Here is a 57671-nt window from a genome sequence, read left to right on the forward strand (position 1 = left end):
TAGTCGTTGATATTGATCGGGGTGGTGCTTTTGCTCACGTAGTAGGAACCTTAGAATTACTGGAACCAGAAGAACGCGCTCTAATTCAAGGTGTGGTAATTAATAAGTTCCGAGGACAGCGATCGCTCCTAGAACCGGGGATAAAATGGTTAGAAGAACGCACAGGTGTCCCCGTTGTTGGTGTCATACCATACTTAGAACAAGTATTTCCAGCGGAGGACTCTCTGGACTTATTAGAACGTCAATCGAATAAAGTCCAAACTGACCTCAACATCGCCGTCATCCGCTTACCGAGAATTGCCAACTTTACCGACTTTGACCCACTGGAATCAGAGCCTACAGTTTCAGTGAAATACCTTAGTCCCAAGCAAGATTTGGGACACCCTGATGCTGTGATCATTCCAGGAACAAAGACCACAATTGCTGATTTGCTATTACTGCAAAGAAGCGGTATGGCAGAAGCGATCCAACACTATGCTGCTTCTGGTGGCACAGTTTTAGGTATTTGTGGAGGCTTCCAAATGCTGGGTCAAATCATCGCTGACCCAGAGGGGATAGAAGGACAAGCCGGGAGATTTCAAGCGTTAAATCTATTACCAATCAGAACCGTAATTACCGGACAAAAAATAGCCCGCCAGCGCCAGGTTAGCTCAAATTATCCGCAAACGGGCTTGCCAGTAACCGGATTTGAAATCCACCAAGGGCGATCGCGCATAGAACAACAAGCAGATAGCCAAGCCTTCCAACCTTTATTTGACGATGTTAATTTAGGGTTAGTGGATAGTTGTCAATCAGTTTGGGGTACTTATCTCCACGGGCTTTTTGACAATGGCCCTTGGCGACGTGCTTGGTTAAATCGTCTCCGTCAACAGCGGGGTTTGAAATCTTTGCCTACGGGTGTTTCTAACTACCGGGAACAGCGAGAGCATATTTTGGATTCTTTAGCTACTGAAGTTGAAAGTCATTTAGACTTAACTCCGTTTTTGTCTTAAGCTAGAGTCCGTCAAAATTGCACGTTTTTTCGTTAAGACCGTTATTAGTCATTAGTTATTAGTCCTCTCTTTAAAAGTTTCCTGCGGAGGGAAACCCTCCTGCAGAACTTTTCGCTTTGTGTTTTGTAAATCTAAATGACTAATGACAAGGGACAAGCCTTACGAGTCAATACACAAGTTAAATGCGTAACAGCTAAGCTAGGCTGGTGTTTGATGATTGTTCGCGTCCGCTTTTTACCAGATGATGTCACAGTTGATGCCGAAGTGGGAGAAGCCCTATTGGATGTAGCAGATCGAGCTGGGGTATCCATCCCTACTGGCTGTCTCATGGGGTCATGTCATGCTTGCACCGTGGAATTAGAGGATGGGGATATCATTCGTGCTTGTATCACAGCAGTTCCACCACGCGAGGAATTAACGATTAATTTGTTTAGCGATCCAACTTGGTAGTTTGTCAATACCGGGGAAACTACAAGATGAATAAACTCAAGTACCAAATGGTAATTCAGTGGTCTGAGGAAGATAATTGCTTCTTGGTGGGATTCCCTGATTTTCCAGGACAACGTTGGCGAACTCATGGAGATACTTACAAATTAGCAGTAGCCAACGGAATTGAAGCCTCAGAGTCACTAGTTATTGCTTACGAAACTACAGGTGAATTACTTCCAGAACCAACAGTTTATAATGTTGCATAGTTTCGGATTAAAGTAATAAGTATTTTTTTTGTGCTGTATATAATGAAACCTCACTACAGTTTTTGAGCGATTCTGTAAGGACTCAGACACCCCTACCGTAGTTAGTTTGATTTGGCTTTTAAGGCGTATTCTTTAAATCTTTCCAAATCAGCTTGAATCGTGGATTCAACCACCCGTCCCAAAAATAAGTTATCCATAATTTTGCCAATAATACCAGGGATGGCGTAGGAAACGGTCATTTTGACAATACTACTATTGTGGCGATCATAGAAGCGAATCGCTCCCTGATTCGGCAAACCATCAACAGATTCCCATTGAATAATTTGATTGGGGATAACTTTAAGAATACGAGATTTCCAGTTAAATTCTAGACTGCCGGTCTTCAGCTTCCAAAGAGATATATCTGGATTATCTGGCGGAATTTTCACCGAATCAATCCACTTCATCCAACGGGGCATTTGCTCCAAATCAGACCACAAGCTCCATACTAGGTCTATAGGAGCTTCTACTTCCACTTGCACGCTATGCTCTAACCAATCTGACATTCTCTGTTCTTCCTTCACGCCCTACTCTTCAAGAAGCGTCCTTTGCGGTAGCCTGTCTTGAAAAGTTTCCTACGGCGGGAAACCCGCCTACAGAACTTTTCGCTGCGGCAAGCCACTGCGTGTTTACCTCAACTCTTCACACTTTCTAAAATTGCTTTTGCCGCACGTCTTCCAGAAATTGTTGCTCCTTCCATACTGTCGATGTAGTCTTGTTGCGTATAACTCCCTGCTAAAAAGAAATTATTCACTGGTGTCTTTTGATTAGGACGGTATACATCCATACCTGGCGCTTCCCGATAGAGAGACTGAGCGAGTTTTACCACACTGTACCAAGTCATATTTAGCTCTCGTGATGAGGGGAAAAGTTCATGCACTTGCTTGAGAACATGCTGGGCGATCACTTCATTACTTTGTTTAATAAAAGGATCTCCCGGTGTCAGCACTAGTTGCAATAACGACCCCTGTCCTTGGCGATAATAATCAGCAGGACTAGTCAAAGCTAGGTCGGCAAAACAAGAAAAGTCAGCATCGGCTGTGTACAACAAATTATCTATCCCCGCTGCCTGATTTAGTTGTTTACGCTGTTCGCCATCGTACAGTTCTGTCACCCAACCATCGAATCTTAACTGAACGGTTGCTACAGGTACAGCGTCTAGTTTGTAAATATTGTCAAATTCTGACCACTGACGCCACTCTTGGGGTAAAACGCGCTGAATCCCTGGCAGATCACAAGCACAGACATAGGCATCAGCGGTTATAGTTTCTACTGTGTCACCTTCGGCGACTAATATGCCTGTGACATGGGTTTGTTCTCCTATCCCAGTAAACTGAATTTCTCGAACTTGTCGGCGTGTGTAAACTTTGGTTGCTCTAGCTTCCAGATATTCCAGGATGGGCTTATGCAAGTACTCATAGGGAGAACCTTCCAGCATTCGCAGTACTGAGGCTTCAGTTCTGGCTGCAAACAACTGGAATATTGTTAACATACAACGGGCAGAAATATTGTCGCAATCAATAAATCCCAAAGCATAGGCAATGGGGTTCCACATGCGTTTAATACTACCCTCACTACCGCCATGACTCCGAAACCAGTTGGCAAAGCTAATTTTGTCGAGGTTGCGGATGGTTTTCATCGCCCCTTCAAAGTCCACTAAGCCACGAACTACCGGACTAGTACCCAAAGCGATCGCATTTTGCAATTTATCTTGCAATGAAAGTTGAGAAGTAGTGAAAAATGCCTTTAATCCATTAAAAGGCGCACCAGTCAGGAAGCGAAAATCTAAAGCACCAGTGCGTCCCCCTTTGTTGATAAAAGTGTGGCGATGTTCTTTGAGGCGTAAGTTTTTGAGCGCCCCCACTTTATTCATCAAGTCAAACAGCTGGTAGTAGCAGCCAAAAAATACGTGCAACCCCATTTCAACATGGTTGCCATTCCCATCAACCCAACTGCCGGCTTTACCACCAACAAACGGACGAGACTCGAAAATCTGTACTTCACAGCCAGCATCAGCCAAATCTACTGCGGTCGCTAGTCCAGCCAGTCCCGCACCTATGATTGCAACGCGCATTCCGTCGTTCCTTTTCAGCTTCTTTACAGATTGTAACTGGGTTGGTGTCGGAATTTGCTATTCATATCAACTCTACTAACGGATCAAGGCATGGTAATTTCGATACTAAAACCCTTTAACTACTCCTTGTTGTTCTAACAATTGACCAGACGCGATTTTTCTCGCGTCTGTATCAGTCAGACAAACTCTTGTCTATAAAGACGGACTCAAAACAGATGTTATCGCTATTTTTTTGGTAGGAAAGCAGTGATTTGGTACACCCTGAAAACACCTTCCTACTTACTTCCATCTTTGCTGTCGTCGGAGACAGGCAAACTTCTAATCAATTCACGAATAACATCGGTTGCGGGTCTACCTGTTTGCTGGCAATATTTTTCCAGTTTTTCCGCTTCCTGTGTTGCCAGATTGACAGTTATACGTTTTACGGCCCATTTTTTATTTGTCATTATCATGCTATTTGATGTATGTTAAGGTCGTCAGAAGAGGTCTAACTAAAGAGGAAAACGATTAGATTATCAGAGTTTGTCTCAGGAAACAAGTAATAGTATTAATATTAAAGTTGTTCCGTTTATCAAAGTATTCATCATTTCGTAATCTAAAAACTACAGTTTATTTGTTATTTTTGTCACAAGAGAAAGAGCACATACTTGCTCTTGAAGATAATAACCCTAGTAATAAGATGAGTAAAGCCTAACAATTAAATTTTATAAGTTAATTTGAGATACATACTATTAACTCAATCAATATTTCCAAAATTATTCTTCATCAAAAGCATTTGACCTTCTCTTTCACTCAAGTTTGCCAAAAACCCCTAAAGAGAACATCTGCTAAAAAATCTGAAATATAGCTTTAGAATCATTCTCATGTTTAACTGTTGACTCCCAGGTTGCAATGATATACGTAGATAGTCATCAATCATTTGAAAGTAGGCAAAGCATAGCTCTAGAGCGAAAGTGATTGATGTAGGTGTCTAGCCAACCACATTAACTAGGGGTTAGGGTTGGTGTACTATTTTCTCATTACCCCTGCATTTGCACAAATAATATTTGATTCAATACTTGTGCTCTAATTCCCCGTAAAGATACTTTTAATTTTTAGACTATTCTTTCTCCTCCCTCTAACGATACAATTTCTTTTAATCCCAATGAATCGTTTGTTTCTTTTGCAAATTTCTGGTTGGAAACTTACTCTACTTAGACTTATTATCGTATTCGTGGATTTAGAACTTTGTAGATACTTTCTAGCCCATTACTGTGCTAAAGATTCGACATTGCTCTAATTTCTGATACCTAAAATTGGCTTGAAATTACTGCCGAGCAACTTTTGATATGCAATTTATATTTATTGGGAAAGCTACTTATAAGAAGTACTACATACCTCAATGTTGTCGGGAGTGTGTTCATTATAGCTATTATTTAAGTGCTTTAAATAATCTTCATTAAAAGGCTAGATTTTATTAATTTTCTTCCTTTATAAAGTCATTACAAAGAAAGAGATATTTACCTCAACTTCTGCTTAACAATATTGATATATAACAAGATACTGATATCAAAAATTTATTAAACAAAAGATTCAGATATATAAATGCATCAGCTAAATTTAAACAAACTGACCTTTGGAAAAATGTTTTAAATAATAAAGTGTTTATTTATACTGTAAAAGCAGTGTAGAAATTTGTGGAAAAAGATGGGAACACAGGTACTTCATGAAATTAAGATAAAGTCAACTAAGGTATGGAATAAGCAGTATAAAATCGGATATTGCTCAAAATACCCAGCTAGTTGCAATCTGATATGATGACTGCGACTCTGCAAAGTTGCGGTATAAATTTATTTTAATTTTGAGATAAATACTTACTAAAATGCCTGAAGATTATCTAGGAACATTTCTTCAGGCACTTATTAAAAACCACAAATTGCGATTTGTCCAAATTATAAATTCATTTCGTGGTTATGATGTGGACAATTATTCAAATTGAAGTTGGGGCATAAGTTGGAGAGTACCGACACCTAAATCTTTGGGTGAAAGCGATCGCGCTTCAAATAAGGCCATCATATCTTTCAACTGGGGATTGCCGCGAGAAGCTCCCGTCAGCCCCTTAGCAATAATTAAGCCACAGTATCCCTTAGTATTTTTACACCGCTGATTCCACTTTTTCCGAGCTTCTACATGAGTTGGCTCGTCATCTAAAAATTCACCGAACAAAAACAATTCATCATTTTGAGTTTGTAATAAACCTAGATCGTAACGATTGTTATCAAAGGGATCAGCACCGGGATTAAAGCAAATTGCTTTTAGCCCCCCAGCTGCTTCAAGATTTTCAATTACAGTCTTAGCCTTAGGCCGGGAAGTTTGAATTAAAATTACGGGTAAGCCGTCACCGACTTGTTTGATTTCACCAACTTTATGGCAATTAACTCCCTTATATAAATACTCCAACATCTCCCATGACACCACACCCAAACTAAGGAATGAATCTTCTGGTATCAAGTCATCTCGTAGTGAGCGGAACGTTGGCGAGTCAGAATCCTCAATTTCCTGAGCTTCGACACCAAAGCCAGCCATTTCCTCTAGTTCTGCTGCCATTTGCGGCATGGTAGAGACAGTAATAGATACTGATTTAGTTGATTCTTCTGACTGCGGGATAGAAATGCGATAGCGACGGCTAAGGGTGGGAAAGCTAGCTCCATGAAGCTGACGACGATGATCGCGAATAAAGCGGCTTAAGCTTTCTAAAGCAACTAAAACTACAAGTGCTTCTTCGTCATACAAAACAGACCGTAGTCCTTCTAAGGGATGAATATTGCCGAATGTAGGGTCAATTTCTGATAATGGCAAATCTGCTAAATCACCAATTTCATCTTCATCTTCCTCAGTATCGTCAGCCTGCTCAAAAGTCAGAAACAAGCAATCTTGCTTGAGAAAAGCTTCTTCCAAACGCTGGGTTGATTCGTCATCCTTTAAAACTGCTGCGCGAAAACGCTTTAGCGAATCTTCGGAGCGATAAAACAAAATGCCATATTCCATCCCCAGCATTCCCATCACTGAGGCGTAAAGTGTACCAACATCCCACTTATTGATCTCAATTGACAAGATTTGCTGTTCTTCTAAAAATTCCCAAGGAGCTGCTTGCCAAATTGCAAAAGCTTTGTCTTGCAAAATCTGTGCATACTGTGGAGGCAAATCGGGTATTTGGCTATCGAGGATATCCGAAAACCCACGAAACAGTTCATCAATCAAAGGTAATTCGGGTGCGTAGTCAATGGCGATATCCAAATCTTGTAGTACCCCGCGCAGGTAAAATTGGATCTCGCGGTCTCGCACGACGATTCTTTGGGGTCTAGCGGGTTTGGCTGGACTGTGGGGATGCTCCATTGCTCGCATTAAAGTGCGAACAATTGCTTCTGGGCCAATGTCTGGCGCTATCACGTCCATTCCTCGGACAATACCTTGTGAGCCATCCACCCAAAGAATGCATTCGCCATTTGCCTCCGAGTCTCTCGGTTGGGTTGGTGATGATGATAACGGACGGCGATCGCCCTCCCACACAGAAGGAATTTGAGTTAGTTTCTTCAACCGACGACTGGTAGAGCGATTAAAACTTGTCATAGAGTAAGTTAATCAAAAGAAGCAATATGTTCGTAAACTTTGGGGGAATGGCTAGCCTCGGATGAAATTTTCCTGGCTGCTCCTGAAGGGTGGTTGCTGCTCAGGTTGCTGCGAGGCTGTGAACTCCGAAAATACCGAATCTCTCAATTCTAGAATAAAAATCTTTGGCTGCTTTTGACGGAGTGTTTACAATTTGGTATCTAGCGCTGTCAATACCGCTAGAATGAATACAAAAACATCAAAAGCAACCCAGAGGCAATCAAAAGCCTACAAAGGTTACTCATTAGACCACTTAAGGAGTTGAAAAAGCAGATGATACAAGCAACTCAGCCTCAACAACGCGGAATTCAGTTGAGCGAAGCAGCATTGCGCCAGGTAAAGTCACTCCAAGACAGGCAAGGCAAAGACCTCTGCTTACGGGTAGGAGTGCGTCAAGGTGGCTGCTCTGGGATGTCTTACATGATGGACTTTGAAGACGCCAGCAGGATCACCCCTCAGGATGAAGTTTTTGACTATGAGGGTTTCAAAATTATTTGCGATCGCAAAAGTTTATTATATCTTTATGGCTTAATGCTTGATTATAGCGATGCCATGATTGGAGGCGGCTTTCAATTTACTAACCCCAATGCCAACCAAACTTGCGGTTGCGGTAAGTCGTTTGGTGTGTAATATTGTCATTTGTCCTTTGTCCTTTGTCATCTCTTACAAAGTTGAGCCAGTCGCTTGGGCGGGTTAAGAGACTTGTGCATTAGCGTAGCGATAGCGACGCAGGAGCGTCACTGGCGTCTGAGCGTCGGCTTCCGGCGAGCAGACTTTGCGCTTTTTTGTTTGTGTTTGGCTCATGACCAAGGACTAATAACTAATGACTAATTTAGTATGACTCAAACAGTTGAATCCTTGTTTGATACAGGTTTGGAACGTTATAAAGCTGGAGAAGCAGCAGATTCTTTAATTCCTGTATTTAAAGAAGTGTGCGATCGCGCTCCTAAAACTAGTTCGGCTTGGATTTGTTTGGCGTGGTTATATCTACTCGATAACAAACCCAGCTTGGCTCACAAAGCAGCACAGAAAGCAGTAAAGTTAAATCCACAAGACCCACAAGCCAGAATTAATCTGGCTCTAGCAATGCTGGAAACAGGACAAAAAGGGTTGCGGGAACATATTGATTTTGCACAACAGTTAATTTTTGTCAACCCAGAATGGCAGGATGAAATCAAAAACAGTATTGAAGATGGTTTAAGTAGAAAACCAGATTGGCAGAGTTTGGCAAAAGTCAAAAAGTGGCTATTTGAAGAATAATTAAGAATTAGGAATAGGGAACTAGAATTATGCTCTATTTCCCTATTTTTTATTGCCCACTGTAATTTTTTATGCAAGTTAAAAATGAAAGATAAATTGTTAAACTGGCTAAACTTGGTCTTAGTTGCAGATGTTTTTCTAGTTTTGTTTGGTTTTGGCTGGTTGGCGATCGCAGCAATTGGTAATGCAGCCGGAATCAATCTAGGTCTAGATTTATGGCACAAACTCTGGCAACCTGTATTTAACCCAGCTATTGGTATCCTGATGGGTGGTGCTATTCTCAGCGGTATTATCAGTTGGGTTTCCAGAAAATTTCTCTCTAATCAATAGTCAACAGTGAAAAACTCTTAGACTGTTGACTGTGAACTATTAACTCTATTTAACAATTTCTGCCAGTGCAGGTTGCAAATTTGGATACTGGTATTTAAATCCACTGTTTAAAGTGCGTTTTGGCAGAACTTTTTGACCTTCTAAAACTACTATTGCTCCATCTCCCAAAAGTGCCTCAATAGCAAAGCTTGGGACGGGCAACCAAGAAGGACGATTAATCACTTGCCCCAACGTTTGGCTTAAATCTTTCATCCGAACAGGGTTAGGAGCAGTAGCATTATATACGCCTTCCATTTCGGATTTAGTTAAAGCTTGCAGAATTAAGCTAACTATATCGTCTATGTGAATCCATGAGAACCATTGCTGACCACTGCCAATAGGGCCACCGGCAAATAGTTTGAAAGGCGTAATCATTTTGCCCAAAGCACCACCATTGCCTAGGACAATACCAAAACGTAGAATTACTAGTCTTACACCAGATTCTTTAACTTTTTGCGCTTCTGCTTCCCAAGCTTGGCAGACTTGAGCAAGAAAATCGTTACCAGAAATACTAGTTTCCTCAAAGGTTGCGCTTTCACTAGTGCCATAGTAGCCAATGGCCGAAGCGTTGACTAACACTCTAGGCTTGGGATTGGCATTAGCTATTGCTTCTACTATTTTTTGTGTACCTAGTTTGCGGCTATTGAGGATTGCCTGTTTACGTTCTGGTGTCCAGCGTCCTTCTCCGATGGGTTCTCCTGCTAGATTCACTACACCATCACAACCAGCGATTGCACTTTGCCAAGTACCAGATGCAGTTGATGTGTAAGCAACAATTTCTAAATTAGGAAATGCATCAGATGGAAAAACTTTGTGGGCAAAGGCAGTGTTCCGAGTTAACACGAGTATTTGATGACCTTCCCCGTGGAGTCGTTGTACTAAATGACTACCAACAAATCCTGTCGCTCCAGTAATTGCTACTTTCATAATGCACCTTTGCCCAAACCATTATTGTACTAGCTATTTCGCGTTATTTGTTAGTGATTAAATCTACGATGCTAAATTTTGTAATCGGCGGAATTCTAGACTGCGCTGTAGTTTACTACAATAACGGAAAAAGTCTCAGCGGATAGACAGACTTTGGTAAAAGCGTAACTTTAAAGTTAATTATTACTTCGATGCAACTAGCCAAGCGATTATTACCGAGCTAGTTAACAATAAGATTGGCAGACTGATAATTAGCTGCAATTTTCAGTTTCAGACAGTATTAATCTAGATGCTGTTAAAACCAGAAATTCGCTACCATCTACTATCATAAACTGGAAGACTTAACTGAGTTACAAGGCTCAACTATCTGACATTAAAGTAGTTTAGCTAGTCAGAGTAAAAGCTGACAAAATGAAGTAGTTAATTATATCTATCTTCTTTTTCACGAACTATTATACGATGGACGGAGTGTTGCATGGTGTGGGGCTTTTATGGCTCGCTATACTTGTTCATTTATTGTTTCTGTTCCGGTTAACCATCTCCAGCCGTTACTTGTAGAACTTTTACAGGACTGTGAGTTTGATATTCAATACTACACGGGCGATTATATTATGGCTCGTGAGATTCCTGGTAGCGTTTCCTTTTCCAAGTTAGTCAAAGTGGAAGTACTAGTTGATAAATCAACCGCTACTGAAACCGAAACTCGGATGAGTATTGTGATTAAAAACGAGGAACTGCCACTCCAACTAGATAATCACTGCCGACAAATGTTTGAATTTGTCAAACAGGCGATTGAAAATAGCCGTCATTGGCATTTGATTGAAAGTCTGGCAGGATAATTACAATAACTATTAATGCTTACGGTAAAGGCGATCGCGGCAGCTAATGTCTAAAACTAGCCGCTGCGATCGCCTCAACTCAGCATCAAAAAATTTAGGTATGTTGTCGTCAGTCCTCTATATCCTCAGTCATACCAGGGTTTATTAATGTAATGTCATATTCACTAGAATCAGTTTGCCCCGAACGCTGAGTATTTTTTAGCAAGTAATAAATAGCACGTACTTGGGGGCCAAAAACGATTTCGTCTTCATTTTTGAGATCGTGATTAGGCATCTTGCGCCCGTTAATCATCAAACCGTTAGAACTAGGTTTTCCTTTAGCATCGCCATCTACAATCCTGTAATAATAGTTAGGACTATTATGCTCTCTTGGCAATCTTACCAATGTAGCATGACGGCGGGAGACAAACTGCGACATCAAACGGATGTTGCACTCACGATCTCTACCGATAGAATAGACGGACTGCTCTAGAGAAAATTCCTTGCGACCTTGATCATCTTCAATAATCAGTAGATGGCTTTCATTGGTTTCTGCTGCCATTGACAAATCGTTGCTAAAATCGGTTGAACTGTGAGTAATCAAGATTTGTTTAGTATAGTTTCCTACCATTCTCGCGCACTATAGTCTGTGGTACTAATCTAAATAAGCCTTGAAATTGCATATTACCTTGAAAGAGTAGAGCAACTATGTTCTACTCCAGTGGCTACGATATCTCTAGGAGGAGTCTCAACAGGTTTTGTGAGATGCTTAACACCTAACGAGGGACTCAGCTTAACCTGTAAATGGAAATAACTAAAAAATTTTGGGAATCTTACCTCCAAGAGCATATTTTACGAATGACGCGCTAACAGCCGTAATAACACTGAGTTAGTGACGACGCTAACAGAGCTAAAAGCCATTAATGCAGCGGCGCTAGATGGGCTAAGGACAAAACCCAGACTAGGCAATAAAACACCCGCTGCTAGAGGAATACCAATTGTATTATATGCAAAAGCCCAGAATAAATTTTGGCGAATTTTGTTGAAAGTGGCACGACTTAACTGAATTGATTCGACCACATCAGTTAAACAGTCCCGCATCAGGACAATTTCAGCAGTTTCTATTGCCACATCCGTTCCTGAGTGCAAAGCAATTCCTACATCTGCTTGAGACAAAGCTGGAGCATCATTGCTACCATCACCTACCATTGCAACTACTGAGTGAGGCGTTTCCCATTTTCCTCCTCTTTGTAGAGATTCAATTGCAGCTGCTTTTTTAGCTGGAGGAACACCCGCGATTATATCAGCGCTATTTATCCCTAGTTGTTTAGCAATAGCACTAGCTGCTTCTAATCTATCCCCACTAAGCAGCATTACCCGTAAACCCATCTGGCGTAACTTGTCTACGGTGGCTTGGGCATCTGGTCTGAGAGTATCACGAACAGCAATCAGTCCCGCTAAAGTTCCTCCAACTGCCACACAGACGACTGTTTTACCATCTGCTGCTAGCTCCTGTGCCACTTGTTGTGCAGTTTCGCTAATAGCAATTCCGTGCCAACTTAACCAGTCCCAGTTTCCTAAAAGCACGCATGTATCCTTGACCACAGCAGAAACCCCCAGCCCTGGTTCTGTGTGAAAGTTCGTAGCATCCAGGATAGGTAACTGTTGCTGCTGCGCTTCTTGCTGAATAGCTTTTGCCAGGGGATGGTAAGTGCCACTTTCTACTGATGCTGCTAGTTGAAGAAGGGCAGAAGAAGTTAGGGGGTGAGGGGGAGAAATACTTAAAATATCATCTTGTGTTATCTCCCACTGCCCTACTTCTCCAATTAGTAGACAATCGGTAACTGTAGGATTACCTGTGGTTAGAGTACCAGTTTTATCAAATACTACGGTGTCTAGCTGATGTACTTTTTCCAAAACGTCGCCGCCTTTAATCAACAGACCCCGTTCTGCACCCATACCAGTACCTACGAGAATGGCTGTTGGTGTAGCAAGTCCCAAAGCACATGGGCAAGCGACCACCATAACTGCGATCGCTAGCTTTAAACTGACTAGGAGTGGGGAGTAGTGAGTGAGGAGTGGTGAGTGGGGAGTAAGCGAGGAGTGATGAGCCATTTCCATGCCACTAGACATAGTGACATCAGGCCAGAGGTGGGTGCCGAAAAAGTACCAAAAGGTAAATGTCAGCATTGCAGCTGCCAACACTCCATAGGTAAAGTATCCAGCTACGGTATCTGCTAACTTCTGTACTGGAGCTTTCCGAGTTTGGGCAGCTTCTACCAGGGCAACAATTTGAGCTAAAGTTGTATCACTTCCGATACGCGTTGTCTGGATAGCGATCGCTCCTGACTGGTTTAGTGTCCCAGCTGTCACCATATCTCCTGGTTGCTTAATCGCTGGCATTGCTTCCCCAGTCAGCATTGACTCATCGACCGTTGTTTGACCAGCTACCACCTCTCCATCAACGGGGATTTTATCTCCTGGTAGTACCTGCAACCATTCGCCAACACGCACTTGTTCAGCTGGAATCTCCACACTAGAAGACCCCGCTTCTACTTTTTCTGGGTTGGCAATCAATCGGGCTAGCTGTGGCTGGAGTGCCAGCAATTGTCTAAATGCGGTGGCGGCGCGACCTCTGGCTTGTCGCTCTAATGTCCTTCCTAAAAGAATAAAACCCAGCATCATTACTGGTTCATCAAAGAAACACTCCCAACCCATCTGGGGAAAGAGCAGTGCCACCACACTAGCAGTGTAAGCTGTTAGCGTTCCCAACCCTATTAGAGTGTTCATGTTGGGTGCATTTCGCCGCCAACCTAGCCAGCCATCTACTAAAATGGGGCGACCAGGAATTAGCAGCGCTACCGTTGCCAGTCCAAAGTGAAACCAGATATTATTCAGAACTGGCAGCACTGAGCTACCAAAATGTCCGATTCCAGAGAATAACAGCAGTATCCCAGCAATTACTAACTGCCTCAGTAAAGAACGCATTTCTTGGCGTTGTCGTTCTGCTGGGTCTTGTAAAGCAGATGTCTCACCTGCTAGATTGTCGCTAGGTATTCGGGGTTGAGTCGGAAACCCAACGGCTGTCAATCGCTTGGCTAGTGCATTGGGGTCTACTGTACCAACTTCCGACTCTACAACTGCTACCTCTGTCGCCAGGTTTACACAGACGCTTTTAACTCCTGGATATTGGTTTAGCTGTCGCTCTACTGCGTTCACGCACCCAGCACACTTCATGCCCCCAACATCGAGAATGATTTTCTCTGGAATTGGGGCATTTTCTGGGGCAAGCTTAGTTTTTGGGACAAGTTGCATGGCAAGTGTTTAGGTTCGCTACGAAAATTCAACGCCTGCGAAAAGCGTCTCTAATTCGAGCGTAGGCGAAATCTCGAACTACGACTGAATGTAAACTATATTAACTTTATTAAGTTATGGAATTTTAGCTGAGTGTCAACGCTCGCCCCAGCGGAGATAAGTCACATAAACAATAGCTCCAACCTGTATTGGCATAAAGACAATCAAGCTTTTTAAGAAATAGTTAATTTCTAAATGAGACATTGCACTGAAATATCCTAAGCCCAATAAGAGTAACATGGCCCAGGCAAGCTGTTTAGGTTTAAATATAAGCATAATTTTATACCTAAAAATATAACCGTACTTCAGGCATCGGTTATTGTTGCAAGAAGTCTCTTAAAATGTGTCGCATATCAAATAAATTACATAGCTTGCAAACATTAAAGATTATAAATATTAATAATACTTACTACTATTTGTTTTAACGATTTTAACTTTTGAATTTGTTAAAACCAGCCCTGTTTATTTACAAAGTAAGTATCAACGAATTCTTCATGAGACTTGTTTAAGTAGATCATGCCTTCAATCAAACCAACGAGTTGCATAATTATTAGAGCAAAACCATAGGTAAAAGAACCCCCGATTAAAGAAATAGCCAACATGATGAAGCCTTCTGGGGTGTATCCTAAAATAAATTTATGAACACCAAAACCACCAAAAATAATCCCACAGTATCCAGCTAGAAGTTGTTTGGTAGGGTGACTAGGGTTAAGATTTGCCATCTGATTGCTGCTCCTTGATAAGTGAGGTATAAAATTAAGTTTTTAATTTTGATGCAAGCAAGTAAATATATTTGCTAATTGAATATAACTTCACTTTTTTGCAGTAGTAAGGATATCCTAAAGATACACCAAACCCAGCGTGCCACTATTTTAAAGTTAACGTTGGCAAGATGGGACGGAAGAAAACTCCTGATATTGTCTAAAACTCTTGCGCTTCTATCTAACTGTTGGTATGTTTAATCGCAACCCTTGGGATGGCAGTTTTACCGATTTTCAGACAAGAGTATCTTGAGAAGAATTAACTTCGATAATCGGCAAAAAATTCTATGCCACTGTCTACAAGTCCATCAGTATTATTTCCGGACTCTTTTTTGAGATGGTAGCAATTATCAAAATAGCCTTAGCAGGAAGTACAAGGATAGATACGCAAGATCTATCTTCTATTTGTCACTTCCTTTGAGGTTGCCTATTACCATTTATGTGAGTGCAAACATAATTTGCAATCCACATAAATTACAGTCAAAATCGCTTGGCAAGGCAATAACATTCTATACAGTGGCTAAACCTACTTAGATGAGACTAAGTGCTTGGTTAGATATTGGCTGTCTATATTAACAGCATTGTTTGAGTTGCTTTTGCCGTTAGCGTATTTGGTGCTAAGTTAGCATTCATTATGCTTATTACTAATTATAACCAGTAAATTGTTACTACATATGCAGATAAAATCAGATATTTTTGTTTTTGTCAACTGTAAATGTATGTATTAGTTAGTACTACTTCCTAAGAGAAATAGACTCAGTAGTGTACCACTATTCCAGAGGCTATGGAGGAGCATGGGAGCGAGGAGGTTGCGCGATCGCGTGTAAACTATTCCCAACACGATCCCCAATGCGGTCAGTGGCAAAATTTCCGACAAGCTCAAATGAGCAATGGCAAACAGCAAACTACTTACAAGAATTGATCCCCACACAGGTAAGTAACGAGTTAGGGAAGGTAACAAAAAGCCACGAAATAGAAGTTCTTCAAAAAATGGAGCTGCGATTGCAGCTGTAAAGAAAAATATACTAAGTGCTACACTATCTCGGCTTTCTAAAGCCAGCTGCAATAAAGGATTACTACCACCCTGTCCTTGCCATAATTGTTGATTAATCAATGAGACTACGACAACTATGGGTAAAGCCGCGCAATAGCCCCCCAGTCCCCACAAAAACCACTTGCCTTGGAATCGAAAACGAAACCAGAATTCTGGTAGTGGAAAAAACCGCTTGATAGAGAAATACAGCACTAACAGTGCCCCTGACGCCACTAGCAAATAACTAACTAAGACATAAACAGCCTGAACTCGCACATTACTAACGGGACGCGGGATGGGGAGCAAAGATAAAACTAAGGGTACAAAAAGTTGTCCCATCAAGAAAAATCCTAGGACGAAAACCTGTAAAATCGTTTCTGCATCCCAAGGCGTAGACCAAGACACATCAGCATTTTGAGCTAATAAAGCAGCTTTCCCCTTCACCAAGCGTTGACCAACTAAAAAAATCAGCAGCATCATCCCAATCAAAGCTGCCAATGTGGGGATAGTGCCAATAATTGCTAATTTAAACAAAGCTTGGGTTGCTGCTGCTTGTTCCGTGGCTTTCACTGCTGATAGTGCTTCTTGACGTTGCTGGAGTTGGTATAGTTGAACCAAAGCAGTAGCGCGAAACCAACCTTCTAAATTCTTTTGAATCAGTTGTTGGGCATTGGGTAAAAGACGGGGGGGATTACTCCACAATCCGAGCAACACGGCTGCTGTTTCACTAAATTCTGGATTGATATCTGAGCGTTGCTGCAAATCCGTCCAAGTCTTAAGAGCTGTATTTGTTTGTCCTTGCTGTGCTTGTAAAATTCCCAGACGCAAGTCCAATTCGCCCAGCAATTTTTGTAGTTGCTGGAGTGACTGCTTTATCTGTTGCTGTTGGATTGGGCGAGAGCTATTAGTTGCAGGAGGAACTTCCGGTAGAGGTTTAGGAGGTGTGGGAGTAGCCTGCGATTGAGAACTCAATTTTGCCAGTTGGTTTTTGGCTTTGTCTAAATTAGTTTGAACCGATTTACGTGCCTCCTGATACTGCTTCGTAGCATTTTCTAAAGGTTTATCGCCCAGTATTGCTTCTTGAATTCCTTGTAAATTATCGTTGTTGCTATCCTCTGCTCGCCATGCTTGTGCTTGCAGTCCGATATTTGTTTGGTAAAGTTCCAGGCGGCTTTGGAACTGAGGTTCTTGCCAACTGCTAAATAAAGAAACACCAGAAGAACCGATCGCTATCAGCGTCATTACAATTAAAAGCAACCGCTTGATTGTCATCTATCCCCCTTTGACTAACCAGTGGAGAGCGCGTCCCCCTTGGGAATTATCGCAAGAAAAAGTCAGAGGTGGATAAATGTTATCAATATTATGAATCTGCGTTAACTTTTAGCGATCGCTCCTACCATGCTAAATTACAACCCATTGCACTGCCTGCCCTCAGCCGAGGATTTGCCCGACTCTGACGATGAACCTGTGGATAATCAACTACAACATTTGATTCCTGGCTTGTTAGAAGCCATCTTAGCTTTGATATGGGCAAGTCGGATGGATTGGTTTTTTGGCGTTGATATGGGTATTTACTACGATCCTGAACAACCACCAATTGTGCCAGATGGATTTTTGAGTTTGGGAGTCGAGCGAGTTTTTGATGAGAACTTACGCTTAAGTTATGTGCTTTGGGAAGAAAAGGTGATGCCAACTATGGCGCTAGAAGTTGTTTCCCACAGGCGACGTAGTGAATACACCAGCAAAAAGAAACTATATGCTGAGATGGAGATTTTATATTACGTTATCTATAATCCCCAACGTCGCAAAAAATCGCCCTTAGAAGTTTATCGCTTAGAGAATGATGAATATGTATTGCAGCCAGGAAATTCTGTTTGGTTAAACGAGGTAGGTTTAGCTATTGGTTATGAACGTGGAACCTATCAAGGAATCACGCGGGACTGGTTGTATTGGTATGACGCACAAGGAGTCAGATATCTGACGCCAGAAGAAAGGGCTAGTGCTGCTGAAAAGCGTGCTCAAAGGTTAGCGGAAGAATTACGAAGGTTGGGGATAGATCCAGATTCTTTGAGTTGAGTGTTGTTGGGCGATCGCTTTGATCATACTATTACTAATGACTTATTTGAGAACAGGAATCATAGATGGTTCAGGTGATTGTAGGCGAGATTATAAAAGCGTTCAAATATTCCTGTTCTGCCATTGTTTAGGATTACGTTTGACGTGGTAACAAGCAATTACAGTGATCACATTTTCTTCTACAATATAAATAACACCATAGGGAAACCTACGTATTAATAATCGTCGTGCTTGTCGATACACCACGGGATAAGCTGAAGGGTTACGTCCGATTAATGCTAAACAGCTATCAAGTGCACGTACAAATTCCGAACCTACTCCAGAATCACGTTGCTCATACCATTCAAAAGCATCTTGAATATCCAGTTCTGCTTCTGGACTAATTATTAACTGATAGCTCATTCAGTTAAACCTAGTCTTTGCTTGACAGATTGCCAGGTTGAACCTTGGTTTGGGTTTTGGCGATGTATCTCCAAGCGTCTATCTAATTCTTGTTTTTGCTCATCGTTGAGAGGAACTTCATCGGGTGTGGTAAGAATGCTGTCCCATAAGTCCTCGGCAAGCTGTATACGTTCAGATACACTTAGTTCGGAAATATCGACTTTTAATATGGGGTGCATGGTTGTTGTTAATGTAGTTGCTCAATATAATCTTATTTTAGATTATAAATGACTTATCTTATTCACAAGAAAGTAAAGCATCAAGTTTACCTGATTCAGTAATTAAATATTAAATTTGTCTTTTCTTTTTGTGGCAAATCGGGCCAACGATCAAAACCAAGTAACTTACCAATCTCAGAATTTTTCCAAAAGGCTTGACGTTCAGCATAGGCCATTATCACATTTGTTCGTGAAAAGTCCAATTGCTTGGCATATCATCCACTGTTGCAGGGAAGATGACAGCCTCTTGTTCGCCCCTCTCTTGAGTTAGGACTCGCACCCGATGATATTTACCAGTTTATCAATCCTCACACGTCTAAGAGAGATAATACTGGGTTAGGGGTTCAAGAGGCGAGTGATAGCGTTTCGTAATAATTATTATTGGGTAGTCAAGTATAAACGCGCAAACTGTTTGTTAAACACATTGGTACTACATTTACAGGTTTAATCAAACTATATTTATTTACCGTATTTTTTGCATTGGCACAGTATATTTAATTGCTTAAACTTAGATATAAACAATTTAATTAACCATGAAAACTACTCTACGGCGGCAACTGACAATATTTGCTTTAACTGCCTGTGCTTTTTTATCATTTAATACTCAAGAAGCTCAAGCTCTTAGAAATCGTTCTTCTTTAAAAAGTGCTGCTAACATGGCTCAATCTCGCTTTACTTTTAAAGCAAGTTTTCGTGCAATGCAAATACCTGAAAAGGTTTATGCAGAAGATATTCTTATTATTTGCGAAGGATTAGATAGAGGAAATAGTTTGCAAGAAGTTGCCAATATTTTGATTCCTATTTACGCAAATGATTTTAAAGACTATGCTTTGGCTGTTCATTACTTTGAATCTGTTGCTAAACATGGAGCAATGACATATTGTAGCGAGCATATGGTTCAAGTAATGGATATTGGCTTTTAATTACTGCATATTTATAAGTGTAGTGGTTACATAACTAATCACTACTCTAATTATGCTATCTTCTCCCTCACCCAAGCTCGAAAAGTTTTCAGCAAAGCAATTTCCCCCATACTTTTACTCTGCTCAATAAATCTGCTTATCTCACTCACGGATACGAGAGGAAAGGCAATACTAAATTTACACTCGACATATTGCCCCTCTATCAACTGATAAAATTTTAAATCTTGCCCATCATATCTCCAAAGTTCAGTTACACCCAACGCTGCGTAAATACCAAATTTGTTAACTGAACTGCTGGTAATATCAATTTCAATTGCTAAATCAGGTGGCGGATCATTTTCTAAATCTAAAGTTTCCCTACCTCTAATAGCTAGTTCATTATGGATATAGTAGCAAGTATCTGGCTCTATTCCTCGCTTGGATATTTTCCGTTTCAATGTTGTAGAACCAGCACTTCTAACTTCAATTCCTAATTCTTCAGCTAGAGCTATAATAAAATTCCCAAAATTGCTTTTGGGATTTTCATGTTCAAAAAGTGGGGTCATAATTTCTAAAGTGCCACAGTCATAAGCAAACCGAGAGCCTCTATCCTCACCTGTATCTCTCAGCAAGGCTTCAAAGGTTTCCCAGCTAATGTTATGTAGCACTGTTCTTTGTTCTGCGGGAGTTGACTTGATAAGCATATTACAATACTTTTTCCGCCAGAATGTTAGATAAAATTCCGATAATTTTACCTGTATAATTAATATAGTAGTAGCTCAAGTCAATTTCAACTACTTGCCCAATAAGCTATAAAAACATCCATTCATAACATTTTAGGAGATCTTGTAAATAATTTAGATAATTAAATTGTGCCAACTGTTAGCAAGATATGCTGCTGATATTTGACACAATCAATGTCTAAATTTTTTGTAATTTTAAGCAAGGAAACCAGCAAAAAATTCCAGGGTTTCTTTCAGCGCTTTGATGAAAACGTCTATTTCTTCACGGGTATTATAAAAAGATAAACTTGCCCGTGCGGTTGCTGGAAGACCTAAGTAACGGTGTAATGGTTGAGTGCAATGGTGTCCAGAACGAATGGCAACGCCTTCTTGATCCAATAATGTAGATAAGTCGTTGGCGTGGACTTCTCCGGCTGTGAATGCAGCTAAAGCAGCTCTACCTTCTCCTTGATCATTTGGTTTGGGGCCGTAAATCCGAATTTGAGGAATTTGCTCTAATTGTTGAAATAAATAAGCTGTTAATTCGGCTTCGTAGGCGTGGATTTTATCCATACCTATGTTAGTAAGATAATCGATTGCTGCACCAAGAGCGATCGCTTCCCCAATTGCAGGTGTCCCAGCCTCAAATTTATGCGGTAATTCTGCATAGGTAGAATGGTCTAAAAACACCTCTGCAATCATCTCACCACCACCAAAAAACGGTGGCATAGATTCTAACAATTCCAACTTGCCATACAAAAATCCTATCCCAGTTGGAGCACACATTTTGTGACCGGAAGCAACCAACCAATCACAGTCTATCTGTTGTACATCTACAGGCGTATGAGGGACACTTTGGCAAGCATCAATTAATACTTTCGCACCGTATTTGTGAGCGATCGCAACAATTTCTTGCACTGGATTAATACAACCCAAAGTGTTAGAAACATGCACAGTTGAAACCAATTTGGTTTTGTCAGAAATCAGCTTCTTAAACTGTTCTACATCAAAAGTCTCTTCTGGTGTCAGTTCCACAAATTTCAATACTGCACCGGTCTTTTGTGCCACAAACTGCCACGGTACAATATTACTGTGGTGTTCCATCACCGACAGAATAATCTCATCGCCCTGCTGCAAATTGTTCATTCCCCAGCTATAGGCTACTAAATTAATCGCTTCACTCGCGTTGCGGGTGTAAATAATTTCTTGACGCGATGCAGCATTAATAAATTTGGCAACTTTGTCTCGCGCACCTTCATAAACATCAGTAGCTTTGGCGCTGAGAGTATGAGCACCCCGATGCACGTTAGCATTATATTGCTCGTAATAATCCCGCAGGGTATTTAATACGAGTAAAGGTTTTTGCGAAGTTGCAGCATTATCGAGATAAACCAAAGGTTTCTCGTTAACTTCCTGAAGCAATATCGGGAAGTCAGCGCGAACTTTATCGGCAAGGGTTTTTGTAGGGGTGAAAGTCATTGGTAATGAAATAGTAATTAATAATTAGTCATTAGTCATTAGATAAAGACTTCAGACTATTGACAGTGTTTAACAGGATTTCTTGCAAAGATGGAACTGGTATTTGGTTGATGATTTCGGCGGCGAAGGCATTAATTAACAAACTCCTAGCATCATCTTCATCAATTCCTCGGCTTTGCAGATAGAATATTTCATCATCCTCCAACTGGCTGACGGTAGCACCGTGAGCGCATTTAACGTTATCTGCTGTAATTTCCAATTGGGGTTTAGTATCAACTCTGGCTTTAGATGATAGCAGCAAATTCCGATTCAATTGGGCTGCATCAGTCAACTGTGCTGGCTTAGGAACAAAAACTTTGCCATTGAACACTGCATGAGCGCGATCGCCTACAATACACTTATGCAATTGCTTGCTTGTGCCGTGAGGATAGTTGAGTGCGATCGCACTGTGAGTATCCGCCAACTGCTTACCAGAAATCATTGTCAAACCATTGAGGTGAGTTTCTGTTTGCTCACCAGTTTGCAAAATCTCTAAATTGTGCCGCGATAACTTTGCACCTAAAGTTATTGCGTGACAAGTATATCGACTATCACGAGCTTGAGCGATCGCAGTCTTCCCTATATGAAAAGCCTCTGCACCTTCTTGCTCAACCCTAGTGTGACTCACCTGAGCATTGTCAGCAATCCAAATTTCCGTAACCGCATTTGTCAGGTAAACCCTCCCTTCCTTTGTGCTCTCTGCACCTCTGTCTTGGAAAGTTCTGTTCACCGGAAGCCGGCGCTCAGACTTTCCGCTGCGGTTCGTATACTCTTCAATCAAACTTACTTGCGAACCACTTTCCGCCACCACCAAACAACGTGGCTGCGAAATCGTCGGCGTCTCACCAACATCCGAAATAAACAGCAGATGAATTGGCGTCTCAACTACTACATTCTTCCCCACCCAAACCACAGCCACATCAGTTATCCCAGCGGTGTTAAGCGCAGTAAACACTTCCTGCGCTCCCTCAGCTTGAGCTAAATACTGCTTAACACCCTCTTGCTCAGATTCAGGCAACCCAGCCAAATTACTTACTACAACACCATCTGGCAAATCTGCAACTGCTGATAACTCAGGCGCATAAACGCCATTAACAAACACCAAACGACTGTTAGCAGCTTCGGGTATCAACGCTGGAATATCGGTTGGTATTGATTGCGTCTTTACTTGAAATTGAACTTGTCGCAGAGATGATAAATCAGTAAATCGCCATTCTTCTTCGCGATTGGTGGGAATATTCGAGTGACGTACCCAATTAGCAGCGCCATCGCGTAATTCCTGCAACCAACCCTCTGTTTTTGTTGCTATTACCTGCTCTAGCAATCCAGTTAGATAGCCATCTTTATCCAGCATAGATGTCATGCCAGCATCAGAGTTAGGAATGGGACTAGGAGATACTTGAATAGTCATCACACACCCACCTCAGTCGCAGCATCTTTCAAAATCCAGTCATAACCACGAGCTTCTAACTCCAGTGCCAAATCTTTACCACCGCACAAAAGAATCTGCCCGTTTGCCATCACATGCACGTAATCAGGAACAATATAGTTAAGCAACCGTTGGTAGTGAGTAATCAAAATTGTGGCATTTTCTGGACTCGCCAGCTGATTTACCCCACTTGCGACAATTTTGAGAGCGTCAATATCCAAACCCGAATCAGTTTCATCCAAAATTGCTAATTTCGGTTCCAGCAGCGCCATTTGCAGAATTTCGTTTCGCTTCTTCTCGCCACCAGAAAACCCTTCATTTAAACTGCGACTAAGAAAAGCGGGATTCATCTTTACCACATCCAGCTTTTCCTCAATTAAATCGTCAAAATCAAAGGCATCCAATTCCTCTAAACCCTGTGCCTTGCGACGGGAATTGTAAGCCACTCGCAAAAAATCCAAATTACTGACACCCGGAATTTCTAGCGGGTATTGAAACGCCAGAAACACACCAGCTCTTGCCCGTTCCTCCGGTTCTAATTCCAGCAGATTTTGCCCTTGGAAAATTATCTCACCGCCAGTTACCTCATACGCCGGATGCCCAGCCAACACTTTAGAGAAGGTACTCTTACCAGAACCATTCGGCCCCATAATTGCATGGATTTCACCAGAACGTACCTCAAGATTCAAACCCTTGAGAATCGGTGTCCCATCAACTGTAGCCGTCAGATCTCTTACCGACAGCACAACTTCGCTATTTTCAATAATCATGTTCTCTCCCTTCTCTTCTTTCTTAGTGCCTTCGTGTCTTAGTGAACCAGCGCTGTAGGCGGGTTTCCCGCCGTAGGCGACTGGTGAACCCAGAGGGTGGTGAAGTGAACCACTAAGACACAGAGACACAGAGGTAAACTTCAACATTACCCGACACTGCCTTCTAACTTCAGACTCAATAGCTTATCAGCTTCTACAGCAAACTCCATCGGAAGTTGACTGAAAACATCTTTGCAGAAGCCGCTAATCATCATCGAAATTGCGTCTTCTGAGGAAATGCCCCGTTGAGCGAAGTAAAACAGCTGATCTTCCCCAATTTTGGAAGTAGAAGCTTCATGCTCCACTTTTCCAGTGTTATTTTGTACTTGGATATAAGGGAAAGTGTTCGCGTGAGCATTATCCCCTATTAACATAGAGTCGCACTGAGAATAGTTTCTTGCTCCTTGCGCTTTCGGGTTTACTTTCACCAAACCCCGATAGCTGTTGCTAGATTTACCTGCGGAGATTCCTTTAGAGATAATTGTACTGCGAGTGTTTTTACCAACGTGAATCATTTTAGTGCCAGTATCGGCTTGCTGCATATGATTTGTCAGCGCTACTGAGTAGAATTCACCCACAGAGTTATCACCTACCAAAACACAGCTGGGATATTTCCAAGTGATTGCCGAACCTGTTTCTACTTGAGTCCAGGAAATCTTGGAATTTACACCCTGGCACAAACCGCGTTTGGTGACAAAGTTATAAATACCGCCTTTACCGTTAGCATCTCCAGCGTACCAGTTTTGCACGGTGGAGTATTTAATCTCGGCGTTGTCGAGAGCGACGAGTTCTACGACGGCGGCATGCAGTTGGTTGCTGTCGTACATTGGCGCGGTGCAACCTTCCAAGTAGGAAACATAGCTACCTTCTTCGGCGACAATCAAAGTCCGCTCGAATTGTCCTGTATCACCTGAGTTGATGCGGAAGTAAGTAGACAGTTCCATCGGGCATTTGACGCCTTTAGGAATGTAGACGAAGGAACCATCGCTGAATACGGCGGCGTTCAAGGCAGCGAAGTAGTTATCTGCAACGGGAACAACACTACCCAAGTATTTTTTTACTAATTCTGGGTGTTCTTGTAGTGCTTCGGAAATTGAACAGAAAATAACTCCATCTTCTGCCAGCTTTTCCTTAAAAGTTGTGGCAACAGAAACACTATCGAAAATCGCATCAACAGCGACGTTTGCTAATCGCTTCTGTTCAGACAGGGAAATGCCCAATTTCTCGAAGGTTTCCAAGAGGGTTGGATCAACTTCATCTAAGCTGTTCAGCTTTGGTTTTTTTTGTTTCGGAGCTGAATAGTAGATGATATCTTGATAATTTATTGGTGGATACTTGACACTCGGCCAAGTTGGTTCTGTCATTTTTTGCCACTGGCGATATGCTTTGAGGCGAAACTCCAGCATGAACTCTGGCTCGTTCTTCTTAGCGGAGATCAAGCGGATAACGTCTTCGTTTAGTCCACGCTCAATTGTGTCGGCCTCAATGTCGGTGACAAAGCCGTACTTGTAGGGTTGGTTGACTAAGGTTTTGACAGTGGCACTCATCGGTAATAGTCTCTTACGTTCTGTGTTCAGTTGAATCTCTATGGCAGTCGCTACAACTTTGGGAACTAAAGAAACGCGCTGCCTCTTTAAGGATGGAAGACGGGTTTGGGTTTAGCCGATTCCCATCTCGCGTTACGGAATGGTTACACGGCTGTTAGAATGGAGGTGGAGAATAAAACAACAACTATGTTGTTTAATGTATCTTCATTCATTTTACGCTAAATTAACAACAACAATGTTGTTAAAGTCAAATTTTCCCAGAAATTTTTGGGACGTTCGCGGAGCGTCTGCACCAGAAGATGGCGACTACCCACCAGTCCTCAACGAAGCAAGATATCCTGGAATATCTTCTGAAACACTCACAAGCAACGGCTTTTGAGCTTGCCGAAGTTTTAGATGTCAGCCCCCAAGCAATTCGTCGCCATCTCAAGGATTTGGAGGCGGAGGAACTAGTTTTGTACTCGTCGGTGCAGGCACAAAAAACTCAAAGCGACGATTTACAAAGATCTGAAGTTCGAGGGATGGGGCGTCCTCAGCACGTTTATCACCTGAGTCGTCAGGGACGCGATCGCCTGCAACGGACAATGAACGGTAACTATGGCGATCGCTACGGCGAATTTGCCGTTTCTCTGCTGGATACATTAGCAGAAACCGTTGGACGCGACCAAGTTAGCTCGATTTTACGAAAACAGTGGGAACGCAAAGCCCAAGAATATCGCGATCATTTGGGTAACGGTTCACTGCAAGAACGTGTTGCCAAGTTAGTCGAACTAAGAAAAGCCGAAGGTTTTATGGCAGAGTGTCACTCTGTAGATATTGATTCTTCACATGAAACTTCTGGGGACAAGCTAGGCGATCGCTTTATTTTAACTGAGCATCACTGCGCGATTTCCAATGTTGCCGAATCTTTTCCCAGCATTTGTGGTCATGAACTAGAAATGTTTGCTGCCGTCCTACCAGATTGTATAATCGAGCGTACCCACTGGATTATCAACGGCGAACATCGTTGTGGCTATTTGGTACAAGCTCGAAAGCAAAAGTGTAATAAGTAAATTCGTGTTCATATCTAGTTTAGTATACAGGTAATAACTAAGTGGTAAAACCTATTACTAATTAGCTATTACCTATTACTTATGAACCTTTAAGTTCTAAATAGAATTTATTTTATGGATTTACCATCACAGCAACCGTCAACACAGTTTTTAACCCTGGACGAATCAGCAACAGTAGACGCCGCTTTGTTGTCTTCTCCAGAAAAGTTTTTAGCAAGATTGACGATTTCATCACTGAAGCTTTTGAAGCATATTGCTCAAGAATACAATATTGCCATTGAGGATTTAACAGCGCAGCAAATAATTGCCTGGTTTGAAAAAGATGGCAAGATTAGGAGAGAGCAGGGAATTGAAGCTTCATATCTCAAGTGGTAATATTAATTTTAAATAAAAAAGCACCTTATCAAAGGTGCTTTTAAAATTCATCACAATTGCGTTTCTAGACAATTGTTTTAAGTATTATAAGTGGTAGCACGTGGACTGCGAGCTCCAGCTACAGCTCCAATCATTGAGGCTATTAAACCCAGTAAGGAACCGAACACAAACCACCACAATCCTGAACGTAAATTAGCTGCCGCTTCACGAGCTTGTTGGGCAGTTACATTTGCTTGTGGTACATTGACACCACCTTGCTGTTGTACCTGGTTTATTACTTCCCCAGCGTTGGAAGCAGCAACACCGAAAGCACCCGATACTCCGCTTGCGAGTAGCCATGAACTAACAGCCAAAGTTGTGGCCCAAAGAATTGCGCCGTTGAGAAGTGCTGTGTTGCGGTTCATTGGCCCACAAGCACGAGCAGTAACCCAACCGCCAGTAAACAGCGAAATCAATAAAGCAATGGTTGACCAAAGCCCCGCATTACCGGCAGCGTCAGGTGCAATTGTTCTGGGTGCACCTGAACCTTCAACAGTGCCGGCTGCTACCGCACCAATAATAGCGCTCAAAATTAATTGAGTAGCTAATGCAACCAGTAAGCCAGAAATAATCGGCCCCCAGCGAACAAGATCATGATATTCAGCTACTCGACCCACTACCACAGGGTCAGGAGGAACAACATCGGAATTTCCTACCCGATTTACATATGACATAGTCTATTTTCTCCGTTGCTGCTTCAGCAAACTTTTTTCATCCGGTACATTGATGCTTATTGTTTAAAAATAAATTGTTCTCAGGAGTTTTAACATCTATCAATAGAAATAATTAATAACTATATCTCTAGGAATAATGATTATATATGGATTCAAAAATTTTTAGTTCAACCTTAAAGTTCATCTTAGCTTTTTATATTTTCTTCATATAAATTTGCAAACTTAAATACACTTATTAACTGCTGTAGCAAATCATTTTTAATTCTGAATAGATACAAGATGTAGACATTTTTCATAAAAACTAGAAGTAAACTAATTAGAAAGCAAAGCTCAGGTTAACGCATTTTCACAGCAGTGCCCGTAGCAGTAATTAACAACAGAACTCCTGACTGATCAATATTGATTGTGCCAGTATCAATTTCAATACCGATTACAGCATTTGCTCCTAAACGTTGTGCCCGTTGTTCTAACTCTTCTAAAGCCTTTCTTTGACCTTGTTCAAATAGACGCTCATAGCTAGCAGTTCTACCGCCGATAATGTCTCGAATACCAGCCAAAAAATCTCGTAGAAAATTACTACCATAAACTACTTCCGCCGTCACAATGCCTAAATATGAGTCAATAACGGCTCCTTGAATCACATCAGTAGTAGTGATAATCACAACTTAGCCTCACAAACAGTATATAGTTGATATTTTTGTCAAGTGTTTATAAAAATTCTTAAGCAACTGTAACTCATGGTTGCACATACAAAATTTAGCTATGCAAGTTTCAAAACCTCAATTAAGTCTGGCTTAGGAGACTTAACTTATGGAGATCATGCCTTCTATGAGTATAGAAGCAGACAGATTTTATCAACACTATTCCATATAATTTTAGATTAGTCTTGCCACTATAATCTCATTTTTACAGTCATCTTAAGTAAAGATTTAGAATTTGAAGGAACATTTTGCTTTTTGGATTTATCTTACTTGCTTGATGACTAAAAAAAGGATAAAGCATAAATGATTAAAAATATGGAAAAATTGGATACATGAGTAAGTTATCAAGTTAAATAATAAACATGAATTATCACCAAGAATGAATGCTGAATACTTCTATAGATAAGCGTCTTGTCTATCTAAAAGTAAGTGAGATACCTATCGAGTTACTCCAAATGGCAAGTATAACTACTGAGTAAATAAAGTATATTTTTGGCATATACCTGAACAATCTTGGAGAATGTACTTGATTATTTATACCTTATATCGAATTGTTCAGTAAAAACTCTGAAGATAATGCTGTATGTAAACAAGGGTAAAGATAGGATGAATTATTAACATTTCATAAATGCGAATAAATACAGTTTTCAAAGCTCAATAATTTTGTTTTAATGTACAAGAAAAAAATTCACTACAATACCGGGAAATTTACTGTGTACAAGCCGAAATCATTAGTATTTAGTGTTCTATTATCAGGATGTTTTGCTGTCACTATACCAGCGATCGCACAGGCTCAAGTATTGGTGGTACAAGCCAGAAACGTAGAATTAAAGCAACTACTAGAGGACGGACGGAGGTTGGTAGATACTGGCGATTACAGTGGTGCGATCGCTGTTTATCAACAAGCAGCTACCCTAGCTCCTAAGAATGCCAAAATTCATTCTGGTATTGGTTACTTACACGCTCAACAAGGAAATTACCGAGCGGCTTTAACTGCTTATCGTCGTGCTATTGCCATTAATCCCACCAATAGTGATTTTTATTACGCGGTGGGTTACATCAAAGCCAATTTGGGAGATACCGCTGGAGCGAAAGAAGGCTATCGTCGTGCCATACAACTAAATCGCAATAATGTTAATGCTTATTTAGGATTGGGTGTGACGCAATCACGTTTAGGAGACTACGGTGCAGCCGCTTGGGCATACGAGCAAGCAGTCAATCTAGATAGAAGCAATGCCCAGACTTATGAGTTGATGGGGACGATGTATAAACAGCGACGACAAACCAAACAAGCGAGTAGCGTGCTCCAAAAAGCCCGTGACTTGTACAAGCGACGCAATGATCGAGATGGCGTAGACAGGGTAGAAGCAATGCTTAGACAGTTAGGAAGATGAGGTTTAATCTAACTGGCGTCCCGTTAATTCTACAAAAATATCTTCCAGGTTAGAGGGACGCACCATCATACCGGTTTTATCGGGCTGTTCATTCAAATAGTTGTTCGCTTCTTCCAGAGAAGGGAAAAACAGGTATTCCCAGTTACGTGCGCTATCACTTCCTGCTTCGCTAATACCCAACTGCTTCATTACCAAACCTTCACCGTGAGCAGAGTGCAACTGTTTTAGCGTTCCCAAGGAAATCAGTTTACCGCTATCCATAATACCGATGCGTCCTGGCTGAGTAGAACCAAAAGCATCACACAAAAATTCCACCTCATCCATGTAATGGGTTGTGAGTAGCATCGTCATTCCCTGCTTATTCAAATCTCGAATAATTTCCCAAAGGCGTCGTCTGGTTTGAGGGTCTAATCCTACCGTTGGTTCATCCAAAAATAAAATTTGCGGTTGATGCAATAAAGCTCTCGCTATCTGTAAGCGTCGTTTCATACCTCCAGACAGGGTTTTTACCAAATCATCGCGTCTGTCTGCTAACTCAACATACTCTAGCCATTGACGAATTAGTTGCTGTCGCTGCGGGTTGGCTATGTGATGTAGTCTTCCATGCAACTCCATATTTTCCCATACGGTTAAATCAGTATCTACACTAGTTTGTTGCAAAACTACGCCAATACTCTGTTTTGCCAGTATGGCTTGACTCACTACATCATAACCACCGACTTCTATCCGTCCTTGGGACGGTTTTGTCAGTGTAGTTAGCATCCGAATTGTAGTTGATTTACCCGCACCGTTAGGGCCAAGTAGAGCAAATATCTCCCCGGCTTCAATTGTGAATGAGAGGTCATTCACTACAGGGACGTTGTTGTAGAACTTGTAGATATTTTCTAGCAAGACAGCAGTAGTCATTTATCCTTTGACTCAAAGAGTTGATCAATCACAGTAAGATTATTGTGTCAGATGCGATCGCTCCTTGCTAGCCTGTTGTGTACATGAATACTTAAGAAGACAAAAATAGTTATTATTTAGAAATAATATTGCCTAAAATTTTATACGAAAACATTTCAGTAATTATAAAAGTATAAAGCTTCACTCTGCTTTAGTTAAAACTTATTAGCAGATTAATTTTATAAATAAAAAAATAATAAATAATATATATTTCTTTGGTAAAGATGTTTCATAGCTGTTGCTTTATCAAAATGCTACTGGCATTTTGATAATCAATTAAAGTTTAAGAAAATTGCAATTTTAAAATACTTGTCGTTGTTTACCATAAAATTACACACCATTTGACCAATATACAAATACTTTCGGTGGACGCACCCAACTTAGACAGTGCATCTAAGTACTTAGGACTTACGCAAGAACTCTCTGAAACTATTATTTCTTTGTGTCCTTCTCTGACGAGACGCTGCGCGAATGCGTCCTTAGCGGTAGCCTACGGCAAGCCGCTCCGCGTCTACGTTCTTTCATGATTTTGCGTAAGTCCTGGTACTGTTAATCAGTCATTTTTTTAAATAATCAGGGTGCATTTCCCGGCATTTCTAGCTGCTGAGAGGATAACGCATTGCTGTAGTTTGTGTACTTTTGCTTTGGAGAAATCAAATCAATGACTATTAATCTACTTATGAAATTATCAATGGTAACTGCAAGTGCAACCCTAGGAGTTGCCGTGTTGAGTAATATGGGGATTGCTTCTGTTAGTGCTGCACAATTTAGGGTTTCGGGAAAATTTGCCCCACAAGCTATTGTGAGTGAGGAAGGAATAGCTTCGCAGTTGCAAAATGGCTTTTTTGATGGAACTTTTGAAGTAGGTGAACTTGATGATGAAAGGAGTATGACAAATTGGAATTTTAATTTACGTAACTATTTGGGAAATATTGTATACACATTAGCTTCCAATGATGAATCTTTCTATACAAATTCTTTGGCAGCCAGTAACGATACTTTTAGTAATGTTCTTGCCTTTAACTTCCTATATCAAAAGTTAGAAACAATTAACAACAATTATAACATTCATTTAGCAGTTTTTAACATAAACTTTGATACACAAAATTTTGTGGGAGAAACTATACCTAACTTTAGCTTTCCGAGTTTTTCCTACAATGAAGCTGAAATATTTTTAGAGCAAGGCAAGATATTATATTCTTTTGCGAGACGTGAAGAAATTAACATTGCATCCGGCAGAAGCGAAATGGTTCCCGAACCTCTTACTGTAGCCAGTACAGTAGTTGCTGGGATTATGGGCTGGTGGATAAAGCGCCAAAAAGCGTCACAAGAATTATAGTTTTGTTCCGCAAAGCTATTGGCTAGTAATAGGTAATAGATTAGCTGCTAATTACCCATTACCTGTTACCTTATCGTGGGAATGTTTTCAATAAATCATCTCCAGGAATCACTGTAGTATAGAAAACATAATCATTATTGCTTACATAACGGCGGTCTTGTTTAATTATCGCCATGAACTCTCGGTGTCCTTCACGCCTACGTCCTACTAAACAACCTGCACTGGCATTCTTGATATCATTTGCAGGCGCATCATAACCCCAGTGTTGATTTACAAGAAAAAGTCCTGTATCAAGTTTGTCGCCAGTCCGTTGAAAGTCTTTGTTGAAATCTCGGTGAACAGTAATGGGCGCAACTTGTACTAATGCTTGATGACGATCTGCATTACCATGCGACCCCACAGCCCAAGCTTTGTATTGCCCAAATTTAATTCTGGCAGCTCCTCCAGAATTCATAGGATTTAAGGTATAGTATCTACCTGGTTCAGTAGTAGCTTGCCAGTGATTGACAATTTTGGGAATACCATCTACTACTTCAATAACAATCCGCCGATCATTAAATTGATTGGGTGGATCACTATTGAGGCTCCAGTCTTCGTTAATTCCTTCTATATAAACAATATTGTATTCTCTAAGGTTGGTAAACACCTGATAGTTTTTTGCCTGCATATATTTGATAATCTTGCTGGCAATGTCACTACCTAATTTTAAAGGTGGTTTGGGTAGTTCCTCTGGTTTAGTTTCAATGAGTTTTTTAGCTGTAACTGTTCCTAAAAATTCGTTTTCTTCAGTCTTTGTTAAGTCTTGAAATTTTTTGAGGGCTGCTACAGAAACCGGGCCAAATTTACCATCAGATGGAGGCTCTAAAAGACCCAAGCCAATTAACAGGATTTGAATCTGACGAGACAAATCTGTATCCTGAGCGATCGCCTCAAATCCCCATTTCTCCTCTTTTCCCAAAAAATCTTGTAGTTTCATATTGCACCTGTATTCATTTACCTACGACTTATGCATTAACAAAAAGATAATTATGTGAAAAAGCTGTAATCTCTTCTTTCACATGCTCCTGTGACTGCAAAATTTCATATTTACCTAACAACTATAGATATAGGAATTACGCAAAAATCCCCAAAAAGCTGAATTTATCGTTCGCCTTGGGGGAAACCTCCAAGACCACAGTGGCTCCCCAAGACTGGACTGCTTCACCCAGACGCCAATAACGCCGAGAATTCGTATAGCATGCGTAAGTCTCAAACTAAAAGAATAAGTCCAAGTCATCAGGTAGGCATCGTCATAAGTGGAAACTACATTTCCAACTTTGGAAATAGCAGTGAGGGAAAACTTCTTAACCCTAAAAGAAGCGCTCATGCATACCACTATCTATTTGCAATGCATGTATTTTATACTACTATGCATATAAGTACAAACATCACCTTTGATACCGATGTTGTTTGAAACTATACTCTCATACACGAGAAGATGTCAAAAATTTTACTATAGACTCTAAAAAAATTAATATTTTGTATAAAATAAAGCAAGAAGTCTAATATTTTAGAAAATAAGTAATGGGTATTAAGCTCATCCCACCCATAGAAGGGGATGAGATTTCACGTTGACTGTTGACTGTTGACTGTCAACGGCCTAAAAAGGCGTCTTTCATCACCTATCGAGAAGGAATGGGTTTTCCCAACGCCTTTTTATAACCAGAATTTTTACAAGATGTCTAACTACTTGATTCGTGGATGAGCATCTTGTCCATCCCAGCAGACTAAGGTAGGCTTAGGAACTGTTTTCGTCTGGTAGGCATTTTTGACAGCAACCCAGTTACTAGCAATAGGCATTCGCCAACCTGTACCAAAGGCGCGATCGGTGATTTTCAATCCGGGGGGTGCTTGTCGTCTTTTAAATTCAGCACGCGCAACCATCTGGATGACTCTATCTACAATCACTGGGTCGTGTCCAGCTGCAACAATTTGTGCTGCTGATTGGTGGTTATGAATCAGGTGTTGCAAGATATCATCCAAAATTTCGTAGGGCGGTAAAGAGTCTTGATCTACTTGACCTGGTTTGAGTTCAGCGCTGGGTGCTTTAGTCAGAATGTTTTGCGGAATAATTTCACCATTGCGATTTAACCAATGGCAAAGTGAATAAACGCGGGTTTTGGGAACATCAGCAATTACTGCCAAACCGCCATTCATATCGCCATAGAGAGTACAGTAGCCGACTGCCATTTCTGACTTATTACCAGTAGATAGCAGGAGATAGCCGAATTTGTTAGCGATCGCCATTAATAAATTACCGCGAATTCGGGATTGTATATTTTCTTCTGCTAATCCAAACTCGGTATCTGCAAACAAGTCGGCTAAGGTTCGATCAAAGCCTTGCATTAAATCGCCAATCGGTAAAATATTGGTCTTTATCCCCAAATTTTCGCTTAAAGCGAAAGCATCGCTGATTGAATGCTCAGAACTATAGGGTGAAGGCATAAGCACACCCAAGACATTTTCTTTACCGAGTGCAGTAGTTGCGATCGCTGCTACTAATGCAGAGTCAATCCCCCCACTTAAACCCAGCACTACTTTAGAAAAGCGACACTTACGGGCGTAATCTCGCACTCCTAAAACCAAAGCTTGCCAAATTTCCTCATCTTCTGATTCATACGCAGGTGTCACAGCACCTAACTGCAAATCCCGCTGCGCTTCATCAAATTCAACCACTACTAAATCCGTTTCAAATCCACGGGCGCGACAGATAATTTCTCCTTGACGATTCAAGGCAAAACTACGACCATCAAAAATTAAGTCATCATTTCCTCCAACTTGGTTCGCATAGATAATTGGTTGTTGAAAACGCACCGAACTATGACTAAGCAATGTTTCTCGAAACTGCTGTTTGCTGACACTGTAAGGCGAAGCAGACAAATTTACAATCAAATCCACACCCAAAATTGCTAAGTCAGAAATTGGATTCACAGCATAACTACGTTTGCCCCAAAATTCTTCATCATTCCATAAATCTTCGCAAATAGTTACGCCAATGTGAATATTATCTAGTGTGAAATAATTAGCTTGTAATCCTGGTTCAAAATAGCGGTTTTCGTCAAACACATCGTATGTTGGTAAAAGTCGCTTATAAAAGAATTGTTTGACTTGACCATTCTCTAATAAAGCTATGCTATTAAATAATGTTTTACCACCAGTTACGTGAGCTTTTGTATGTTGTTCAACAGTTCCCACCAACACAGCTAACTTAGGTGGTAAATCTCTGGCTAATTGTTGTAAGGTAATACCCATTGCTTCCACAAAACTGGGATTTAGTAATAAATCTCTTGGTGGATAGCCACACAAAGAAAGTTCTGGCGTCAACAATAAACGTACCCCTTTTGCAGCTGCTCGTTGTGCCATTTCCAAAATTATTTGGGCATTTCCTGGTAAGTCACCAATTGTCGGATTAATTTGAGCGATCGCAATTTTCATATTGGCTGTTATACTTAATATTTTGGATTGGAAAAAAGCGGCTAATTTAGCTTTTATTTAGATAGCCAATGTTTTAATTCTTCGTCAATAAAGTAGCTGACTAAATCTTGATAGATTTTTTCAATTACATCTGGGCTTAATCCTGCTTCTTCAGCCCATTGTCGTCTTTGCTGCAACATAGTGTTAAACCTTTCTGAGGCTTTGACACTTGTTTCATCAGTTTTAAACTTTGCTGCGGCTTTTACGTATTCAAATCTTTTTCTAAAATCTGAGATAATTTGCCGATCAATTGTATCAATACAAATACGAATCTCTTGAATATTAGAACAGTCGTTTGGTTCTTTCATAACTTGGCATTTTTGGCATCTTAGCGGTTCATTAAATAAACACCAACGGTTTATCCTTCAAAGGAGCAAAAGCCTCAGCATCAAACTTATATAAACTAGCCGGACGACCAGCACCCCGCGATACTTTTATTCCGGTATCACACAGAAAACCCAATTTGAGTAAACGCGCCCGGAAATTAGAATAATCGGAAAAATTGTCCCCTAAAACTGTGGCGTATAACTGATATAAATCATTTAAGGTGAACATTTCTGGTAAAACTTCAAAAGCTACCGGACTATACTCCAATTTATTTCGCAAACGCCTGTGCCCATAGGCCAAAATTTCATTATGATCAAAAGCTAATTGCGGCACTTGTTTCACCGGATACCAAGCTATACCAGCGACGCGATCGGCAATCAATTCTGCTTCTTCAAATCGCACAAGGGCAAAGTAACTAACTGATAGATAACGCACACCATAACTATCGATTGCTTCTCGTGGATCGCGATTGGGGCCCCCAAAGGTATACAGTTGTTCTAAATAGAGATTTTTTACTCGAATTTTCTCCGCCATAATCCGATAGGCGGCATCCTCTAAAGACTCTCCTGGACGCACCAAAGTACCGGGAAGACTCCAATGATTTAAAAATGGTTCTTGCTGTCGCATTACTAATAGAACTAACAGCCGATTTTGTGTAGTATCTACAGAAAAAATTACATTATCAACTCCAACCTTGAAATCGGCCAAAAGTTGTTGGTTTAGCGCAGTTGAAATCTTTTTTTGGTTGCGTCCTGGCACTTGTACAAATGCTCTCGATGAATATAGGCAATTACAGGGGGTGTGAGGGCTTCAGAATCTCCATGTTCGCGATATGCTGTTGAGGAAATATCTAGTCCGGTAAGAGAGGCGATCGCAATCTCTCCTCCCAGCTTTTCTACTGCCTTCAAACTAGATTCATCTATTGCATATCCCGGTCGCGGCACAATTAGTAGTTGCACTTGCTGTAACAAATCTTCAATGCGATACCAACGTGGTAACTGACTCAGTAAATCTGAACCAATTACCAACGTCAACCCAGCGTCCTCTCCCCAATTGACTTTCGCTTTCTCCACCGTTTCCAGTGTTCTAAAGCTACTCAATTTCTGCTCCAAAGCAATATTGTGCCGTGGCGCATCGATATCCGCAATCAACAATTGCAACATTGCTGCGCGATGTTCTAAAGGCGTTTGATGCGACTTAAATGGATTATCTGCTGCCCAAACTGCTACCCAATCATAACGCTCAGACAACCATCTTAGAATGGTCTGATGTCCAGCAGTTGGTGGGTCAGCACTAGTACCAAACAAAGCAATTCTCATACTAATTCGTAATTCGTAATTAAGACACACTGAAAAAGCCTGGATAGAGGATGGTTAGAGTACTTTCACCTTTTACTGATTTAGTATCAGAATTCACCTCTGTGTTTTCAGCGCCTTTGCAGTTCGTTTCTTAGTCTCCTCAGTTAAAACCCGCAACATGGTAGAAATCTCCACTTGCACCCCTACAGGATTTCTCAAATGCCTTGTCTCCTGTGGCAAACTGGCAACTGAGGCGGCAGTACGTTGGCGAATTGCCGCCAAAGTCTCTAGCGGTTGCACCCGTTGACCATCCTGCATTACCAACTGCAACAAAGGTTGTTCTTCAAGAGAACTTTCACCTATTAATCCCAACCTGTCTGCTTTGACCTTATTTCCTATGAACGAGCGATAAATCTGCTTGCGCCCTGGGTAAGTCACCTTTCCACTCGACTGTTTCATAACTGGAATGCCATCTATTTCTACGAGTTTATAGACTCCATTCACAGGGGAACCTGTAACTAGTCGCGTTCCCAGACCATAACCATCAATCTCGGCTCCGTCTGCTTTCAGCCTAGCAATTTCCCACTCATCCAAGTCGCCACTAGCAAAAATTGGCACATTAGGAAGGAGCGATCGCACCTGTTTTGATAAGGTAACTAAATCTCCTGAGTCCAGCCTCACTCCTGTTAATTTCATTTCCCCGGAATTTACTTTTTCAGCTAAGCGCTGGGCAGCAGCAATTGTATCGTAAGTATCTATCAACAATGGCGCACCCGGAAAATATCGATGAAAAGCACTAAAAGCCTGGTCTTCAGATCCTTCTATTGCTGACAGCGCCATCACTAAAGCGTGTGCCATCGTACCACTTGGCTGCTGTCCGAGTTGTAGCGCTGCTAACACATTGGAAGTGGAATCCAACCCACCAGCCAAAGCCGCCCGCGCCGCCCACAACGAAGCTTGCGGACTAAATGCCCGTCTTGTGCCAAATTCTAAGAGTGTTGCTTGCTCCCCCGCTACATCACGCAACCTTGCTGCCCTTGTAGCAATCAAGGTTTGGTAGTTAATGGTATTTAGTAGATAAGTTTCTACTAGTTGCGCTTGCCAAAGTGGTGCTTCCACTCGCAATATTGGCTGATTTGCAAACACTGCTGTCCCTTCCGGTACTGCCCAAATATCCCCGGTAAACTGTCCCTCTGCGAGCAGTGACCAAAAGCGATCGCTAGCGTGAGCAAAAATTCCCGTCGCCTGCAAAGCCGCGATTTGAGAGGCACTAAAGCGGAATTTTGCCAAATATTCCAAAGCTTGTGCTAGACCCATTGCAATTAAATAACCAAAACCTTCTGGCAAGCGCCTAACGGTCAACTCAAAGCTTGCCCGTCGTTCTTCTATACCCTCGCCTGTATAACAAGCTGCCATTGTCAGCTGGTAAAGGTCAGTCAGCAGGCTGTAGTCATCCGCACAGATGTTTAGTTCTTGGTTTGGGTGGCTTTGCTGTCGCTGATTATTAGTATGTACATAGTCCAAATCTGGGAAAGTTGTCATGCAAGAGCTTCCTTATAAGAATGCTTCTTTTATTTATGGTAGGATTTACCATAAATAATGTCAACTACTGGAGAATTTATCCAAGATATTGCTGTAAAACAGTGTAATTACAGGCTAATTAATACTAACTTTATCGATTATTTAATATTTTTTAATAGTTATAGTTAGTAATAAGGAGATTAAGTTATAGTTAGAATCAAAGAGAAAAGTTTGACTTTTTGACAAATTAAAGTATTACAAAGTTATCTGAATAAACATTGCAGAGATTCTCAATTTGTTGAGAGTGAGAGCTAGCCAAGAATATTAGAACTAAAGTATAGACATTAGGATTTAAAGCGACTTGAAAAAAGGAGTCTAATATTATGGCTTTTTCCAAAATGCTTGCTAGTATAATCCAGTATATTTCTGAAGCCTTTATGCGGATTTTTGGCCCTACTGATGATGCTTATCCTGTAATTGGAGTACAACCTTTTACAGGTGATCCTTACAAAGAAGGTAAAGCTGATGCTTGGTAGATACTAATGTAATGACAGCAATAAATGACATTTTAAAAGTGAGTAAGATAAAGGCGTAAGGAAAACCTCACGCCTTTTTGTTTACAAATTTTGATATTAGACAATCTTGATGTCCAGTAGAGACAAAGCTTAAGGGTTATCAGATTTGTCAAAGATAGCTTTTTGTTGCAACCAATCTTGACCCACTTGGATACTAATATCCGAGCCAATATTGCCAGTACTTTCCACTCGCACCTCACCGAATCCCAAAGTGTTACGAATTGACTCGGCGCTGTCGCCATCTCCTTGTTGGGCAACAATGTGAGTTTCTTCTAAAGGTTCACCCCAAGGTTTAGACACGTAGATGTTACGATATCCAGCTTTTTCCAAAGCTCTAATTAATGGTCGGAGGTTAGAGCGATCGCCACCTGTGCTATCTTGAATTGCTACTCGCAAAGAAGCTGGATCAATTATTTGCTGTCCTTGCTCTGATTCCAAACCAAAGTGCTGAGCCATGAGTTTGGCAATATTATCTCTGTTTGGCAGCCAATAACTAGCATCATACTCAGTCTTCTCGCTAAAACGACCTGGTAGCATTAGCATTTGCATATTGGAGCGATTTGTTCGCACTCCAAAACCCACCAGCGCTACTAACTCTTCAACTGTCAAATTGGTGTCGATATGTTCTTTAACTACGTCGAGAACTTTCGGCAATTGTGCCACAGTAGCGGGGTTGAGTGCCTGATCCATCAAAGCACGCATCACCATTTGCTGCCGCTGAATCCGCCCAATATCTCCTAGTTCGTCATGGCGAAACCGCAGTAATTGCAGTACTTGATCACCGTTGAGATGTTGCTTGCCTGCTTTCAAATTGATATATAGATGCTGAGAATCATCTTGATACTTCATGTCTTTGGGGACGAACACTGTTACGCCACCTAAAGCATCAATTAACTTGGCAACTCCCAGAACGTTAATCCTGACATAGCGATCAATTCCCACCCCACCCAAGAGATTGCTGACAGTTTTAGCACTCAAAGCTGGCCCGCCTTCAACATTGGTGGCGTTAATTTTTTTGACACCATACCCTTCTATTTCTGTACGGGTATCTCTAGGAATAGAGAGCATGGCTACCTTTTTAGTATCTGGATCAAATTTCAGCAAAAGCATGACATCAGCAAGACCATCAAAGGAGTTTACCTGGGGCAGGTATCCGAGATTTTGGGTTTCGGTGGGAGGGTTTTGAACATCTGGTGGGAGTACACTCATCCCCATAACTAAGAGATTGACTGGACGAGTTAATTCCGAAAATCGCAGTCCACCTCCAGAGATGCGATCGCTATCAAATACCGCCTCCTCCTGTGGGCTTAGCTGAGCTTGTTGCAAAGGGGTACTAGTCAAAGATACTGCCAATAGTGCCCCTGCTGTTGCTGACACCATTGCAATCCCGCTCATACCTACCCAAAACCACAACCAACGTCCTGATTTTGATTTCTGGGAATTTTTGTTGCTGGACTTTGAGGCTTTTCCCGATTGGTTTTCTTCTGCCGAACTTCTTTGAATGGTCACAAACTTCCTCACACTTACTGATCAAATTCGGTAAATTTACAGACTCAAAATATGTAGATAAATCAACCCATAATAGCTAACTCTTAATTATTAGTGCTAACTTTTTCTTTGTTGTTTCAACCAAAACACTTATAGCAGCATTTATTCTTTTTTTGGGCAAATCTAGAAATGTTTTTATTGAAGTATGGCAATAATAAACTGGATTTGACCAGCTACATGGGAAATCATCCGTGATTTGCCAAAATGATGAGTAAAAATACTGTAAATTCTACAAATTAATTAAGACAAGTACTTGCCTAGCATCCGCTCAGCAAAGTTGCTAAACCCTGGTAAGCGCTTAGATCTACCTTGGAGTAGACGAATAATTAACCAGACACTTATTAAAAAGTAACCAGAGGTGAGAAAGCTATTAAGAATGAATAGACGCAGTGTGAATAAATCTGAAGTTGCTGCTCCGGTTGCTAACAATAGGTATCCCAAGAGCCAAGCTGATGCCAAAGTAATAGACAGACGACTAGTGGCAAGTTGTTCCCGACTTCCCTGACGGCGATAGAGAGTCCACAGGGATGGAAAAAAGCCAATAACCGGAATCAAATACAAAAGCAATTGTATTTTTGGGGTAGCTGCGTCTTCATTGGCGATTGTGTATTGGGGAGCCACTGCGTTCCTGTCGCCTTGCGTCGGAAAGCAAGTGGCATGATTAGGTACTGGGGAGCCAGTCGTATGGGCGGGTTGCTCGACTTTGGCGAACTGGCATGATTGGGAAAATTCCTTCCCAGTCTCCAGTTCCCAGTCCCTAGTCCCTGTTCCTGTTGGTTCAAGATTTTCCATTTGGCTTAGTCTAACTCCTAAACTAGAAGGATGAAAGAGATTCATGTAGTTAGAGATAATAAGCTGTAAAGAAGGATTCAATTTAGTTCTATTCCGCAATCAGCTCAAAATGCAGACACGCAAGCTTCTCGACTGGTGGCAAACACTCACACCAATAGCGCGAATCGGGGCGATCGCTTTATTCGCTCCGTTGCTAGTTCTCAATAGTTGGGCAATTTCGGCAATTTTTAATTACTTCCATTCCCTCATAGTCATTTTAGTCGGAGCCTCAGTACTAGCATTTTTGCTCAACTACCCCGTAAGCTGGATGGAGCATCACGGTGCTAGGCGAGAGCAAGTTGCTATTTTAGTCTTTCTATTGGCTTTATCGATTTTATTGGCTTTGGGTCTTACCCTTTTTCCGTTAGCCCTAACTCAAGCTGAGCAACTAGTGGCTCGTTTACCGGAGTTAATTGACTCTGGACGCTCTCAGTTAATGTTATTAAACGAGAAAGCTGAGATTTTTGGTTTACCAATTAACCTTGATGCTTTGGTAGTGCAAATCAACGATCGCGTCAAGGGACAATTGCAGGCGATCGCCGGACAAGTTTTAAATCTGGCTGTAGTCACAGTCACCAGCCTGCTGGATTTTCTCTTGACGATGGTTTTGACTTTCTATCTTTTACAGCATGGAGATGAGCTGTGGGAAAGTTTAGTCGAATGGCTACCCACTAAATTTCGAGATCCTTTTTCTCGAACAGTGCGCCTGAGCTTTCAAAATTTCTTCATCACCCAGCTGATTTTATCTACCTGTATGGCCTCAGCCCTGATTCCGACATTTTTGTGGCTGAAAGTGCCATTTGGTTTGTTGTTTGGTTTAACTATTGGCATCATGGCTCTCGTCCCCTTTGGCGGTTCTGTGGGTATCGCTATGACTACTCTGTTAGTGGCACTGCAAGATTTTTCAATGGGGGTGCGGGTGTTGGTGGCAGCAGTAATCGTACAGCAAATTCTCGAAAACTTAATTGCCCCTCGTATTTTAGGTAGTTTTACTGGTTTAAACCCCGTTTGGATTCTAATTTCAGTCTTAACAGGGGCGAGAATTGGTGGACTCTTGGGTGTGATTGTGGCAGTACCCACAGCTGTTGTGATTAAGACTGCTTTAAGCGCTCTACGTCCTGAGCCTTTAAGCAGCCAGACAGAGGATAGCGCCACTGGGGAGACAGCTGCACCCGTTGCAGCAGGGGAGTCTTCAAAAGCTGACGCTAAAAATTCTTTGAGCGTTTCTGAAGCGACATTACCTTAAAAATGCAATTTGACCAATGATTCCTTAATGGTACAGAGCAAGCGGATTGATCCGTGGGTCAATCCAAAATCTGTCTTGAAAAGTTTGCTAGGTAGGGAAACCCTTCTTACAACTTTCCGCAAAATCTAAAATCTAAAATTGTCTGACTTTATGACTGTGGTTCGACAATTGAACCCATAAATAAAATATTGCCTGTTTGATTATCTCTAATGACACAGAAGAAGGGACGGTCAACAATCATTTGAAATAGCTGTGGTTGCTGTCTCAAAGATACAGCCTCTACTGCCACTGAAGTAGCCGCTGCGGCTTCAGTGCCTTCTTCATTCACTTCAACAAAAGTTTTATGCTTAACCTGGCTAATGGCAAAATTTTTACCCATGCCAGAAAAGTTAGCTTTACTACTGAAAGCTTCTTCCATACCTAAAGCTTTCAGCGCATCGTTAAGCGTAACATCATAGTCAGTTTTAAAACGAGGCAAGCGAATAAAACCTTGTTGTTTGTTGAACTGAGTCATCCATTTTTCCCAGTTCTCAAAATTCAAGTTTTGATAGAAGGTTTTGAGATTGGAGCTCTGTTTAGGTAGAAAGATATAAAAGCTGACTTTACCATCTTTGTCATAAGGTAAACTAACTGCCTGAAATTGTTGGTTTTCATAGTATTTGTAGTCACCCTTTTGAGACATCATTGGGTGTTGTTTTTGCCTGCCAGATGTTAAGTAAAAAGGATGTTGAGTGGTTTGCTTTTTATCAAATTCTTGGCTCCAGTTACCTTTGAAATATATAGCATTAATCAAAAATAGTACCTGGTCTGGCTCAATTTTTTCCACAATTTTGTTAATTTTTCCGCGTGTATTCTCATTGACCCAGTTATTGATAGCATTGGCTGCTACAGCATCTTTAAAGTTTAGATTGCTGACTTTAGCTTGATAAAAATCCTGAGTTCTCTGGAGAAAATCTGGTTGAAAATTAGCATCTTGATTTGCCCAAAGTGAGTTGGCAATAGTCAATTGGACTTTCGCATCCGGGTTTTCTAGAAGCTTTTTTGTTGCTGCGTAAGAAGAATTAATCTCTTGCAAACTCATACCCTGTAATTCTAGGGTTTTTGCCATCGCTTGTTGAGTCGAGCCGCTAGCACCGTTGTAGGTCATAGCTAGAGCGATCGCTATACTCGTAGGTGAGATAAAAATATTTTTTTCAGTACTATCGTTTTTCTGAACTTCTGAAAATAGCTTGAAGCCAAATTTATTGCTAGCATCAACAATCTTTGGATCAGAGTTGACTATTTTTTTTGGCAATGGAGATTCTGGCTGAGGCGAACTAGATTGAGCAAGGGCATTTGTACTATTATTAACCTGAGAACACCCTAGTACACCCAATAAGACAACACTTGCGGCCGCTAAAACGTAACGTCTTCCCAGACTAACACCGTAACGTCTTTGCAGGAAATTTTCTTTCACACCACTAAATTTTTGCCGATTCATTCTACCACCTCGCTTGCCAAAGATTTTTGATTTGCCACTCAACATTGACGCTAATCATGCATCAATTGTTAACTATTGCATTTGCGATGGCAGAAAGACTGGACTGTTACAGTTTTTGTAACGGTAGCTTTAGTTACATTGTGGTACTTTTGTATAAATTAAACGAATAAGTAAGAGGCTTAAGCGCTTAATAGCGAATTAGTTCCTTGATGCGATCGCGTGGTAAACCTAACTCTTGACTGAGGGTGGTTTCAAGTTGGCTCGGCTCCGTTACTGGAAACTCAAACATGATACTTTTGAGAACTGAGTTATCCGTTTTGACATTCACTAAAGAAACGCCATCTTGTTGCCGAATTTCTACCTTAATCGCCACTATTCTTTTCATCGTCTGCCGTGCCGATTGTTCCGCTTGCAGGTATTTTTTATTGTCGTAGGTGCGGCTCAAAATCCGATCTCCCACAAAGCCACTTCCTAGCCAAAATACCAACCCAACCAATGGCAAGGACAACCAAAACACAAAGCCAATTGATCGCAACACCTGAAATAGTTGAAGTTGGCGCATAGAAAATATGGGGTTAATTACTCACTTATTTACCAACTCAGCACAGGCTAAACCATAGCTATCCGCGCTTCAGTACTCCTTACTCCTCACTCCTCACTGTCACTTCTATGTCACTCTTTTAGCTTAATCTTAGAACTGGAAGCAGAAATCATAGCAAGCTGAGCAAATGGGATGTTGATCTTACTGGTGGAAGATGACCCATCGCAGCTAGAGCCACTGCGGACAGCATTGTTGAAAGTGGGGCATACAGTCGATGCGATCGAAGATGGAGAAACAGCACAATGGTTTGCTTTTCGTAAAGACTATGACTTACTGATTCTAGATTGGATGTTGCCCAAAGTGAGCGGAGTAGAAATCTGTCAGGTATATCGACGAGCGGGTAAATTGGCTCCTGTGTTAATGCTGACAGCGAAAGATACAGTTTTGGATAAAGTAACAGGTTTGGATGCGGGAGCCGATGATTACTTAGTGAAGCCTGTGGATGTGCTGGAGTTGTTGGCACGAGTGCGGGCACTGGGACGGCGATCGCCAATGTGGCAAGGCGATATACTCAGCTTGGGCGATTTGCAGCTTCATTTATCCAATTTGACAATCGAACGTGGTTCCTTCACGACTCAACTATCTAGCCGTGAGTTTCAATTGATGGAATATTTGATGCGTCATCCCCGCCAAGTCTTATCTCATGATCAGATTGAGCAAGCTATTTGGAGTTGGGGAGACGAACCCGAAAGTAACGCAGTTACAACCTTAGTTCGCCGTCTACGCCAACGTCTACAAACCGTTGATGCTAAAGATTGGATAGAAACGGTGCATCGAATGGGTTATCGATTGAATCCGCCAAATTAGTTATTTGTCATTTGTCATTTGTCAAGGGTCATTAATTATTCTCTCTCCCCAGTCCCCAGTCCCCAGTCCCCAATCCCCAAAGTGTTTAATCACAGCCGTCGTAATCTTGCTCACTGGTTTGCCCTGTCAATGGGTGGAATTTTATTTGCTTTTGCAGGAGTGGGCTATTGTCTAAATGTGGAAGATCAGTTGCGGTTTTTTGATGACGAACTTTTTTTACAAAGTAAAACCTTTGCTGCCAAAACCCAGTACTCGCTTTATCAAAGTCAATGGCAAAATCAGCGCGGTCAGACTCGTTTAGAGAATGGTGTATCTTTGAATGGCGGATTGATATATGCTCGGTGGTATAACGCTAACAGGCAACTTGTACAGTTTGTTGGTTCATCAGGTGACAAACAGTTGACCATAGCACCCGGATTTCAAACAGTGCAAGCGCCGCTTAGCTCAGCTCGTTTCCCCACTGCAACTACCTGGGTTCGCCAACTCACGCTTCCCGTTTTAAAAGATAAGGTGCTGGTTGGCTACTTCCAAACGGCAGCCCCGATGGACTCCCTACGCAGCAGCTTGAATCAAGCTCGCTTGTTTTTTGCTTTGGGTGTTCCCGTTACATTTGGCGTGATTGGGATTACAGGTTGGTTTTTGGGCGGATTAGCAATGCGGCCAACCCTCCGTGCTTATCAGCAATTGCAGCGGTTCACAGCCGATGCTTCTCATGAATTACGCACACCTGTCGCAACAGTATTGAGCAATGCCCAAGTTGCTTTAATGCCGCCCGAAGACCCCATTGAGCAACGATTTCGGTTGCAAAAAATCGCCGAGACTGCTAAGTCCATGAGTATGCTGATTAACAATTTGCTCTTTCTTTCGCGTTATGATGCATCGCTTGGGGAAACCATATTAAAACCCGTTGATTTGAACGAACTGCTGCGATCGCTTGCTCAAGAGTTTATCACTCAATCTTCTGCTCAAAACCTCAATTTCAGCACTCAACTTTCAGAGCAACCCGTCATGCTACAAGCTGACGCTAACTTGCTAAAACAAGCCGTAATCAATCTACTGAGTAATGCCTTCAAATACACGCCAACAGGTGGTAAGGTGCAATTGCGTCTGTTTACTCAGTCTCACCGGGCTGTGATTCAGGTCATCGACAATGGTATTGGCATTCCCGCCACTGATTTGCCGCATATCTTTGATCGTTTTTACCGCGTAGACACTGTGCGCTCTCGCCAAACAGGCGGCTTTGGACTCGGACTTGCGATCGCGCAACAAATTGTGCAAGCATACGCGGGACAAATCACTGTAAAGAGTATACTTGGTCAAGGCTCAACCTTTCAAATTAGTCTTCCCCTCAAACTTTGACCAATGCTTGATGAGATGGGGTTTATGAGATCAGAACTGCCAGTAATTACAAGCGATCGCCTATTATTACGAGTGCCGATCCTAGAGGATATACCCCAAATCATTAAATATTTCACTGATAACAAAACCTATCTCACTCCATTTTACCCTCGTTGGGCTAATAGTTTTTTCACCGAAAAGTATTGGCATTATCAAATAGAAAATAGTTTTCTAGAATTTATCAATGACCAATCATTAAAGCTATTTATTTATACGAAAAAAAATCCAACTATCATTATTGGAACTGTTAATTTTAGTAATTTTGTGCGAGGAGCCGCTCATTTTTGCTATGTGGGATATAGCCTTGCCGAAGCTAGACAAGGTAAAGGCTATATGACAGAAGCGTTAAAAGCAGCAACTCAGTATGTATTTCAAGAATTAAATTTTCACCGCATCATGGCAAATTATATGCCTCATAATCGTCGCAGTGGTAATGTGCTCAAGAGACTCGGTTTTGTAATTGAAGGATATGCTAGAGACTATTTGTTGATTAATGGACAATGGGAAGATCATATCCTTACAAGTCTCATAAATCCTAACTGGCAACCAGACCAATATTAACTAATTTGATATACATTAGATAGACCACTGTAGAGACGTTGCATTGCAACGTCTCTAGCAAAGGATTTGTTGCAATCATTAATTGAATCAATATTAGTCCTAAGACTCGCGAACTTGATGCAAACTTCGATTCAGCCAGTCTTCATACCAATCATCAAAGCTCAAAGGTTGCCCTTCATTACCATCTGCATGAAAATCATCGGTATCAGCGTCATGAAAAGAACGACAAAAACTCAAACAAGCGGGATATATCCCATTATCATTGGTGCGGTCATCTATCCAGATTTTTCCTCTTTGTTCTCCGGTAATGACTAACATCGCATAAATTCCACAACCATAATTTGCAATGGTAAGAGTACCCTGAGTAAATCTATCATCAAAATAAGCATCCCTGAGTACAAAAGAACCGCCTTTATTCTCAGTAATCAAATCCAAATTGTTCCATGCCTGTGTTAAAGGAAATGGTTTAGAAAAAAATTCAGATTTTTTGGGGTATGGTGTTTCTAGAATGACATTTTCATATTCAATTCCTGGCAGTCTGTATAAACCATATCCAGGGCCAGCACCACCATTGCCAACTTCTAATAGAAAGTTACGATAGTCACTGGGTAGCGTGATATCGTATTTGGATTCAAACTTTTGAATATCTGTATTACTCAAGCAAAGGTTGAGTTGATACTGGTGTGATTCCGAGCCAAAAACTTGAAATGTAGCGTCTAAAATTGCTAATTGAGTCAAGTTTTTCTTAAATTGCAAAACTTTATTCATTATGCGCTCCGATTATGATGGTGGCGCTGCCATATTTGAGATATGGGTCGCTTTCTTCGTCTATGCTGATGCCGATGCCAGAGGTAGTATTAAAGGAAGAATGAATTAAGCTTTGCTCGTAATGACTCTGGCTGAAACTCCAAACTACAAGAATTCTAGCAATCCTTTTCTTACCCTCAACTACGAAAGCGCCTTGGAATCTCTAGGCGATGACTACTACGACGAAGTTGCAGCGGCAGAATTTCCTCAACACATCTTGCGTTGGCGTAACGATGCACTGCTACCTCGTTTAGGGCTAGACCCCGAAGCAGTCACAGACGAAGATTTCATCACAGCCTTTGGTAAATTTCAGGGGCGCAAACCCTTGTTAGCATTACGTTACCACGGCTATCAATTTGGTGAATATAATCGGCAATTGGGTGATGGCAGAGGTTTTCTCTACGGGCAAGTACGCGCCAGTGATGGCGAATTGTACGACTTTGGTACGAAAGGTTCGGGTAGGACGCCCTACTCCCGTGGTGGCGACGGTATGCTCACACTCAAAGGCGGAGTGCGAGAAGTTTTAGCAGCGGAAGCGCTTCACTACTTGGGAGTACGTACCTCTCGCTGTTTGAGCATGATTGAAACAGGTTTATCCCTTTGGCGAGGCGATGAACCTTCACCTACTCGCTCATCTGTGATGGTAAGGATGAGTAGTTCTCATATTCGGTTTGGCACTTTTGAGCGACTGCACTATTTACAGCGTCCAGATTTAACTAAAAAGTTGCTAGACCATGTAATTGAGCAATATTACCCACACTTAAGCGCCCAACAAGATAAATATGTCTTGTTTTACGCCGAATTAGTTGAACGGTTTGCGAAACTAGCAGCACAGTGGATGGCAGCTGGCTTTTGTCATGCAGTCCTAAATACTGACAATATGTCAATTACAGGAGAGAGCTTTGACTATGGGCCTTATGCATTTATTCCTACTTATGACCCGTACTTTACAGCTGCATATTTTGACTACTATAGACGCTACTGCTACAGCCATCAACCAAGTATTTGCAAGTTAAATTTAGAAATGCTCCAAGAACCTTTAAAGGCAATTATTGATAAAGGTGATTTGGAAGCTGGATTAGCAGGCTTTGATGAGCGTTATTATGCTGAATACGGTTTCTTGATGTTGAGAAAGTTGGGTTTTGAGCAGTTGCCACATCCAGAAGCTAATGAGCTTGTAAATCTAACAGTTGAATTTTTGCAAGATAGCCAAGTTGGTTATCACCAATTTTTTTATGAGATGGCTCGCACTTTTTCATCTAAATGGCGTGATGAACCCGGTTTTGTGCTGAATAATTCAGATATTGTGCCAGTACCGGGGGCATCAGCAATTTTTGATAATTGGTGCATACTATACCATAAAATTTTGAATGGTTTTGATTGCGATCGCATTGATGTCATTGCTCAAACTCTGGCTCATCAAAATCCTAAAACAGTGTTACACAGACCTGTAATTGAATCTACTTGGGAAGCGATTGCTCAAGAAGATAATTGGCAACTTTTTTACGAGTTATTAAAGCAAATTCAGTCTAGAAGTTAGTCTTGATTTCATCTTGGGAACTGGGGATTATTCCGAATACGCAATACTAGATACCCAGTACCCATTTTTGCTAATAGCGAATTCGCGGATCTACATAAGCATTTAAGATATCTATCAAAATGCTTGCTGTTACTACGATCGCACCAAAAAATACCAGTACTCCCTGGACTGTGGGATAATCGCGATCGCTAATGGCTTGATATAGTCGATTGGCTAACCCAGGCCAAGAAAATGTCACCTCAGTCAAAATTGCCCCACCCAACAGAGAAGCAAAGGTTAATCCTAAGACTGTAATCACTGGAATTAAGGCATTTTTTAAGGCGTGGGAGACTAAAATCTTATTTTCAGCTATGCCTCTAGCTCTAGCTGCTTCTACATAATCTGCTCGTAAGGTCTGTTTTAAATTAACTCGCACAATTCGCTCAAAAATCCCACTGAGCAAAATTCCTAGGGTAAGACTTGGAAGGGCAAGATGATGCAAAGATGTGAAAAACTGACTCAAGTTACCACTTAAAAGACTATCAATTGTATACAACCCAGTGATAGGAGAAGGAGCCGGAAGATTTGGCGGAAAGCGGTTGGAATTGGGAAACCAACCTAGTTGTACTGAGAAAATCAACTGCAAAAGCATTCCCGCCCAAAACATTGGAAGTGCGTAGGTGATGATACCAAACAATCGCCCGCCCACATCAAAATATGTCCCAGGACGAGAAGCTGAAAGAGTACCAATCAAAATTCCAACGATAAGTGCAACCGCCATACTAAACACGGCTAATTCCACCGTCGCCGGAAAATATTGTCCAATTATGTCCCAGACATACTGTCCTCGACTCATTAAAGAGGTTCCTAAATCAAAGCGCAGGATGTTTCCTAAATAATTCAAGTACTGTAGCCATAGTGGAAGGTCTAAACCCAATTGTTTTCGTAATTCCTCTTTAGCCGCTTCTGGCGCACGTCCACCGAGAATTGCATCTGCTGGATCTCCTGGTGTTGCTCTTAATAAGAGAAAGACAATAGTAATGATTGTCAACAGCTGAAGTGGCGCTAAGAGCAAACGGGAAACGATGTAATATTGTAAAGCTTTAGAGCGGGACATATTTTAGTTATTTGTCATTTGTTATCTGTCATTTGTCATTTGTCATGAATAAAACAAAGCAATACCTTTCGGTTGAGAAGGAAAGGGAAAAAGGGAAAGGCTGAAATTTATCTCTCACCTTTTAACTTTTTCCAAAGCACTAAGAAGATAAGAAATGCTTATCAGGAAAAGTATTGTAAAACAAAGGACAAATGACAAATGACTGTTGACTACTTTTTAATTGTCTTGTAAATCAGATTTTGGGTGGGGTCAAGTTGTGCGTTGCTAATGCCTTTTTGGGCAAATACATAATCTTTGTTTTGCCATAAAGGAACATAAGGAACGTCACTAGCTACCTGCGTTTGAATTTCTGTAAAAATTTTCTTACGTGCTTCAGGATTTTGCTCTTGGCGTTGCTGGTCAATTAACTTATTAACGATTTCGCTATAGTAAAACGAACCTTGAGTTTGACTGCCTCCATCTTCGCATCCTTTAGCAACCGACCCTTTTTGGCAAGATAAAAATGGCTGTACATAATTATCTGGGTCTAAAAAGTCTGGATACCAATCAAGCAAAGCTGCTGGATATAAACCCCTGGTAATATCTTTGAAGAAAGTAGGGGCTTCTGCGGGGGTAACTTCAAATTGTAATATTCCATCCAGCTTTGTATCAGCAAGGGATTTAAGTATCTGTGCTGCCAAACTACGAGTAGGTGAACTAGAAGGATACCAAATTTGTACTCTTGCGGGATTTTCTTTAGAGAAGCCAGCAGTAGTTAATAATTGTTTGGCCCTATCCAAATTAGCATCACCATATTTATCTTTAAATAGTGGCTGGGAAACGTTAAATGTAGTGGGAATCATGCTGTAAAGCGGATCAGCTTGACCATACAAAGCTCGCTGCATAATTAGTGGACGGTCAATCATTGAGGCGATCGCAGCTCGAACTTCTGGTTGATCTAATGGCTTTTGATTTCGGTTCAACACTAAATAACTTACTACACTACCCTGAGCCGTGATCGCTTGCCAATCCCCTTTTTTACCACCTTCCTCTAAGCTGCGAATTTGATCCGGTTGTAGGGATAAATAAGCTACATCCACTGCACCTGTACGGAAAGCATTAAATAAATTAACCGGACTAGTCTGGATTTGGACGTTAATGCCTTTGTTAGCTGGTTTTTCTCCCCAATACTTGTCAAACACATCAAATCGTAGTGAATCAGTGCCATACTGGGCTAACTTGTAAGGCCCAGTTCCGACAAAAATATTTGGCTTAAATTTACCCGCGCCAATTTCATAAGCTTTGGGCGAAACTGCACACACCCCAGAAAACGCCAACAGTGAGGGAAACGCAGCAAAAGGCTTTTTCAACTTAATTGTTAACTCAGACTCGCCTGTGGCTTTCACTGAGTCCACTGTATCAGCGAGTAAGAAGGAAGGTTTACCCTTATTTTCAATAAACCGCTGGATACTAAACTCCATTGCTTTGGCGTTGAAGGGAGTCCCATCATGAAAAACGACTTCCTTACGTAAGGGGATAGTATAAGTTAAACTATCCTGGCTTACTTTTGGTAGTGCTGTAGCCAACTGAGGCTTAATTTCCGTGCTTCCTGGTTCGTAAGTATAGAGGCGATCGCTCATATTAAATACTAAACCCAATGATGCCAACTCATAGGCATCCGCCGGATCGAGGGTTCTCGGCTTCGCTGTTGTACCTACAGTAATCCGACCATCACCTGTAGAGCTACTCACAGAACCAGACGGTGAGGTAGTTGTCTGTGGGCGAGGAGCACAACTTACAACTAACAATAAACACAGACAGAACAAAGATAGGAATTGTCTAATCCGACCCCACTGTCTTACGGACAAGGAAAACCAGGTCATATCATCAAGATTTTTGAAATTAGCGGTCAGCAATTATATTATGTTTTTGTCCATCATGCTAAATTTTTACAATTAATTTCAGCAATGCCTGGGGGTAAGCAGATACGTAGAAATAAATATAACTTGCCCCTTAGTGAGAGAGAAATTTTTCTACTTTGTTTATGAGCCTATGGAGTCAATACTTATAGGATAAGCATTCTTCACCTAGGAGTGTAGTCTGAGCATTAAGGAGAAAGGGAAAGGAGTGAATTTAGACTTTTTCCTTTTAAACGAGAAGTATTGTCTAGAGAGTTTAGATGTCTAAATCAAAGATTTGTCGTGCATATTAAACTTTATAGTCAAGTTTATTACCACTAGCAGAGAGGACTATTTTGTTACAAAAAAACATTGACAAAAATACAGAGTTTTATATTTGTTGGGGAAGTAAACATTTTTATTTATTAAAATCTCAAATATTAATTAAATTTATCGTAAATTCATAATTACTGGAGAGTAGCTTTGTTAAGCTTTGACCGTAACCCAAATAATGTACATTAAATCAGTGAACAGTAAACAGTAAACAGTAAACGGTGAACGGTGGACGGTAAACAGTTATCAGTCACAAGACAGCTTCCCCTAAAGATCGTCGGCTGCATTACTTTACTTACAAATATCGTGTTTATACATCAGTAATTGAAGCGATCGCGATATATATTGTGAACAACAGATTGAAAGTCTAAATAGTGGGACTAAGACCGTGAAATATTTCTTTCTATCTGAGGGATGGACAGTTGCCAGAGTATGGGCGTCTGACGGACTCTGGCAAATTACTGCATGGCGACGCCAACCAGATATTCAGCGAATGAATATTTGCTTAGTAGAACAAAACGAATTGTTATGGCTTTATCGAGTCGAAGAGGCTATCTTAACCGTTGAAGTGAAGCCAACAACACCAGTAATCGCCAGTAAGACCATTGGTCAAGTAGTACTTAAGCGCCTGATGAGTGCCGAACAGGTAATCGAACGCCTAGGTACGGCTGAGGCGAAGTGTCAGTTACAAAATATTCACTCGGTGGTTCAGTGAGAAGGGGGTAGGGGAGACAAGGAAAGCAGGGGAAGCGGGAAGAGAAGTTGCCATAGCGCAGCGTTAGCGAGTCATTGAGTGTCGGAGGGTTTCCCTCCAAGCAAACTCCTCCTGGGGGAGACGCTACGCGAACGGGTAAGCAGAAATACTGACTCTTGACAAATGACCGATGACTCTTGACAAATGACTCCCAACTCCTCTCAATCATCCTCGTAAACATACGCAAATAAGATCTTGAACTGGGACGGGTAGCGAAATATCAGGAACATGCTACGCGATCGCATCAATTTACACGCTTGCAAACAGTTCCATCAATAGTTACACTTTTTAAAACATTCTCATTTTTGCTTGGCGATGGCTACCCTACGGGGTATAACTCCCGAAGCGAGTAAAGCGTTGCCAAACTACCCACACTGTCTAACATTATTAAGACTAAGTTGTGGTGAGACTCTGGTGGCAATAACAAAAAACAAGAGAGAGTTTTATGAGTGACGGCTTTCGTTACTTATAGCCTCAGTAAGAAAATTGCTTTGTAAACTAACTCATCGAGGAGGAGCGTAGTCGATGGGACTACCCTGGTACCGAGTACATACAGTAGTTCTGAACGATCCGGGGCGACTGATTTCTGTACACTTGATGCACACAGCGTTGGTGGCAGGCTGGGCTGGTTCAATGGCACTGTACGAACTGGCCGTTTTTGACCCCAGCGATCCTGTTCTCAACCCAATGTGGCGACAAGGAATGTTCGTGCTGCCCTTCATGGCACGTTTAGGCGTTACCCAATCATGGGGTGGTTGGAACGTTACTGGTGGCCCAGCAACCGACCCAGGTTTCTGGTCATTTGAAGGCGTCGCCGCAGCTCACATTGTTCTTTCAGGTCTATTATTCCTAGCTGCCGTATGGCACTGGGTTTACTGGGATTTGGAACTCTTTAGAGATCCCCGTACTGGTGAACCCGCTCTAGATTTGCCAAAGATGTTTGGCATTCACCTGTTCTTATCTGGTCTACTTTGCTTTGGTTTTGGTGCTTTTCACCTTACCGGACTATTTGGCCCGGGAATGTGGGTTTCTGACCCCTACGGAGTCACTGGCAGCGTCCAAGCAGTAGCGCCAGAATGGGGCCCAGATGGATTTAACCCATACAACCCTGGTGGTGTTGTGGCTCACCACATTGCTGCTGGTGTTGTTGGTATTATTGCAGGCTTATTCCACCTCACAGTACGTCCTCCCGAACGGCTATACAAAGCTCTGCGGATGGGGAACATTGAAACTGTACTTTCTAGTAGTATTGCCGCAGTCTTCTTTGCTGCTTTTGTGGTGGCAGGAACCATGTGGTACGGCAACGCTACCACTCCCATTGAACTGTTTGGCCCTACCCGCTACCAGTGGGATCAGAGCTACTTCCGTCAGGAAATAGAGCGCCGCGTCCAAAACAGCGTTGCCCAAGGTGCAACTCTTTCCCAGGCTTGGTCGCAGATTCCTGAAAAACTGGCTTTCTTTGATTATGTCGGCAATAGTCCTGCCAAAGGTGGTCTATTCCGTACAGGTGCTATGGACAAGGGTGATGGTATTGCCCAGTCTTGGCAAGGACACGCAGTGTTCAAAGATTCGGAAGGACGGGAATTGACCGTGCGTCGTCTCCCCAACTTCTTTGAAACTTTCCCAGTAATCTTGACTGATGCGGATGGAGTTGTCCGCGCTGATATTCCTTTCCGTCGGGCAGAATCCAAGTACAGCTTTGAACAATCTGGTGTCACCGTCAGCTTTTATGGCGGTGATCTCAATGGTCAGACCTTTACTGAGCCTGCTGATGTGAAGAAATATGCCCGTAAGGCTCAAGGCGGTGAAATCTTTGAATTTGACCGGGAAACTTTGAACTCTGACGGTGTATTCCGCACCAGTCCAAGAGGTTGGTTTACCTTCGGACATGCCGTATTTGCTCTGTTATTCTTCTTTGGTCATCTCTGGCATGGCGCTCGAACAATCTACCGAGACGTATTTGCTGGTGTTGATGCGGATCTAGAAGAACAAGTTGAGTGGGGTTTGTTCCAGAAAGTGGGTGATAAGTCAACCCGCCGGAAGGAAGCTCTCTAATTATTGGGGACTGAGGACTGGGGACTGGAGACTGGGGACTGGGGACTGGTGAGTGGAGACTGGGGGACAGATGAAGAAATATCTAATACCCAATCCTTAATAACCAATATCCAATCCCTAATACCCAATACCCAGTACTCAATACCTAATACCTAATCCCCTAGCTTGGTACAATATTATTACTGGCTGGATAGGTAGGAACTTGTAATATGGAAAGCGTTGCGTACATTTTGATTTTGACCTTGGCAATAGGAGTTCTCTTTTTTGCGATCGCATTTCGCGAACCCCCCCGCTTTGAAAAGAAAGATAAATAAGTCTCTATTGCCGAATTTTTAAGCGAATCTATAAGTATCCGCTGCTACAACATTTAGTAGCAGCGGATACTTTTGTTTTTGTTATTTTGTTTAGTTCCAACTACTAACCACTAACCAATGAGCAATCATTTGATATGTGATATAATTTTCTATCTGGGAGTTATTATGTGTTAATACTAGCCTTTGTGCGCTAGGATGGAAAAAGATGTGAGTGTAGACTACCATAAAGACGCTTGCACAGTACATAGCGCTTGTTACATAACCTTTACGGAGACTAGAACCGGGAACAAATCAGCATGGTCAATCAGAATTTAACCGCTACAGAAATTGGATTTACTCACGAAGATTTCGCTGCTCTACTTGACAAATACGACTATCATTTTAGCCCTGGTGATATAGTGCCAGGAACAGTTTTCAGTATAGAGCCGCGCGGCGCTCTGATTGACATTGGTGCTAAAACAGCAGCATATATACCCATACAGGAAATGTCTATTAACCGGGTAGACAGCCCGGAAGAAGTCTTACAGTCGAACGAAACACGAGAATTTTTCATTCTCACCGATGAAAACGAAGATGGTCAATTAACCCTTTCCATTCGCCGTATAGAATACATGCGGGCTTGGGAACGCGTGCGGCAGTTGCAAGCAGAAGATGCGACTGTCCGTTCTGGTGTGTTTGCTACCAATCGCGGGGGAGCATTGGTCAGAATTGAGGGTTTACGTGGCTTTATCCCCGGTTCTCACATCAGCACTCGCAAACCTAAAGAAGAATTGGTAGGTGAAGAACTACCATTAAAATTCTTAGAAGTAGATGAAGAACGTAACCGCCTAGTTCTATCTCATCGTCGGGCGCTAGTTGAGCGGAAGATGAACCGCTTGGAAGTCGGCGAAGTAGTAATTGGTACGGTTCGTGGCATCAAACCATACGGTGCGTTTATCGATATTGGCGGTGTCAGTGGTCTACTGCACATCTCTGAGATTTCTCACGAACATATTGATACACCTCACAGCGTATTCAATGTTAATGATGAAGTGAAAG

Annotated in this window: 55 protein-coding genes (2 of these 55 cut by a window edge); 23 read left to right on the forward strand and 32 right to left on the reverse strand. The window is 41.6% G+C overall.

The features are described from left to right. From cobQ to FNW02_RS14550, 3 genes are all read left to right on the forward strand, one after another. Positions 1 to 992, forward strand: the 3' portion of a protein-coding gene (gene cobQ / locus FNW02_RS14540) for a cobyric acid synthase CobQ (RefSeq protein WP_191758249.1). Its footprint begins 484 nt before the window's first position; the window shows 992 of its 1476 coding nt (coding positions 485-1476); its start codon lies beyond the left edge, outside the window; it ends in the stop codon at positions 990 to 992. Between the two features lie 213 nt (positions 993 to 1205). Next, positions 1206 to 1442, forward strand: a complete 237-nt coding sequence (locus FNW02_RS14545) for a 2Fe-2S iron-sulfur cluster-binding protein (protein WP_191758341.1) — start codon at positions 1206 to 1208, stop codon at positions 1440 to 1442. 26 nt (positions 1443 to 1468) lie between these two features. Next, entirely contained in the window at positions 1469 to 1687 is a 219-nt protein-coding gene (locus FNW02_RS14550) for a type II toxin-antitoxin system HicB family antitoxin (RefSeq protein WP_191758250.1), read from the forward strand. Between the two features lie 101 nt (positions 1688 to 1788). Here FNW02_RS14550 and FNW02_RS14555 read toward each other — a convergent pair whose 3' ends face one another. The 4 genes from FNW02_RS14555 to FNW02_RS14570 form a co-directional block, all read right to left on the reverse strand. Further along, positions 1789 to 2232, reverse strand: coding sequence for an SRPBCC family protein (locus tag FNW02_RS14555; RefSeq protein ID WP_191758251.1), 444 nt, complete (start codon positions 2230 to 2232; stop codon positions 1789 to 1791). 128 nt (positions 2233 to 2360) lie between these two features. Beyond that, the gene (zds, locus tag FNW02_RS14560) at positions 2361 to 3800 is read right to left on the reverse strand and encodes a 9,9'-di-cis-zeta-carotene desaturase (RefSeq protein ID WP_191758252.1); all 1440 of its coding nucleotides are present in this window, start codon (positions 3798 to 3800) and stop codon (positions 2361 to 2363) included. Positions 3801 to 4075: 275 nt separating this feature from the next. Next, complete coding sequence (locus FNW02_RS14565) at positions 4076 to 4252, reverse strand: ribbon-helix-helix domain-containing protein (RefSeq protein WP_191758253.1); 177 nt, start codon at positions 4250 to 4252, stop codon at positions 4076 to 4078. 1513 nt (positions 4253 to 5765) lie between these two features. Further along, positions 5766 to 7409, reverse strand: a complete 1644-nt coding sequence (locus tag FNW02_RS14570; protein WP_191758254.1) for a DUF6930 domain-containing protein — start codon at positions 7407 to 7409, stop codon at positions 5766 to 5768. 312 nt (positions 7410 to 7721) lie between these two features. Between FNW02_RS14570 and FNW02_RS14575 the strand changes: the two genes are divergently transcribed. The 3 genes from FNW02_RS14575 to FNW02_RS14585 all read left to right on the forward strand — a co-directional run bounded on the left by FNW02_RS14575 (position 7722) and on the right by FNW02_RS14585 (position 9038). Then, positions 7722 to 8078, forward strand: a complete 357-nt coding sequence (locus FNW02_RS14575) for an iron-sulfur cluster assembly accessory protein (RefSeq protein ID WP_191758255.1) — start codon at positions 7722 to 7724, stop codon at positions 8076 to 8078. Positions 8079 to 8285: 207 nt separating this feature from the next. Continuing rightward, positions 8286 to 8708, forward strand: coding sequence for a tetratricopeptide repeat protein (locus FNW02_RS14580; RefSeq protein ID WP_191758256.1), 423 nt, complete (start codon positions 8286 to 8288; stop codon positions 8706 to 8708). Between the two features lie 84 nt (positions 8709 to 8792). Continuing rightward, a complete protein-coding gene (locus FNW02_RS14585; protein WP_191758257.1) occupies positions 8793 to 9038 on the forward strand; it encodes a hypothetical protein in 246 nt (81 codons plus the stop codon). Between the two features lie 45 nt (positions 9039 to 9083). On the opposite strand, the gene thyD is transcribed toward FNW02_RS14585, so the two are convergent. Next, positions 9084 to 10004 (reverse strand): thylakoid membrane protein ThyD, encoded by a 921-nt coding sequence (thyD, locus tag FNW02_RS14590; protein ID WP_191758258.1) that lies wholly within the window; start codon positions 10002 to 10004, stop codon positions 9084 to 9086. A gap of 491 nt (positions 10005 to 10495) precedes the next feature. Here thyD and FNW02_RS14595 point away from each other — a divergent pair, with 491 nt between their 5' ends. Next, the gene (locus FNW02_RS14595) at positions 10496 to 10843 is read left to right on the forward strand and encodes a hypothetical protein (protein WP_191758259.1); all 348 of its coding nucleotides are present in this window, start codon (positions 10496 to 10498) and stop codon (positions 10841 to 10843) included. Between the two features lie 109 nt (positions 10844 to 10952). Here the strand turns inward: FNW02_RS14595 and FNW02_RS14600 are convergent, their stop codons facing one another. The 4 genes from FNW02_RS14600 to FNW02_RS14620 all read right to left on the reverse strand — a co-directional run bounded on the left by FNW02_RS14600 (position 10953) and on the right by FNW02_RS14620 (position 17242). Further along, positions 10953 to 11453 (reverse strand): FHA domain-containing protein, encoded by a 501-nt coding sequence (locus FNW02_RS14600; RefSeq protein ID WP_191758260.1) that lies wholly within the window; start codon positions 11451 to 11453, stop codon positions 10953 to 10955. Between the two features lie 221 nt (positions 11454 to 11674). Beyond that, a complete protein-coding gene (locus FNW02_RS14605) occupies positions 11675 to 14137 on the reverse strand; it encodes a heavy metal translocating P-type ATPase (protein ID WP_191758261.1) in 2463 nt (820 codons plus the stop codon). A gap of 485 nt (positions 14138 to 14622) precedes the next feature. After that, positions 14623 to 14898 (reverse strand): TM2 domain-containing protein, encoded by a 276-nt coding sequence (locus tag FNW02_RS14615; RefSeq protein ID WP_191758263.1) that lies wholly within the window; start codon positions 14896 to 14898, stop codon positions 14623 to 14625. 763 nt (positions 14899 to 15661) lie between these two features. Then, entirely contained in the window at positions 15662 to 17242 is a 1581-nt protein-coding gene (locus FNW02_RS14620; RefSeq protein ID WP_191758264.1) for a CPBP family intramembrane glutamic endopeptidase, read from the reverse strand. Positions 17243 to 17368: 126 nt separating this feature from the next. Here FNW02_RS14620 and FNW02_RS14625 point away from each other — a divergent pair, with 126 nt between their 5' ends. Then, positions 17369 to 18046, forward strand: coding sequence for a Uma2 family endonuclease (locus tag FNW02_RS14625; RefSeq protein ID WP_191758265.1), 678 nt, complete (start codon positions 17369 to 17371; stop codon positions 18044 to 18046). Positions 18047 to 18148: 102 nt separating this feature from the next. On the opposite strand, the gene FNW02_RS14630 is transcribed toward FNW02_RS14625, so the two are convergent. Next, a complete protein-coding gene (locus FNW02_RS14630; RefSeq protein WP_191758266.1) occupies positions 18149 to 18448 on the reverse strand; it encodes a type II toxin-antitoxin system RelE/ParE family toxin in 300 nt (99 codons plus the stop codon). Beyond that, positions 18445 to 18666 carry an addiction module protein gene (locus tag FNW02_RS14635; RefSeq protein ID WP_191758267.1) on the reverse strand — a complete coding sequence of 74 codons (222 nt, stop codon included), beginning with the start codon at positions 18664 to 18666 and terminating at the stop codon, positions 18445 to 18447. Before FNW02_RS14635 ends, FNW02_RS14630 begins: the two co-directional genes overlap by 4 nt. A gap of 572 nt (positions 18667 to 19238) precedes the next feature. On the opposite strand from FNW02_RS14635, the gene FNW02_RS14640 reads away from it, so the two are divergent. After that, positions 19239 to 19628, forward strand: a complete 390-nt coding sequence (locus FNW02_RS14640) for a hypothetical protein (protein WP_191758268.1) — start codon at positions 19239 to 19241, stop codon at positions 19626 to 19628. A 50-nt stretch (positions 19629 to 19678) separates the two neighbouring features. Here FNW02_RS14640 and FNW02_RS14645 read toward each other — a convergent pair whose 3' ends face one another. The 5 genes from FNW02_RS14645 to sufB all read right to left on the reverse strand — a co-directional run bounded on the left by FNW02_RS14645 (position 19679) and on the right by sufB (position 25632). Then, positions 19679 to 20311 (reverse strand): Uma2 family endonuclease, encoded by a 633-nt coding sequence (locus FNW02_RS14645; RefSeq protein WP_191758269.1) that lies wholly within the window; start codon positions 20309 to 20311, stop codon positions 19679 to 19681. Positions 20312 to 20545: 234 nt separating this feature from the next. Beyond that, the gene (locus FNW02_RS14650) at positions 20546 to 21808 is read right to left on the reverse strand and encodes a cysteine desulfurase (protein ID WP_191758270.1); all 1263 of its coding nucleotides are present in this window, start codon (positions 21806 to 21808) and stop codon (positions 20546 to 20548) included. A gap of 31 nt (positions 21809 to 21839) precedes the next feature. Further along, the gene (gene sufD / locus FNW02_RS14655) at positions 21840 to 23258 is read right to left on the reverse strand and encodes a Fe-S cluster assembly protein SufD (RefSeq protein WP_191758271.1); all 1419 of its coding nucleotides are present in this window, start codon (positions 23256 to 23258) and stop codon (positions 21840 to 21842) included. After that, positions 23258 to 24046, reverse strand: coding sequence for a Fe-S cluster assembly ATPase SufC (gene sufC, locus FNW02_RS14660; protein ID WP_191758342.1), 789 nt, complete (start codon positions 24044 to 24046; stop codon positions 23258 to 23260). The genes sufD and sufC overlap by 1 nt, the downstream gene beginning before the upstream one ends. Positions 24047 to 24192: 146 nt before the next feature. Continuing rightward, a complete protein-coding gene (gene sufB / locus FNW02_RS14665) occupies positions 24193 to 25632 on the reverse strand; it encodes a Fe-S cluster assembly protein SufB (protein ID WP_191758272.1) in 1440 nt (479 codons plus the stop codon). Between the two features lie 299 nt (positions 25633 to 25931). Between sufB and sufR the strand changes: the two genes are divergently transcribed. Continuing rightward, on the forward strand, positions 25932 to 26684 hold the full coding sequence (gene sufR, locus FNW02_RS14670) for an iron-sulfur cluster biosynthesis transcriptional regulator SufR (RefSeq protein ID WP_191758273.1): 753 nt from the start codon (positions 25932 to 25934) through the stop codon (positions 26682 to 26684). Between the two features lie 114 nt (positions 26685 to 26798). Next, on the forward strand, positions 26799 to 27059 hold the full coding sequence (locus FNW02_RS14675; RefSeq protein WP_191758274.1) for a hypothetical protein: 261 nt from the start codon (positions 26799 to 26801) through the stop codon (positions 27057 to 27059). Between the two features lie 77 nt (positions 27060 to 27136). Here the strand turns inward: FNW02_RS14675 and FNW02_RS14680 are convergent, their stop codons facing one another. Together FNW02_RS14680 and FNW02_RS14685 are read right to left on the reverse strand one after the other, a co-directional pair. Then, positions 27137 to 27772 (reverse strand): hypothetical protein, encoded by a 636-nt coding sequence (locus FNW02_RS14680; RefSeq protein ID WP_191758275.1) that lies wholly within the window; start codon positions 27770 to 27772, stop codon positions 27137 to 27139. Between the two features lie 335 nt (positions 27773 to 28107). After that, a complete protein-coding gene (locus FNW02_RS14685) occupies positions 28108 to 28434 on the reverse strand; it encodes a YbjQ family protein (RefSeq protein ID WP_162397781.1) in 327 nt (108 codons plus the stop codon). A gap of 752 nt (positions 28435 to 29186) precedes the next feature. Between FNW02_RS14685 and FNW02_RS14690 the strand changes: the two genes are divergently transcribed. After that, entirely contained in the window at positions 29187 to 29867 is a 681-nt protein-coding gene (locus FNW02_RS14690; protein ID WP_191758276.1) for a tetratricopeptide repeat protein, read from the forward strand. Positions 29868 to 29870: 3 nt separating this feature from the next. Here FNW02_RS14690 and FNW02_RS14695 read toward each other — a convergent pair whose 3' ends face one another. Continuing rightward, a complete protein-coding gene (locus tag FNW02_RS14695) occupies positions 29871 to 30773 on the reverse strand; it encodes an ABC transporter ATP-binding protein (RefSeq protein ID WP_191758277.1) in 903 nt (300 codons plus the stop codon). A gap of 700 nt (positions 30774 to 31473) precedes the next feature. Between FNW02_RS14695 and FNW02_RS14700 the strand changes: the two genes are divergently transcribed. Continuing rightward, positions 31474 to 32151 carry a hypothetical protein gene (locus FNW02_RS14700; RefSeq protein WP_191758278.1) on the forward strand — a complete coding sequence of 226 codons (678 nt, stop codon included), beginning with the start codon at positions 31474 to 31476 and terminating at the stop codon, positions 32149 to 32151. A gap of 70 nt (positions 32152 to 32221) precedes the next feature. Here FNW02_RS14700 and FNW02_RS14705 read toward each other — a convergent pair whose 3' ends face one another. The 6 genes from FNW02_RS14705 to FNW02_RS14730 all read right to left on the reverse strand — a co-directional run bounded on the left by FNW02_RS14705 (position 32222) and on the right by FNW02_RS14730 (position 38831). Then, positions 32222 to 33127, reverse strand: a complete 906-nt coding sequence (locus FNW02_RS14705) for a peptidoglycan-binding protein (RefSeq protein ID WP_191758279.1) — start codon at positions 33125 to 33127, stop codon at positions 32222 to 32224. A gap of 749 nt (positions 33128 to 33876) precedes the next feature. Further along, positions 33877 to 35625: an NAD+ synthase gene (locus tag FNW02_RS14710; RefSeq protein ID WP_191758280.1), complete on the reverse strand. Its 1749-nt coding sequence runs from the start codon at positions 35623 to 35625 to the stop codon at positions 33877 to 33879. Between the two features lie 53 nt (positions 35626 to 35678). Next, positions 35679 to 35972, reverse strand: a complete 294-nt coding sequence (locus FNW02_RS14715; RefSeq protein ID WP_191758281.1) for an isochorismate lyase — start codon at positions 35970 to 35972, stop codon at positions 35679 to 35681. Positions 35973 to 36003: 31 nt separating this feature from the next. Then, positions 36004 to 36750 carry an NrtR DNA-binding winged helix domain-containing protein gene (locus FNW02_RS14720; protein WP_191758282.1) on the reverse strand — a complete coding sequence of 249 codons (747 nt, stop codon included), beginning with the start codon at positions 36748 to 36750 and terminating at the stop codon, positions 36004 to 36006. After that, a complete protein-coding gene (locus FNW02_RS14725) occupies positions 36711 to 37310 on the reverse strand; it encodes a nicotinate-nucleotide adenylyltransferase (protein ID WP_191758283.1) in 600 nt (199 codons plus the stop codon). Before FNW02_RS14725 ends, FNW02_RS14720 begins: the two co-directional genes overlap by 40 nt. A gap of 93 nt (positions 37311 to 37403) precedes the next feature. Further along, positions 37404 to 38831 carry a nicotinate phosphoribosyltransferase gene (locus tag FNW02_RS14730; RefSeq protein WP_191758284.1) on the reverse strand — a complete coding sequence of 476 codons (1428 nt, stop codon included), beginning with the start codon at positions 38829 to 38831 and terminating at the stop codon, positions 37404 to 37406. 362 nt (positions 38832 to 39193) lie between these two features. Here FNW02_RS14730 and FNW02_RS14735 point away from each other — a divergent pair, with 362 nt between their 5' ends. Then, positions 39194 to 39346, forward strand: a complete 153-nt coding sequence (locus tag FNW02_RS14735) for a nicotinate phosphoribosyltransferase (RefSeq protein ID WP_191758285.1) — start codon at positions 39194 to 39196, stop codon at positions 39344 to 39346. A gap of 129 nt (positions 39347 to 39475) precedes the next feature. Here the strand turns inward: FNW02_RS14735 and FNW02_RS14740 are convergent, their stop codons facing one another. Then, a complete protein-coding gene (locus tag FNW02_RS14740) occupies positions 39476 to 40894 on the reverse strand; it encodes an LCP family glycopolymer transferase (RefSeq protein WP_191758286.1) in 1419 nt (472 codons plus the stop codon). 279 nt (positions 40895 to 41173) lie between these two features. Further along, a complete protein-coding gene (locus FNW02_RS14745) occupies positions 41174 to 41536 on the reverse strand; it encodes a hypothetical protein (RefSeq protein WP_431356811.1) in 363 nt (120 codons plus the stop codon). A 298-nt stretch (positions 41537 to 41834) separates the two neighbouring features. Here FNW02_RS14745 and FNW02_RS14750 point away from each other — a divergent pair, with 298 nt between their 5' ends. Further along, a complete protein-coding gene (locus FNW02_RS14750) occupies positions 41835 to 43010 on the forward strand; it encodes an AI-2E family transporter (RefSeq protein WP_191758287.1) in 1176 nt (391 codons plus the stop codon). A 148-nt stretch (positions 43011 to 43158) separates the two neighbouring features. Here the strand turns inward: FNW02_RS14750 and FNW02_RS14755 are convergent, their stop codons facing one another. Both FNW02_RS14755 and FNW02_RS14760 read right to left on the reverse strand, forming a co-directional pair. Continuing rightward, a complete protein-coding gene (locus tag FNW02_RS14755; protein WP_191758288.1) occupies positions 43159 to 44490 on the reverse strand; it encodes a serpin family protein in 1332 nt (443 codons plus the stop codon). 187 nt (positions 44491 to 44677) lie between these two features. Continuing rightward, positions 44678 to 45052, reverse strand: coding sequence for a hypothetical protein (locus FNW02_RS14760; RefSeq protein WP_191758289.1), 375 nt, complete (start codon positions 45050 to 45052; stop codon positions 44678 to 44680). Between the two features lie 171 nt (positions 45053 to 45223). Here FNW02_RS14760 and FNW02_RS14765 point away from each other — a divergent pair, with 171 nt between their 5' ends. The 3 genes from FNW02_RS14765 to FNW02_RS14775 all read left to right on the forward strand — a co-directional run bounded on the left by FNW02_RS14765 (position 45224) and on the right by FNW02_RS14775 (position 47857). Beyond that, complete coding sequence (locus FNW02_RS14765) at positions 45224 to 45898, forward strand: response regulator transcription factor (RefSeq protein WP_191758290.1); 675 nt, start codon at positions 45224 to 45226, stop codon at positions 45896 to 45898. An 81-nt stretch (positions 45899 to 45979) separates the two neighbouring features. Next, entirely contained in the window at positions 45980 to 47257 is a 1278-nt protein-coding gene (locus FNW02_RS14770; RefSeq protein ID WP_191758291.1) for an ATP-binding protein, read from the forward strand. A gap of 24 nt (positions 47258 to 47281) precedes the next feature. Next, positions 47282 to 47857 (forward strand): GNAT family N-acetyltransferase, encoded by a 576-nt coding sequence (locus FNW02_RS14775; protein WP_191758292.1) that lies wholly within the window; start codon positions 47282 to 47284, stop codon positions 47855 to 47857. A 99-nt stretch (positions 47858 to 47956) separates the two neighbouring features. Here the strand turns inward: FNW02_RS14775 and FNW02_RS14780 are convergent, their stop codons facing one another. Continuing rightward, positions 47957 to 48625 (reverse strand): SMI1/KNR4 family protein, encoded by a 669-nt coding sequence (locus FNW02_RS14780; protein ID WP_191758293.1) that lies wholly within the window; start codon positions 48623 to 48625, stop codon positions 47957 to 47959. Positions 48626 to 48746: 121 nt separating this feature from the next. Here FNW02_RS14780 and FNW02_RS14785 point away from each other — a divergent pair, with 121 nt between their 5' ends. Continuing rightward, complete coding sequence (locus tag FNW02_RS14785) at positions 48747 to 50204, forward strand: protein adenylyltransferase SelO (RefSeq protein ID WP_191758294.1); 1458 nt, start codon at positions 48747 to 48749, stop codon at positions 50202 to 50204. Between the two features lie 70 nt (positions 50205 to 50274). On the opposite strand, the gene FNW02_RS14790 is transcribed toward FNW02_RS14785, so the two are convergent. Both FNW02_RS14790 and FNW02_RS14795 read right to left on the reverse strand, forming a co-directional pair. Beyond that, positions 50275 to 51300 (reverse strand): ABC transporter permease, encoded by a 1026-nt coding sequence (locus FNW02_RS14790; RefSeq protein WP_191758295.1) that lies wholly within the window; start codon positions 51298 to 51300, stop codon positions 50275 to 50277. 209 nt (positions 51301 to 51509) lie between these two features. Then, positions 51510 to 53162, reverse strand: a complete 1653-nt coding sequence (locus tag FNW02_RS14795) for an ABC transporter substrate-binding protein (RefSeq protein ID WP_191758296.1) — start codon at positions 53160 to 53162, stop codon at positions 51510 to 51512. Positions 53163 to 53898: 736 nt separating this feature from the next. Here FNW02_RS14795 and FNW02_RS14800 point away from each other — a divergent pair. The 4 genes from FNW02_RS14800 to FNW02_RS14815 form a co-directional block, all read left to right on the forward strand. After that, positions 53899 to 54225, forward strand: coding sequence for a hypothetical protein (locus FNW02_RS14800; protein WP_191758297.1), 327 nt, complete (start codon positions 53899 to 53901; stop codon positions 54223 to 54225). Between the two features lie 564 nt (positions 54226 to 54789). After that, positions 54790 to 56319: a photosystem II chlorophyll-binding protein CP47 gene (psbB, locus tag FNW02_RS14805; protein ID WP_191758298.1), complete on the forward strand. Its 1530-nt coding sequence runs from the start codon at positions 54790 to 54792 to the stop codon at positions 56317 to 56319. Between the two features lie 209 nt (positions 56320 to 56528). Continuing rightward, positions 56529 to 56633, forward strand: a complete 105-nt coding sequence (locus tag FNW02_RS14810) for a photosystem II reaction center protein T (RefSeq protein ID WP_071604841.1) — start codon at positions 56529 to 56531, stop codon at positions 56631 to 56633. 296 nt (positions 56634 to 56929) lie between these two features. Beyond that, a protein-coding gene (locus FNW02_RS14815; RefSeq protein ID WP_191758299.1) for a 30S ribosomal protein S1 crosses the window boundary here: on the forward strand, positions 56930 to 57671 show its 5' portion. The gene runs 431 nt beyond the window's last position; 742 of the gene's 1173 nt are visible here — the first part of the coding sequence; its start codon is at positions 56930 to 56932; its stop codon lies beyond the right edge, outside the window.

Source organism: Komarekiella delphini-convector SJRDD-AB1, assembly GCF_014831675.1.
Classification (GTDB): domain Bacteria; phylum Cyanobacteriota; class Cyanobacteriia; order Cyanobacteriales; family Nostocaceae; genus Komarekiella.

Bases quoted from the DNA above. Each gene is read 5' to 3' on its own strand.
- FNW02_RS14545 (WP_191758341.1), top strand. From the start codon at position 1,206: ATGATTGTTCGCGTCCGCTTTTTACCAGATGATGTCACAGTTGATGCC.
- FNW02_RS14550 (WP_191758250.1), top strand. From the start codon at position 1,469: ATGAATAAACTCAAGTACCAAATGGTAATTCAGTGGTCTGAGGAAGAT.
- FNW02_RS14555 (WP_191758251.1), bottom strand. From the start codon at position 2,232: ATGTCAGATTGGTTAGAGCATAGCGTGCAAGTGGAAGTAGAAGCTCCT.
- zds (WP_191758252.1), bottom strand. From the start codon at position 3,800: ATGCGCGTTGCAATCATAGGTGCGGGACTGGCTGGACTAGCGACCGCA.
- FNW02_RS14565 (WP_191758253.1), bottom strand. From the start codon at position 4,252: ATGATAATGACAAATAAAAAATGGGCCGTAAAACGTATAACTGTCAAT.
- FNW02_RS14570 (WP_191758254.1), bottom strand. From the start codon at position 7,409: ATGACAAGTTTTAATCGCTCTACCAGTCGTCGGTTGAAGAAACTAACT.
- FNW02_RS14575 (WP_191758255.1), top strand. From the start codon at position 7,722: ATGATACAAGCAACTCAGCCTCAACAACGCGGAATTCAGTTGAGCGAA.
- FNW02_RS14580 (WP_191758256.1), top strand. From the start codon at position 8,286: ATGACTCAAACAGTTGAATCCTTGTTTGATACAGGTTTGGAACGTTAT.
- FNW02_RS14585 (WP_191758257.1), top strand. From the start codon at position 8,793: ATGAAAGATAAATTGTTAAACTGGCTAAACTTGGTCTTAGTTGCAGAT.
- thyD (WP_191758258.1), bottom strand. From the start codon at position 10,004: ATGAAAGTAGCAATTACTGGAGCGACAGGATTTGTTGGTAGTCATTTA.
- FNW02_RS14595 (WP_191758259.1), top strand. From the start codon at position 10,496: ATGGCTCGCTATACTTGTTCATTTATTGTTTCTGTTCCGGTTAACCAT.
- FNW02_RS14600 (WP_191758260.1), bottom strand. From the start codon at position 11,453: ATGGTAGGAAACTATACTAAACAAATCTTGATTACTCACAGTTCAACC.
- FNW02_RS14605 (WP_191758261.1), bottom strand. From the start codon at position 14,137: ATGCAACTTGTCCCAAAAACTAAGCTTGCCCCAGAAAATGCCCCAATT.
- FNW02_RS14615 (WP_191758263.1), bottom strand. From the start codon at position 14,898: ATGGCAAATCTTAACCCTAGTCACCCTACCAAACAACTTCTAGCTGGA.
- FNW02_RS14620 (WP_191758264.1), bottom strand. From the start codon at position 17,242: ATGACAATCAAGCGGTTGCTTTTAATTGTAATGACGCTGATAGCGATC.
- FNW02_RS14625 (WP_191758265.1), top strand. From the start codon at position 17,369: ATGCTAAATTACAACCCATTGCACTGCCTGCCCTCAGCCGAGGATTTG.
- FNW02_RS14630 (WP_191758266.1), bottom strand. From the start codon at position 18,448: ATGAGCTATCAGTTAATAATTAGTCCAGAAGCAGAACTGGATATTCAA.
- FNW02_RS14635 (WP_191758267.1), bottom strand. From the start codon at position 18,666: ATGCACCCCATATTAAAAGTCGATATTTCCGAACTAAGTGTATCTGAA.
- FNW02_RS14640 (WP_191758268.1), top strand. From the start codon at position 19,239: ATGAAAACTACTCTACGGCGGCAACTGACAATATTTGCTTTAACTGCC.
- FNW02_RS14645 (WP_191758269.1), bottom strand. From the start codon at position 20,311: ATGCTTATCAAGTCAACTCCCGCAGAACAAAGAACAGTGCTACATAAC.
- FNW02_RS14650 (WP_191758270.1), bottom strand. From the start codon at position 21,808: ATGACTTTCACCCCTACAAAAACCCTTGCCGATAAAGTTCGCGCTGAC.
- sufD (WP_191758271.1), bottom strand. From the start codon at position 23,258: ATGACTATTCAAGTATCTCCTAGTCCCATTCCTAACTCTGATGCTGGC.
- sufC (WP_191758342.1), bottom strand. From the start codon at position 24,046: ATGATTATTGAAAATAGCGAAGTTGTGCTGTCGGTAAGAGATCTGACG.
- sufB (WP_191758272.1), bottom strand. From the start codon at position 25,632: ATGAGTGCCACTGTCAAAACCTTAGTCAACCAACCCTACAAGTACGGC.
- sufR (WP_191758273.1), top strand. From the start codon at position 25,932: ATGGCGACTACCCACCAGTCCTCAACGAAGCAAGATATCCTGGAATAT.
- FNW02_RS14675 (WP_191758274.1), top strand. From the start codon at position 26,799: ATGGATTTACCATCACAGCAACCGTCAACACAGTTTTTAACCCTGGAC.
- FNW02_RS14680 (WP_191758275.1), bottom strand. From the start codon at position 27,772: ATGTCATATGTAAATCGGGTAGGAAATTCCGATGTTGTTCCTCCTGAC.
- FNW02_RS14695 (WP_191758277.1), bottom strand. From the start codon at position 30,773: ATGACTACTGCTGTCTTGCTAGAAAATATCTACAAGTTCTACAACAAC.
- FNW02_RS14700 (WP_191758278.1), top strand. From the start codon at position 31,474: ATGACTATTAATCTACTTATGAAATTATCAATGGTAACTGCAAGTGCA.
- FNW02_RS14705 (WP_191758279.1), bottom strand. From the start codon at position 33,127: ATGAAACTACAAGATTTTTTGGGAAAAGAGGAGAAATGGGGATTTGAG.
- FNW02_RS14710 (WP_191758280.1), bottom strand. From the start codon at position 35,625: ATGAAAATTGCGATCGCTCAAATTAATCCGACAATTGGTGACTTACCA.
- FNW02_RS14715 (WP_191758281.1), bottom strand. From the start codon at position 35,972: ATGAAAGAACCAAACGACTGTTCTAATATTCAAGAGATTCGTATTTGT.
- FNW02_RS14725 (WP_191758283.1), bottom strand. From the start codon at position 37,310: ATGAGAATTGCTTTGTTTGGTACTAGTGCTGACCCACCAACTGCTGGA.
- FNW02_RS14730 (WP_191758284.1), bottom strand. From the start codon at position 38,831: ATGACAACTTTCCCAGATTTGGACTATGTACATACTAATAATCAGCGA.
- FNW02_RS14735 (WP_191758285.1), top strand. From the start codon at position 39,194: ATGGCTTTTTCCAAAATGCTTGCTAGTATAATCCAGTATATTTCTGAA.
- FNW02_RS14750 (WP_191758287.1), top strand. From the start codon at position 41,835: ATGCAGACACGCAAGCTTCTCGACTGGTGGCAAACACTCACACCAATA.
- FNW02_RS14755 (WP_191758288.1), bottom strand. From the start codon at position 44,490: ATGAATCGGCAAAAATTTAGTGGTGTGAAAGAAAATTTCCTGCAAAGA.
- FNW02_RS14760 (WP_191758289.1), bottom strand. From the start codon at position 45,052: ATGCGCCAACTTCAACTATTTCAGGTGTTGCGATCAATTGGCTTTGTG.
- FNW02_RS14765 (WP_191758290.1), top strand. From the start codon at position 45,224: ATGTTGATCTTACTGGTGGAAGATGACCCATCGCAGCTAGAGCCACTG.
- FNW02_RS14775 (WP_191758292.1), top strand. From the start codon at position 47,282: ATGAGATCAGAACTGCCAGTAATTACAAGCGATCGCCTATTATTACGA.
- FNW02_RS14780 (WP_191758293.1), bottom strand. From the start codon at position 48,625: ATGAATAAAGTTTTGCAATTTAAGAAAAACTTGACTCAATTAGCAATT.
- FNW02_RS14785 (WP_191758294.1), top strand. From the start codon at position 48,747: ATGACTCTGGCTGAAACTCCAAACTACAAGAATTCTAGCAATCCTTTT.
- FNW02_RS14790 (WP_191758295.1), bottom strand. From the start codon at position 51,300: ATGTCCCGCTCTAAAGCTTTACAATATTACATCGTTTCCCGTTTGCTC.
- FNW02_RS14795 (WP_191758296.1), bottom strand. From the start codon at position 53,162: ATGACCTGGTTTTCCTTGTCCGTAAGACAGTGGGGTCGGATTAGACAA.
- psbB (WP_191758298.1), top strand. From the start codon at position 54,790: ATGGGACTACCCTGGTACCGAGTACATACAGTAGTTCTGAACGATCCG.
- FNW02_RS14810 (WP_071604841.1), top strand. From the start codon at position 56,529: ATGGAAAGCGTTGCGTACATTTTGATTTTGACCTTGGCAATAGGAGTT.